Genomic DNA, 57,671 nt, shown 5'->3' with positions numbered 1-57,671 from the left:
AAAAAATGATAAGCATCAGCACATTGTGCTAGCATCCAAATTAAATGAAAACGCCAAGATGTATTTTCTAGTTTTATAAATTTTTCGCCATCATAAGGATGTATTTCAACGGCCAAATTATATTTGTTTGCCAATTCAAATATAGGTTCATTTTCTTCATCAAAAATGCATCGCCAAGTTCCAATGGTATCCATGTAATGCGTTGGTAAGCATAATAATTGCATGCCTAATTCTTCTACACAACGTTCAATTTCCCAACACGCACCTCTTACAAATCCAGGGTGTACTACAAAGCCACATGTAAATTTACTCGGATTTTCTCGTTGCACTTTGGCGTTAAAATCATTTTGAAACCGCAATGCTTGTTTCATTTCTTCAACACGTAAACCATTTCCATAAAGCTGTGATAAATTAAGTACAACAGCATGGTCTATATTAAAACGTTCCATCCAAGCTAGTTTTTCATTTAAGAAAAAACTAGAATCTGTAATGGGACGATTCCAATCCTTTTGCAGCATAAATTTTCGGTCTTTATCTACCCAAAAAATGCCTTTATCTTGCATAAATTGTGGAATTTCCTCAGGATAAGGAAGTAAGTGGGAGTGACCGTTGATTCTTAATTTTCGTTTACTCATCTAATTTAACTTTCTTAGGTGGTTGCATAATTTCACCACAGTTTGGGCAACTGCGTTTATCTTTATCATTGTAATAGTTATCAAATATTTTTGGCATATCTGTTTCAATATTTTCTACAGTAAAATCCTCTTCATATAATTTGGTAGTGCAGTTTTCGCAAAACCATAATAATGCATCTTGTACACCTTTTTCTCTTGGATATTCAATAACTAAGCCCACGGTATTTGCACCTCGTTGCGGAGAATGTGGGACTTTTGGCGGTAATAAAAAGATGTCACCTTCTTTAATATGAATATCTTTTGGAGTGCCATTATCAATTACTTTTAACACCATATCACCTTCCACTTGGTAGAAAAACTCTGGAGTTTCATTATAATGATAATCTTTTCTACTATTGGGTCCACCTACAACCATAACAATAAAGTCACCATCTTTCCAAACCACTTTATTCCCAACAGGTGGCTTTAATAAATGGCGATTTTCTTCAATCCAAGCTTTAAAGTTTATAGGCGAATATAATTTACTCATGATAAAAATTATTTAAGTGTTGTCATCCTAAAATTGTTTTAGGATCTCATAATTTGGGCGTTACCCTAAAAAGGGTCAGGCTTTTCACTATATCTTTTTTTGCCATATATGGCAGCAAAAAAAGGATGTCGTTGCAATCCTTAACGCAAACTCATCAATTCAATAAAATTAGTGATAATAAATGAAATTTTAGAAAATAGACGCGTCGGTTTTTAAACTTGTCTAGTCTATTAATTATAAGCTTTTCGTTCTTCCACCATCCACAGGTAAATTAATACCATTAATATATCCTGCACGTTCGCTAGCTAAAAACGTAATAGCATCAGCCAATTCTTCGGGTTTCGCAAAACGTTTTGCAGGTACAGCACTTTTCATTGCATTAGCCGATTCTTCTTGGGTGTTTCCAGATTTAGCCGATTTGTTTTTAATAATTTCAGCCAAACGATCAGTTCCTGTAGCTCCTGGCAATACATTGTTCACTGTTATACCAAATTGTCCAAGCTCATTAGCTAAGGTCTTACTCCAATTGGCTACAGCACCACGAATGGTGTTACTTACGCCTAAACCATCTAGAGGTTGCTTAACAGATGTTGAAATCACATTAATGATACGACCATATCCTTCGCTTTTCATAAATGGTACAACAGTTTGTGCCAATACATGGTTACATTTTAAATGTTGCGTAAATGCATTTTCAAACTCGTCGATTTCCGCAGAAAAAACAGGTCCGCCTTTTGGTCCACCTGTATTATTAACCAAAACATGAAAACCATGATTATCATTAATATAGTTTGAAACCTTGTCTTTAAGTTCCATAGGATTGGAAAAATCTGCAACAATGTAGCTGTGGTTTCTATGCTGAGGTAATGCTGCCAATGTTGCTTTTAACTTATCTTCATTTCTAGCAATTAGAGTGATTATTGCGCCTTCTTCAGCTAAAGCCAAAGCTGTTGCTTTTCCAATTCCTGCCGTACTACCGCAAACTAATGCGTGTTTGTTGTTTAGTTCTAGATTCATAATATTTCCTGCTAGGGCAGGAATCTTTTTAATTAATATTTAGTTTCAAATGAGATGCTGAAACAAGTTCAGCATGACGCTAGGCATTAATACTTGATGCACACATTTTTAGCTTCAGTAAAAAAGCGTAAAGCTTCAAAACCGCCTTCTCTACCAACTCCAGATGCTTTTACACCTCCAAAAGGTGTTCGTAAATCTCGCATCATCCAGGTGTTAACCCAAACAATGCCTGCTTGTAATTGGTTGCTCATGCGCATGGTTCGTTTTAAATCGTTGGTCCATAGTGTTGCTGAAAGTCCGTATTTTACTTTGTTTGCCATTTGTAATACCTGGTCTTCATTAGAAAAAGGCATAATAGTGACTACTGGTCCAAATATTTCTTCTTGGTTAACTCTACAGTTATCGTTTTGTACTTCAATAACGGTTGGTTCTAGATAATATCCGTTTTCGTAATTTGTTATCGTAACTTCATTTCCTCCGCATAAAATGGTTCCGTTTTCGTCTTTGGCGATTTGAATGTATTCTTTTACTTTTTCTAAATGTGGTTTTGAGACTAATGCTCCAATATTGGTGTCTTTTTGAGATGGATGACCAACTTTAAGCGCTTTTACTTTATTGACAAAATCAGACTTAAATTTATCGTAAATAGACTGTTCTACAAAAATCCGACTTCCGCAGAGACAAATTTGACCTTGATTGGCAAACGACGATCGTACTGTGGTATTGAGCATATCCTCATAATCGCAATCTGCAAAGATGATATTTGGGTTTTTTCCGCCCAATTCTAAAGACAGTTTTTTAAACATTGGTGCTGCTACTTTGGCAATATGAGCTCCAGTAGCAGTGCCTCCTGTAAAGGATATAGCTTTTATGTTTGGATGTTCAACAATGGCTTGACCAGTTGAGCCACCAAGGCCATGAACAATATTTAAAACTCCTTTTGGCAAACCAGCTTCATTGCAAATTTCTCCTAAAAGGTAGGCGGTCATTGGTGTGACTTCACTTGGTTTTGCCACCACACAGTTTCCTGCTGCTAAGGCTGGAGCAATTTTCCAAGTAAAGAGATAGAGTGGGAGATTCCAAGGAGAAATGCAACCCACAACTCCAATGGGTTGACGTAATGTGTAATTTACGGCTTGTTGACCAACGCTTTCATGAGATTCACTAGCAAATTGCGTAATTGCATTTCCGAAGAAACGAAAATTACTTGCTGCTCTTGGGATATCAACGGCTTTTGCTAGAGATACAGGCTTGCCATTGTCTTTACTTTCGGCTTCTGCAAAGCGTTGCAAATTAGCTTCTAGTAATTCGGAAATTTTAATAAGAATTCTACTGCGTTCTTCTAATGTGGTTTGGGACCAACTAGAAAATGCAGATTTTGCTGCGCTGTACGCATTCTCTACATCTTCTTTGGTTGAATCTGGTATTTGTCCGTAAATAATACCGTTTGATGGGTTGTAGTTATCTATCCAATTGTCTAGAATTGGATTTTTAAATTCTCCGTTGATGTAGTTTTTTATGTTCATTAGATTGTGATGAAAAATTAAGAGAGAAAAAACAATATGTTGTGAGTTTTTATGCTTTGTTTAACCTCGTTTTTTATAAGCCATCACTTTAATCTCAACAACTAAATCTGGATGTGGTAATTGATGAACCGCTACTGTGGTTCGAGTTGGTCCTGTCGCTTTCTCAAAGAACTCTGCGTAGGCTTTGTTATAGTCTGCAAAGTCATTCATATTAACTAGAAATGATGTGACATCTACAACATCTTCGAGACCTGCTCCCACCGATTTTAGATTGATATCAATATTTTTTAAAACTTCTTGTGTTTGAGTATAGGCATTTAAACGTTTGGTTCCCATCTCGTCAATAATATCTACGCCTGCAATGGTATTATCTTTTCGGCGCGAGCTTGTGCCTGAAACGAAAATAAAATCGCCAACTTGTTTAACGTGTGGATAGGCTCCTCTAGGTGTTACACCACTTCCTGCGGAAGCAGGTATCTCTTTGTTTTTCTCGTTCATAATTTCTGTCATTCCTGCGTAGGCAGGAATCTAATATTAAATTCTTTCTTATTTTATTCATTTTGCCTTGATGCAAAACGATCCAAAAAATCAAGATCAAGCCAAGGAGTTTTTCAGTTAAAAAACTGAAAACCGATTTGAAAACTCCGCGTCGAACTGCGTTCTCCTGTTCTCGGAGCTTTTCTTCATCTATTCTTCGCCTTGACGTTCAATTCTCCGAATTGATTTGGGACTCGAACTTTTACTTTCTTTTGTTTTTATCCCAATGTTATTTTTCATTTTTGCTAACTCCTAACGCAATCTAGCAACCTTATCATCTTTTAAAATTGCTTCGGTTTCTGTTTTTACTTTGTCTAAAACATCTTTAAGATCGTCATCTGTTGAAATTATACCATCGGCTAGCATGTTTAATATGGCTTTGTCTTGAGCTCGCCCTCTCAACATCGCTTGTCTATAACCAATAGCTTCATTAAAGGTAACTAAACTATATTTTGAAGCGTAGTCTTCAGGAAATTCTTTCTCTAAAGCCATTTCTATTTTACGTTTTTCTTGAAATATCGCTTGACCAACATGGTCTTTCATTTCATGAAAATTATCAATAGCTAAATCTGCAATGGCATCTGTATCTTTCTTTCTAATGTTTTCATAAGCTGTGAAAATTGTTTCCCAATTAGCATCTTTATGAGTGTCTAAAACGTGATCAAATTCTACAACATCTTCAAAGGATGCGTTCATACCTTGACCGTAAAATGGAACAATCGCATGCGCAGAATCTCCCATTAACAACGTATTGCCTTTATAATGCCAAGGTGAACATTTTACAGTACCTAAAGGTGCTGTTGGGTTTTCAAAGAAATCATCAACTAGATTTGGCATTAATTCTAGGGCATCTGGAAATTCTTTTTGGAAGAATTCTGTAACGATTTCAGGACTAGTTAAGTTATTAAAATTGTATTCACCTTCAGTATAACTTAAAAATAAAGTTACTGTAAAGCTTCCGTCTAAATTAGGAAGCGCAATAACCATAAAGTCGCCTCTTGGCCAAATGTGTAATGCATTTTTATAGGTTTTGTAGTCTCCGGTTTCCGAAGGAAGAATAGAGAGTTCTTTATAACCATGAGTGAGGTAGTTTTGCGAAAAGCTAAACAAGAATTTTTTTCCTAAATAATAGCTTTTGCGTAATGCTGAGCCTGCACCATCGGTTGCAAAAATAGCGTCGGCATCTTCTATAAACTCTTTTTTAGTATTGTAATCTTGAAAATTTGCTGTGGTATTTTCAAAATCAACCGACTTGCATTTTTTATTAAAATGGATGGTAACATTGTCATGTTTTTCGGCTTCGTTTAATAGTAAGCTATTGAGTTCGCCTCTAGAAATAGAATTGATATACTCATAATCCCGACCACTATAATTTGACAAAAACGTATTGCCTTCTCTATCATGAATCATACGACCATTCATTGGGATACAGAGTGCTTTTACTTTTTGTTCTAACCCAACGAGTTTCATTGCCTTGTTGCCGCGATCAGAAAATGCTAAGTTTATAGATCTTCCTGCGGAAATATCAGTTTTACGCAAATCGGGACGCATTTCATAAACTGTGACGTTGTAACCTCGTTGTCCTAAACGTAATGCGAGGAGGCTTCCGCAGAGACCTGCGCCTATAATTAATATATTTTGTTTGTTGTTATGCATTTAATTTACTTTTAAGATATTGAATTTCTTCATAGGTTAATCTAAGCCGACTTAAATTTAGACTTTTGTTTTTGTTCTCGCTATTGATAAAGTGAAGCTCAGAAGACGCTGCATTAAATTTGATTTGTGAAAAATTTAAGTATTCTAACTTTTTTATCAATTTATCATCTAGTAGGAGAATTATTTTATTTTCTGTTATTATAAAAAAATCTTTACTGCTGTTAAGGCACATACTTAAAAATCCGAAAAACTGATATTTCCAAAATCCAATATCAGATTTCTTTTTTATCTTGACTATAATTTTCTCGTTTTTTAGTACGGAAGATATATAGATTAAGCTATCCATCTAAGATGTTTTTTAATCGCTCTACAAACTCATACACATCTAAAAATGAATTGTAGAGTGGTACAGGAGCACAACGTATTACATCTGGTTCTCTCCAATCTGTTACAACTCCAGCTTGTGTGAGTTTATCATGTAAGCTTTTCTCAGCGTTTTTTACTTGTATAGAGAGCTGACAACCACGTTCATTAGGGTTGCTAGGTGTAATGATTTTAATATCAGAATTATTTAATGCATTGATAAGGAACTCAAAATAACCTGTTAATTGTTTTGATTTGTCGCAAAGTTTATCAAATCCTGCAGTTTCAAATACGTCTAAAGAGGCGCGAATTGCTGCCATTGATAGTATTGGCGGATTACTGAGTTGCCAACCTTCGGCTCCTGGTAATTGATCAAACTCATCACGCATTTTAAAACGTGTTTGTTTGTTATGCGACCACCAACCTGTAAAACGGTTTAAATCTTTATTGTGTGCATGACGTTCATGAACAAAGGCTCCGGATAAACTTCCAGGACCTGAGTTTAAATATTTATAACTACACCACACAGCAAAATCGGCTCCGCTATCATGAAGATTTAATTGTACATTTCCTGCGCCATGTGCACAGTCAAAACCTACAACACAACCGTGAGCATGTCCTAAATTAGCAATACGTTTTAAATCAAAAAACTGACCAGTATAGTAATTTACACCACCAATCATCACCATGGCGATTTCATTACCATGTTCGTTTAAAATGGCTTCTAAATCTTCATAATTGGCTAATTCTTCGCCTTGTCGAGCTTTCCAGAGAATTAAGCCTTCATTATCATCATAGCCATGATGACGTAATTGAGATTCTACAGCATATTTGTCACTAGGAAAAGCATCGGCTTCTATTAAAATTTTATAGCGTTGTGGTGTTGGTTTATAAAAGCTCACCATCATAAAATGGAGGTTTGCTGTGAGCGAATTCATCACCACGACTTCTAAGGGTTTTGCTCCAACAATTTTAGCCATGTTTTCGGTGAGAAATTCGTGGTAATGTAGCCATGGGTTTTTTCCATGCGTATGACCATCAACACCAAGATTTGCCCAATCAAGTAGTTCTTGATTGATATAGTCTTTTGTGACTTTAGGTTGAAGGCCTAAGGAGTTCCCAGTCATGTAGATGAGCTCATTTCCTAGGTTGTCTTTAGGGATATGAAATTGTTGTCTATACTGCGATAATGGGTCTAGGGTGTCTTGTTGCTTTGCATAATCAAGACCAAGTTTATAGTTGGACAAAGTGATTTTTTTTTCGGTTGTTAACAAAAATAGCATATTTAAATGATATTTCCATTTGTCAAATAAAGTAGAAAGAAATTGAGAATTAAAAAGGAATTAAATAATTTTGTTCTTATATTAATAGAGAATTTATTATCAATAATTTTTTCTAGATGCTAAAAAAACTTTGGTCTTCTTACCATAAATGGTACATTAAGTATAGTGGTTTTTCTGACGATGAGGATAAAGATGTCTTGTCATTTTTTAGAGATAAATTATTTGTGTCTATTCTTATATTAACACTGGTGTTAGGTGTTTTTTCTTATTTTCCTAGTACTGGTATGGCGCTTGTTTTAGGCGAAATGCCTGTAGTTTATATAAACACTGCGGCTATTTTAGTTATTGTTTTTCTGTTTTTGAATAAACGAATGTCTCTACAAACAAAGAAGGCAATATTTTCTATAAATTTCTTTGTTTTATCTTTTGCCTTAGTTATTACTTTGGGGCTTCTTGGTAATGGTACGCTGTTACTTTTTTTGCTAAATGTTTTAATGACGCTTTATAGTGGGAGAAGAGCAGGTGTAATTTCTGTTTTAGTGACTACTGTATTTTATATCATAATTCTATTTATATATTATTTTAGTTGGATTGATTTACAAATTTTTAACGAGGCTCCATTTGAAGTTTTTTTAATTGTTTTTATTAATAATGTGCTTTTTGGCTTACTTACAGTATTTTCTGTGTCATTTTTGATAGATCAATTACACAGTGCGTTGCTTAAAGAGGGTGAGTTACAAGCAGAACTCCAAGAGAAACATAACAATGTAATTATTGCAAAAGAGAAAGCAGAACAATCAGATAAATTAAAAACAGCTTTCTTGGCCAATATGAGTCATGAGATTGGAACACCAATGTATGGTATTTTAGGTTGTGCAGAGCTATTGAAGTCGTACAATGTTGGTGATGAGGAATATAAGGAGTATGTGGATGTTATTGAAGGCAATGGTAAAAAATTATTAGATGTTATTACAGATATTTTGAGTGTTTCTAAAATAGATACTGGTTTAATGCCTATTAATAAAACAGAATTTAATATTAATGACAGCTTACAGAATATTTATAATATGTTTTTGCAAGATGCTGAAGCTAAAGATGTTCATTTTAGTTTAAATAATTTTATTTCTAAAAAAGATTATATTGTAAATACAGATCATAATAAATTTAAGGAGGTTTTAAAGCATTTAATTAAAAACGCCATTAAGTATACTTCAAAAGGTGATAGCATTGTTGTTAGTTGTAGTCTAGATGCTAGTAACTCTTCTCAATTGAGATTCCAAATTGTAGATACAGGTATTGGTATACCTGAGGATAAACTGAATGCTGTTTTTGATTCCTTCTATCAGGTTGAGGTTGCTAATAGAAATACGCTTAATGGGTCTGGGTTAGGATTGTCGATTGCTAAGGCTTATGTACGAATGTTAGGAGGAAATTTAGAATTAGAAAGTACAGAAGGCAAAGGGACTTCTATTTGGTTTGCCATAGATATGGACTTATAATGTCATTATAATTTTCTATTTCATAAATTTTAGAAAAAAATAAAGCGCTTTAACTATGTAGATAAAGCGCTTTGAATATATATAGACGCACAGTGCGGAATATTAATATATAATATATACGTCTATAAGTCGGTAATTAGATGTTTAGATTACACGAAACTTAAATTTTAATAGTATTTTAAGATTTGATTACTTTACAGTAATATTCGTAAAGTAGAGTTTCCAGTTGCCTTCAGATTTTATATGATCTTTTGCAATTTTTAAACCGTTAAAATCACCGTAGTTTTCAAAAGAGGTAATCATAGTGGGTTTGGTGGTATTTCCTTTTCTAAAAATCCATTCTTTAATTTCATGTTTATTGTCAAAATAAAAGTCGTAAGCATCGCCTGGAGTATATCCACCTTCATTAGCATATAAAACGGTAATTTTATTGAGTTCTGTTTTGCTCATTGGTGCGATTTCTTTTGTTGATTTCGAAATTATTGTGCCTTCATCCCAAACCATTTGATAAGGTGCTAATAGCCAGAATTTATCGTTAATAAAACTTTGATCTGCTTTTATTGAAGTACTATCTATAGATTTTCTGTTATAAGTAATAACTTCTTTTCCTGTGGTTAATTTTACGTCATCGGTTTTTGGGTTCCAACGCCATGAACGTTCAAAATGGTTACCGTTATTGTCAACATTAAATGTGAAATCAATTTGTGAGACTTCATTCCAGTTTTTCAATCCGTGGGCATAAGCAATTTCTTCGGCTACAGTTAGTTTCTCTTCGATTTGAGATGTACTATTTTTTTCGCTTGTGCTACCTTTTGACGATGTATCGGAAATTGGATGTGATACATCATTTGGATTTTTAGGATCAGATTTGCAAGACACTAAAAGTGCGATCATGCAAAGTGTTGTTAGTAATCGTGTCATTTGTTTTTTTTGTAAAGGTATGAAAGTCTTAATATTTCCGAAGTTATTGTTAACTTACCGTTATAATTATATCGTTATGGACAAGAAGCAATTTGAAGTTAATAGACAAACATGGAATGAAAAGGTGAAAATTCATTCAAAAAGTGAGATGTATAACTTAGACGTTTTTAAAAAAGGAAAATCCTCTTTGATGCCTTATGAGCTTAAAGCTTTGGGTGATGTAAAAGGTAAGTCATTATTGCATTTACAATGCCATTTTGGTCAAGATACATTAAGTTGGAGTAGAATGGGTGCCCAATGTGTAGGCGTTGATTTAAGCGATGAAGGGGTTGCGTTAGCTACGTCGTTAAACGAAGAATTAAAACTTGATGCATCGTTTGTGTGTTGTAATGTTTTGGATGTGTCTAAACATATAAAAGAGACGTTTGATATTGTATTTACCAGTTATGGTGTGATTGGTTGGTTGCCCGATTTAAAACCTTGGGGACAAATGATTGCTGAGCGTTTAAATAAAGGTGGTACGTTTTATATGGCAGAATTTCACCCAATTGTTTGGATGTTTGATTATCTAGATGGCAAACCCATTATGAAATATGGTTATATGCAGGATGAGATCATTTATGAAGAATACGAAGGGACTTATGCTGATGAAAATTCAAAAATGATAAGTAAAGAATATGGTTGGAATCACGGATTAAGCGAAGTAATCAACGCGCTAGTTGAAGCAGGTTTGCAAATAGAATATTTAAATGAATATGATGAAAGCCCATATGATGTATTGCCTAATCTCGTTAAAACCACATCAGGTATGTATGCGACACAAGATAAATTGTATCCTCTTATTTTTGAAATAAAAGCAAGAAAATGAGGTTGTATGATAAGGGTATAAAATGAAGCGAAGCATCTTTTTTGAAATAGTAAAGATGCTTCGCTTTTTTTTTAATGATAAGCTATGTTAATGCTTGTTTTTTAAAACTTTTGGCATTTTTGCCTTAAATTTATTTAACCTTGGGATAGATACATTTCTAATATAGCTTTGGTTAGGGTGCAAACGCTCATAGTTTTGATGGTAATCTTCACCAACCCAAAATTTTTGAAATGGATAGACTTCTGCAGCGATTGTTGCATTTAGTTCTTTAGCTAAAGCTGCTTTTTTATTTTCAATGATTTGTTTTTGAGCATCATTTTGATAAAAAATTATAGAACGGTATTGAAAGCCTTTGTCTGGTCCTTGACCATTAACCTGTGTTGGATTTTGAGATGCAAAATATACATCTACCAATGTTTCAAAACTAACTACGTTAGGGTCATAAATAATTTCTACAGCTTCGGCATGATCTTTTATACGACCATAACTGTTAGACTCGTAGGTTGGGTTTTTTGTGTGTCCGCCAGCATAACCACTTATAGATTCGTCTACACCTTTAACGCTTTCAAAAACGGCCTCTACACACCAAAAGCAACCACTTGCAAAATAGGCTTTAGCTTTACCATTTTCTAAAGGAACTTCAATTGGGTCTGCACTGATAACTGCTTGCTGTTTGTTATTAGTTTGTGCGTTATTTTGACAACTAAATACAAGTATAATAGCTAAGGTGGATAAAATATTTTTCATAAATGTTTTCTTTTTTTTATTTGGTCGTGTAAATTGATTAAATCTTAAAAAATGAGCGTGAATGTTTTGTTAAAATAAAAAAGCCTTCATCTAGAAGATAAAGGCTTTTAAAATATGTAATTGTAATGGATTATAGTTTTGCAAACATTTTTTCCATTTTAGTTTTTTCTTCTTCTGCTAATTCTGCATCAACAAGAATTCTACCACTATGTTCATCTGTAATTACTTTTTTACGAGAACCAATTTCAACTTGTACTTGTGGCGGAATTGTAAAGAAAGAACCACCAGCAGCACCTCTTTCAATTGGTACAACAGCTAATCCGTTTTTTACATTATTTCTAATACGTAAATAGGCTTTTACTAAACGATCATCTAATTTCTTTTGGAAATCTTCAGATTTTTTAATTAAAGCTTCTTCTTCTTTTTGAGTTTCAGCTAAAATAGCATCAAGCTCATTACGTTTATGCTTTAAGTGAGATTTACGATCTTTAAGACGCGATTTTGTTTCGTCTATCACAGCTTTTTTCTGATCGATTTGAACTTTAAATTCTTTAATATGCTTTTCAGCCAATTGAATTTCTAATTCTTGAAACTCAACTTCTTTAGTTAAAGAATTAAATTCTCTGTTATTTCTAACATTTTTTTGTTGTTCACTATATTTCTTAATCAAAGTTTTCGCTTCTTCAATTAAGTTCTTTTTTGACTTAATTTGATCATCAATTAAATCTAAGTTTACAGATAATTTTTCAAGTCTTGTATTTAAACCTTCAACTTCATCTTCTAAATCTTGAACTTCTAGAGGCAATTCTCCTCTAACGTTTCTTATTTCATCTACTCTAGAGTCGATTAATTGTAAATCATACAATGCTCTTAATCTATCTTCTACAGATGCTTCAGCTTTTTTTGCCATAATTATAAATACTTTACCGGATTTGTATTCGTCGTTGATAAAACGACTGCAAAATTAGTGATTTTTTTTGAGAGATACTCTACTAAAAAGTTTTTTGTGAACTGTTCGCTTTCATAATGTCCAATATCTGCTAGAATTATCTCATTTTCTGCGGAAAAGAAATCATGGTATTTTAAGTCGGCAGTTATCAAAATATCAGCTCCTGCTCGTTTAGCGGCAGATATGGCGAAACTTCCTGAGCCACCAAGCACAGCTACTTTTTTAATTGTTTGTTTTGAAATTTTTGAATGTTTTATACAGGATACCTTCATTGTTTCTTTTACAAATGCTAAAAACGTCATGGTATCTTGAGAATTCTGAAGTTCTCCAACCATTCCCATTCCTATATTTTGATTGTAATTATCTAAAGTGGTGACTTCAAAGGCTACTTCTTCATAGGGATGATGCTCAAAAAGTGTGCTTAGCAATTTTGATTCAAGGTGCTTGTTAAAGGTGACTGAGATTTGGGTTTCTTTTTCTTCATGTAATACTCCTTTTTCACCTAGTGTGGGATTTGAGTTTTCATTTCCTTTATAGGTTCCTAAGCCTTCGGTATTGAAACTGCAGTTGTCATAATTGCCAATATTACCTGCTCCTGCTTTAAAAAGTTGAGATCTTAGAGTGTTTGCATTTCCGAGGGGAACAAAAGTGGTTAGTTTTTTTATAGTTCCTTTTTGTGGAATCAAAATCCTCTTATTTATTAAACCTAAAGTGTTACAAATGATGTCGTTTACGCCATTAATAGCATTATCTAAAGCCGTATGAATGGCAAAAATGGCAATATCATTTTTTATGGCTTTCAACACGGTTTTCTCAACATAGTTTTTACCAGTAAGGGATTTTAAGCCTTTAAAAATGATGGGATGAAAACTTATAATGAGGTTGCAGTTTTTAGTAATGGCTTCATCAACAACAGCTTCTATAGTGTCTAGAGTTACTAAAACTCCAGAGATCTTTTTGTTTTTGTCTCCAACAAGTAAGCCTACATTGTCAAAATCTTCGGCATAATGTAAAGGCGCTAACGTTTCTAGGTGATTTATTACATCTTGAATTACCATATAATTTTTGTGTTGTGTTTAAAAACAAATATAAAATATTAACTTCGTTCTTAATGAAGCTACTTAGAAAAATACTTTTTCCAATTGTTCCTGTGTATTATATTGTCACTTGGGTTCGAAATATATTGTACGATTTGGGCTGGAAAACCTCAAAGTCATATGCGCTACCAGTGATTTGCGTAGGTAATTTAAGTACAGGAGGTACAGGTAAATCTCCAACCATAGAATATTTAATACGAGTATTGAAAACAAAATATAAGGTTGCTACGCTAAGTCGTGGATATAAGCGCGAGACCACGGGATTTATTATTGCTAATGACAATGCTACAGCGCAAACCATAGGTGATGAGCCTTTTCAATTTTATAGTAAGTTTAAAGATGTTACGGTTAGTGTTGATGCTAATAGACAACATGGAATAACTCAACTTATCAAACAAAAGCAACCTGACGTTATACTTTTAGACGATGCTTTTCAACATAGAAAAGTGAAAGCCAGTTTTAATATATTATTGACGAGTTACGATAATTTGTATTGCGATGATATTGTTTTGCCAACCGGAAATCTTAGAGAACCACGATCTGGCGCAAAACGTGCACAGCTTATTGTGGTTACAAAATGTCCTACAAGTTTATCATCTTCGGAAAAGGAAACTATCAAAAATAAGCTTAAGCCGTTAAAAGATCAAGAGGTTTTTTTTAGTTCTATAGCGTATTCTGAAACTGTGTTTAGTGCCAATGATGAATTAGCACTGAGCGCATTTAAAGGTCAAAAAATTACAGTAGTTACTGGTATTGCTAATCCGTTACCATTTATCAACTATTTAAAGTCTCAATCTATAGATTTTGAGCATTTAAGTTTTAAAGATCATCATGATTTTTCTTCTTCGGAAATGGAACTGTTGAAACAAAAGAACATCATTTTAACAACAGAAAAGGATTATGTGAGGTTGAAAGATGGTTTTAAAACACAGTCTCAACAACTATGGTATGTGCCTATTTCATTTAAAATAGATCATCATGAAGCGTTTGATGCTAAAATAGTATCGCATCTAGCTAATTTTTAATTACGAATATGAAACGGTTGTGTCTTGGTTTGTGGCTAGGACTTCGTAAAGTTTTTTCTCAAAGTCTTCTTGCTTAAATGGTTTTGAAATGATGTCATTAAATCCGGCTTCGTCAAACTCGTGCATTTTATCTTCTAGAGTTACAGCGGTAAGCGCAAAGATTGTAAGATCTTTATCAAAAGTTCTAATGATTTTTGTGGCTTCTAGACCGCTAATTCCAGGCATGTGAATATCCATCAACACAATATTGTAATTATTCGCCCTAACTTTTTCTACAGCAGCTTCACCGTTATCAACAACTTCGCATTGTAAATTCATCTTATTAAGAATCTTTTTTGTGATCATTTGGTTGATCTTATTATCCTCAACAATTAAGATTTTAATGTTGCTAATGTCTAATTTACTAATGTTTTTAGAGTAGTCTTCTTTTACGATTTTTACAGTTTCTGGTGCGTAGGTTAATGGGATTTCAAAGAAGAAGGTTGTTCCTTTTCCGAGTTCACTTTTTAAGTAGATTTTTCCTTTTAGTATATCAATAAGACCTTTAACGATTGACAAACCTAAACCTGTACCACCATATTTTCTATTGATTTGTATAGAGCCTTGAGAGAAACTCTCAAACATATTGTCTTGCTTTTGTTTGGAGATCCCAATACCATTATCTTCAATTTCAAAACGAATCATATGATCGTTTCCATTTTGGTCAATACTATAAACTCTAACCCAAATGTCACCATCTTTTGTGAATTTAATTGAGTTACCAATTAAATTGATAAGTATTTGGGAGATTTTTAGATTGTCACCTATAAAGGTTTGTGGTAAATCGGTTTGAAAATTATAATGCATTTTGACATTATTATCTAATGCCGAATTATTTAAAGCAGAACATACATTTTCTACCTTAGTTTTAAGATTAAATAAGATAGGGTCTAATTCTACTTTATTGGCTTCAATTTTATTAATTTGAAGGATGTCGTTAATAAATGTCAATAAATAATCACCTGAGAATTTTAAAGATTTTAAATGCGGTATTTGCTTTTCATTGGGTTCTTCTTCTAAAAGCATATTGGTTAAACCTGTAACTGCATATAACGGTGTTCTTAACTCATGTGTAACGGTAGACAAAAAGTTAGCTTTTGTTTTTGAAGCTAATTCTGCTCGTTTCATGGCTTCAATTAAGTCGTCATTCTTTTCTTGAAGCATATTATTAGATTTGAGTCTAATATTATTGTTTTTATAAAGAGCTAAAGTTAGAAGTGATAAAATTGTAATTAAAGCGATACTAAGTATAGTAGTAATTTTTGCTAAATTACTTTCAGATTCTTGTTCTTCAACTTGTTTTTTTAATTTCTGAAATTCCGAGGCATTATGGGCTTCACTAAAATTTGTTTGGCCAGTTGGAGTCACATTTGAGCGTACTACTGTTAAAATAGAATCAGAAATTCGTGTATGTTTTGCAAGGTAATTATGAGCTTGCTTGTAGTCGCCACTTTTATTGTAAATATCACTAAGAGTTAAGTAGGCTTCATCAACATTATTAATTTGATTATTTGATTTAGCAATGTTTAAACCTTCAATGGCATAGGCAATCCCTTGATCATTATTGCCAAGTTTGATTGATGTTTTACCATTGTAAATTAAAGCTTTTGATAATATGTTTGATTGATTATTTTTCTTAGCTAAAACAATTGTTTTTTCAAATAAAGATTTAGCAGTTTTATACTCTTCTAGTTTAAGATAGACTTGACCTTGATTAAGAGTAACTTCTGGGATATTGGTTTCTAAGCCTTTTTCTTCAAATAATGTTTTAGCAGAGTTTAAATATTCTAAAGCGTCATTGAATTCTTCTTTTCCTGCATGAAGTGCGCCTTTTATACTGTAAGTGATAGCTAAGTTTTCAATGTCTTCTATTTCTCTTTGAATTTCTGCAGCTTTGATAAGTGAAGCTAAAGATTTATCAAATTCATTAATGGTAAACTCTAATTCACCAATTTTAGCTAATATAATACCTTGTTTTTTTTTGTCTTCTATCTTAATAGCAAGTTCTAGTGCCTTTTCGAGATTCTCTTTTGAATTAAAAAAATTACCTCTTTTTAGGTCAAATTCAGATTGTGTAATGATGTTTTCAACACGAAGTTTTTGCGCTTCTTCGTCATTAACATTCTCATTATCAAAATTTTGCGCAAAGGATGCGCATGACAATGTTAAGAATAAAGCAAGTATGTAATATTTGTATAGGGACATATTAGACCACTTTCATTTAGACAAATATAAATATTTATCCGACAAAACACACTATTTTATCGATAAAAAACACAGCAAATCTAAAATTCTACTTGAATATCCAGTTTCATTATCATACCATCCAACAATTTTTACCATGTTGCCTATAACAGATGTCATTTGTGAATCAAAGATGCAAGAATGTGAGTTGCCTACAATATCAATAGATACAATTGGGTCTTCGGTATATTCAAGAATTTGTTTTAAGCTTGTGTTCGCTGCCGTTTTAAAAGCTTGGTTGATCTCTTCAATAGTAACTGTCTTTTCTACATTAAATGTGATATCAGTTAATGAACCATTAGCAACAGGTACTCTAATACCGCATCCTCCAATGACATTTGATAGTTCAGGGAAAATTTTTGTTAGTGCTTTTGCAGCACCAGTTGTTGTTGGTACTATAGATTGTCCTGCAGCTCTAGCTCGACGCAAATCTTTGTGAGGTTGGTCATGTAGGCTTTGATCTGTAGTATAGGAATGAATGGTTGTAATATAAGCTTGTTTTATACCACAAAGTTCCTGTATTACAGAAATCATTGGAGCAGCATTGTTGGTCGTGCACGATGCGTTAGAGATAATTAATTCTGTACCGTCAATATCATTATCATTAACACCTAAAACAACTGTTTTAATATCATCTTCAGCAGGAGGAACAGATAAAATAACTTTTTTAGCACCATTAGTAATATGATGTTTAAGCACTTCGGAAGTTTTAAACTTTCCGGTAGATTCTATTACAAAATCAACATCAAATGGAGACCAATCAATATCACTTGGATGGTTATGATTAAGGAGTTTAATGGATCTCTTGTTGAGTATAATGGCATTTTCCGAAGAAAAAATTTCATGTTTAGAAACACCATGTATGCTATCGTACTTTAATAAATGGCCTAATGTTCTCGCATCGGCAAGATCATTAATCGCTACCACTTGAATATCTTCTCGGTCTTCAATTAGTCTAAAAACGCGACGACCTATACGACCAAATCCATTAATTGCTACACGTATCATTAATTGATATGTTTTTGAGCTTTGTATGAAGATCGTACTAATGCACTACTTTCTACATGGCGAAAACCTAAACTAAGTCCAATGTCTTTATATTCATCAAACTGATCTGGTTGAATAAATGATTTTACAGGTAAATGCTTTTTTGAAGGTTGTAAATATTGGCCAATTGTAACCACATCAACATCATTTGCTCTCAAATCATGCAGTGTTTCTATGACTTCTTCACGAGTTTCACCTAATCCTAACATAATGCCAGACTTGGTTCTACGTTGTCCTTGTTCTTTTAAATATTTAAGCACACCAAGGCTTTTGTCATATTTGGCTTGGATACGCACCTCACGGGTTAATCGCCTTACCGTTTCAATATTGTGAGACACCACTTCTGGAGCTACATCAATAATTCTATCTATATGTTGTTCTATGCCTTGAAAATCTGGGATTAGGGTTTCTAGAGTTGTTTCAGGATTCATGCGTCTTACTGCTTTTACAGTTTCGCTCCACATGATGCTTCCCATATCTTTAAGATCATCTCTATCTACACTTGTTAATACAGCATGTTTAATACTCATGATTTTAATTGATCGTGCTACTTTTTCAGGTTCTGCCCAATCTACAGTTTCTGGACGTCCGGTTTTAACACCGCAAAACCCACAAGAACGCGTGCACACATTACCCAATATCATAAAGGTTGCAGTGCCTTCTCCCCAACATTCACCCATATTTGGGCAGCTTCCAGAAGTACAAATTGTATTTAATTTATACTTGTCTACAAGACCTCTTAACTCTGTATATTTTTTTCCTGTTGGTAATTTAACTCGTAGCCATTTTGGTTTTGGTTGACGAGTAACAACTGGTTTTGATGCAATTTTTGTGTCCATCTACATATTTTATAGATAGCAAAGATACGAAGTATAAAATTAATTTGATGCTTATATCATCTTGAGATACCAGATACTAAAACCTATAAGTAAAATGATTTCTAGCCTGTTTAAAATGGATCACTTTTTTGAGTTAGGTACTAGCGCTTTTAGATTGTACGAGACGTGCTACACCGTTTACTACTGCTGCAAATAATAAACGTGGACCTATTTTTTTAAAGCTGAAATGCATTATTTTTTCTTAATAATCTCTGCTAATAATTTTTTTGCGCGAAGTAGTTTAACTTTCACATTATTCATGGGTTCATTGAGATGCTCAGAAATTTCTTTATAACTCAATTCTTGGAAATATCTAAGATTAATTACTTCCTGATAATGCGGTTTTAGTTTTTTGATATCGCGAAGTAATTTTGCTAAATTTTGTTCTGTGATTATTTTATCTTCAGGAGTAGGAGACTCATCAATAATTTTAAAATACTCGTTATCTTCATCAGTATTTGACCTACTTGTAATGGTCGATTTTTGCTGTCGCACTAAATCAATATGAATATTCTTTGATATGGTCACTAACCATGTAGAAAATTCATACTTATCATTATAAGAATTGATTTTATCAAATGCTTTTGAAAAGGTTTGAATGGTAATGTCTTCAGCATCATTTTCGTTTTGGGTACGTTTCAATTGAAAACCAAAAACAGTATTCCAAAATTTATCTAACAGAAAATTAAAAGCAATTTGATCATTTTGTTTCGCTTTATCTATCGCTTCTTTTACTTCCAATGGTTAGGTTTTGATGTGAGATTTTTTATAAATATAAAGAATTGAATGATAATTAAGAATAATTCTAAAAATGGTGTATACATGACTAAGCTTTTTTCTTTAAGCTTAGTTGATACTGAATATAGTGTAGTATATTGAATTATAAATCTCAACACTACTAGGCCTAAAACGATTTTCCATTGATATAAGTTAGCTAATAAGGTTACAGCTAAAACCCAAAATAGAAATTGAGAAATATAAAATAAAGACAGTAAGATTTTATGTTTTAGCTTATAATGATTGGCTGTACTTATATGTCTTCTTTTTTGCAGAAACCAAGATTTAAATGTTTTCTTCGGAATGGACTCGGTAAAACTATGTTTTGAAATGCAAAGATTTGTATTTTCTGAAGTAGCTATTTGATTGACAAATAAATCATCATCTCCAGATTTTACGTTCATATGACTCATAAACCCATTGGCTTCAAAAAATAGGTCTTTAGTGTAGGCTAAATTTCTACCTACTGCCATATAAGGTAAACCAATTGATGCGTAAGAAAAGTACTGAACAGCAGTCATAAAAGTCTCAAACCTAATAAGCAAATTAAGCAAAGATCCCTTAATTTTATGATAAGGACTATAACCTATAACCAGCGCTTTTTCTGAGTTAAATCTAGCGCTCATTTCGTTTATCCAATGTTTAGATAAAGGTTTGCAGTCTGCGTCTGTAAATAGTAAGGTATTGTGTTTTGCAGCTTTGATCCCTAAAGTTAGCGCGTACTTTTTGTTGCCCCAAAATTTTTCATTGGGTTGGATATTTACAATTTTTATATGTTCATAATCTTTTTTGAAAGCTTCCATGACTTTCAATGTATGATCTGAAGAGTTGTCATTAATTAATACAACTTCAAAAGATGGGTGAGATTGAGAAACTATAAAAGGTAAGTTTGTTTTTAAATTGTCAGCCTCATTTTTTGCACATATAATTACCGAGACAGGTTGGTTTGAATGAGAGACTTTTTTTTGTTTAAGTGTGGCAAATTTTCCGAAGATAAAACCATAGAAAATAACTTGAACGAAAATTATGACAATAAACGTGTAGAAGAGAATCTCAAATAGAAACATTAATTATGACGAGTGTTGAGGTTCGTCACAGTTTTCAAATTGGTCAGGCGTTTTTCCGCAGAAACCACACGATTCTCCTTTTGTATTAATCATAGGATTTTGACTTGCGCAAGTACCCGCAAATTTACCATCTTTTTTTGCCCAAAGTTTAATAGCAATTCCTGCAACACCTAAGCCTAATAGTAGTAATGTAATTAATAAGAGTTTCATTTGTATTATATATTTATGCAAAGATAAATATTTTGATTGTTTTTAATCATATTATCTCAAATCAAATTATTAGTAAAAAAAATAAATGTGACTTTTAATGTTATTTAAGTGTCTTATAGTTAGTAAATTAAAATTTAAACTAACTAAAATCATTTATTATGAAAAAATTATTTGCAGAGTTCTTCGGAACATTTTGGCTTGTATTTGGAGGATGTGGTAGTGCTGTTTTTGCTGCTGCTTTTCCTGAATTGGGCATTGGATTTACAGGTGTTGCATTAGCATTTGGTTTAACTGTTTTAACAATGGCTTATGCTGTAGGACATGTTTCTGGAGCACATTTTAATCCTGCAGTATCAATTGGTCTTTGGGCAGGAGGAAAGTTTCCTGCAAAAGAACTTCTGGGCTATATTATAGCTCAAGTTATTGGTGCAATTGTAGCAGCAGGAGCTTTGTTTTTAATATTGACAGGTAAATCGGATTTTGTAGATATTGGTAATTTTGCAGCAAATGGTTACGGAGAATTGTCTCCAGGTGGTTATAGTATGATTTCTGTTTTGGTGACAGAATTTATCCTTACTATGTTTTTCTTATTAATTATATTAGGAAGTACCTATCCAAAAGCTCCAAAAGGTTTTGCTGGTATTGCCATTGGGTTAGCGTTAACGCTCATACATTTAATAAGTATTCCAATTTCTAATACCTCTGTGAATCCTGCACGTTCTACGAGTCAGGCTTTATTTGCTGGAGGAGAGTTTACAGCGCAGTTATGGTTGTTTTGGTTAGCTCCAATTGCTGGTGCTATTGTAGCAGGATTTGTTCATAAAGCATTTTTTGATAAAGAATAAGCGTATTGATTAAATAGAAAAAGCCACTTTTGATATTTCAAAAGTGGCTTTTTAAGTTAAACATAATATATGTTAATTATTTTTAGCTTTCAATTCTATTTCTGCTACTAATTCGTCATTATTAGCAATGGCTTCTTTATCTCTTTCAGATCTAATTTTAAGACTTAAACCAAGAGCATTTTCCATATAAGGTAATGTTTGCATTTTCTTATCTGAAGGGTCTAATATACCTAGGCTAACAAGTTTATCTTCCATTTGTGCATAGACTTCAACAAATTCATCTTTCTCTAAATGCGGTAGTGACACAACATCAATCATTGAGGTTTTTTCAACGGCATTTATGTAAGCTACAGTTTTTAAGTTTTTAGCACGAGCGTTTCCTCTTAGAACATATTTTTCTGTTTCGGGATTATTCAGTTTTATAAACTGTCTCATCACGTCATCAAGTTTTTTATTGTTAATGTCAATATCGCTTCTAAGGTCAAATATTTCATCTACAACAACTTGGTTTTCTTCTAGTAATTCTTGATTTTGTTCGTACATCATAAAAGCAGCACTTGCAAAAAATAAAGCAACAACACTTGCTGCAATACTGTACCAAGGCGTTTTACGATGAGACGTTTCCATCTTTATTACTGGAGTTTCTTCTGCCTTAATATCATCAAGAATATGATCTAGAATAAATTGAGGCGCTTCTACAGCATTAGCTTTAGCTAGTGTTTCAAGATGACTTTGTAATCTTAAATACTCGCTTTCCACTTCAGGATAGGTGTCAATGTAATGTTCTACTTTCAGGCGTTCTGAAGCAGAAATTTCATCTAGTACATACTTGTCAAGTAAACCAGATTGAAAAAAGGTATGTAATGTTTTTTCCATTTTAATTTGTTTCTGGATCGTAAACTTTTTTAAGTTCTCGTAATCCAATTTTTAATCTAGACTTAATAGTACCCAACGGAATATCTAATTCGTCACTTGCTTCTTGTTGTGTCATTCCTTCAAAAAACAAAGCTTTTAATACTATTTGATACTTCTCATCTAATCGTGCAACATGCTCCTTTAAATCTAACACATCTTGATTCAAATTTGCTGTTGGTAAGATATATACGTTTGATTTATCGATTTGGACTTCTTTCTCAAATCTATTATTAAAACTTCTTAATTTATCTATGGCAGTATTTTTTGCAATACGATATAACCAGGTAAAAAGTTTTGCTTTTTTAGAGTCGTATTTTTTTGCGTTTTTCCACACTTTTACAAATGTTTCTTGTAGCGCATCTTGGGCTATTTCTTCATTAATAGTTACCTTTAAAATAACACCATATAAGCTGTCTGAATAATTCTCATAGAGAAGATTAAGTGCTTTTTTATCACCTTTTGCAAGTAATGCTACTATTTGTTGTTCTATAGGTGTGCTCAAAAAATTAGAATTTATAATAATTTAAAAAAATGAATTTTAAAACGTCTAAAATTGAATTTCAGCCGTATATATTATTAAAGCGGTAAAATTAGTAAAATAATACTAAAACAAAATTTAATCCATTGACATATAATTTCTGTGGAATAGAATTTTTTCTTCCTTATAGAAAATTGATTAATAGCATTATCTCATCTATTCTATAGTAAATATTAGCCTCATTAAATTGAGGCTTTTTTTTATATAATATTGACTTCTGCTTCTATTTGAATGTCAAAAATTCTAAAAACAGTATCTTGAATTAATTTTGAAAGTTCTAAAATTTCTTTTCCTTTTGCTCCTCCATAATTAACTAATACTAAGGCTTGTTTTTTGTGAACACCGTAATTACCAAACGTTTTACCTTTAAAGCCAGCATGCTCAATGAGCCAACCAGCAGGTATTTTTATCTCGGTTTCAGATACGACATAATGTGGTGCATTTGGGAAATTGTCTTGAAGTTTGGAAAATGCCTTTTTTGTAATGACTGGATTTTTAAAAAAACTTCCAGAGTTTCCAATCTCTTTAGGATTTGGTAGTTTACTTTGACGAATTGAAATTACTGCTTTAGATACATCTTGTATCGTAGGTTGATTGATATTCATACGTTCAATTTCCGAAGTTATAGCGCCATAATTAATATTTAATTTATGATTTACTTTACTTAATTTGAAAATAACGCTAGTAATTATAAATTGACCTTTAGCATGTTGTTTGAAAATTGAGTTACGATAAGCGAAGTTACAGTCTTCTTTTGTGAAGGTTTCAATTTCTAGAGTGTCTAAATTTAAGGCTTTGCAGGAGTGAAATGTGTCTTTTAACTCAACGCCATACGCACCAATGTTTTGTATAGGGCTTGTGCCAACATTACCAGGAATGAGTGATAGATTTTCTAAACCACCAAAATCATTTTCTAATGACCAAAGCACAAACTCATGCCAGTTTTCTCCAGCTTGAGCCTCAATTAACACTTCTGTTTCGGTTTGTGAAAGTATGTGTTTTCCTTTAAGATTTACATGAATAACTAAAGCGTCTACATCTTTGGTAAGCAGCATATTACTGCCACCTCCTAATATGAATTTCTTCGGAAATTTTTCCGAAGTATAAATCGTTATCAAATCATCAATAGAGTTGATGGATACAAAATGCGTTGCCTTTACATCAATCCCAAATGTGTTAAATGCCTTTAAAGATATGTTGTTTTGAATTTGCACTAATCTTTATAAACTTTTAATGCTTCCTTAATAATGTGAACGGCCTTTCTTAAGCTATCTGTGTTTAAAACATAGGCAATTCTTATTTGATTTAAACCTACTCCTGGAGTGCTATAGAATCCTGCTGCAGGAGCTACCATTACTGTTTCTCCATCAACGTCAAAAGATTCTAATAGCCATTGCGCAAAAGCATCACTGTTTTTAACAGGTAATTGTGCAATACAATAAAAAGCACCTTTTGGGTTGGCAACTTGTACGCCTTCAATTTTTTGTAATTCTTCAATTAAAACATTGCGTCGTTCTACGTATTCAAGTATGACGTCGTCAAAGTAACTTTGTGGTGTTTGTAATGCTGCCTCACTGGCAATTTGTGCCAATGTAGGTGGACTCAATCTTGCTTGTGCAAATTTTAGAGCTGTTTTAATGACGTTTTTGTTTTTTGAGACAAGACATCCTATTCTTGCACCACACATGCTATATCTTTTGGATACAGAATCTATAACAATCGCATAGTCTTCTAGACCTTCTTCTTGAAGTATTGAATAATGGGTTTCGCCATCATAAGCAAATTCTCTATAGACTTCATCGGCTATTAAAAATAAATCATGCTTCTTAACGATGTTTGCTAGTTTTTTAATTTCTTCTTTAGAATATAAATATCCTGTTGGATTACCAGGATTACAAATGAGAATAGCTTTAGTTTTTGGTGTAATTAACTTTTCAAACTCTTCTATTGGAGGTAAAGCAAAATTGTTTTCAATTTTAGAAATTACAGGAACAACATTAACACCAGATGCTGTTGAGAATCCATTATAGTTAGCATAAAAAGGTTCTGGTATAATTACTTCATCGTCTGTATCCATAACGCTTCCAAAGGCAAACATAAGGGCTTCACTACCACCAGTTGTGACAATGATGTCATCATGTTGTACATTGATATCATTATTTGCGTAATAATTTGCAATTTTGGTACGATAACCTTCAGAACCTTCAGATCTAGTGTACGCTAAAATATCTAATGAGTGAACTCTAACAGCATCCATAGCTACTTGAGGTGTTTTGATATCTGGTTGACCTATGTTTAAATGATAAACCGTTTTCCCTTGTTTATAGGCGTTCTCTGCATAAGGAACTAGTTTGCGAATTGGAGATTCTGGCATAGAAGTTCCCTTCTTAGAAATATTTGGCATATTGATGAGTTTAAGAGTGTAAAGTTCTGAAAAATATTCTTAAATTTTATTTAAAACGGAAGTAAAAAACAAACAATGAAATAAAGATTTGTAACTTGGGAATAATGCATACGAAATTTAATAGAAAAATAAGTGTTTTTACGATGCTCTTATTATGGAGTGTAATGTTCTCATTTGGGCAAGGTGACTTTGAATTACCAGGTAAACAATATGATAAAATTAAGTTTGAACTCATCAATAATCTTATTGTTTTACCAGTAGAAATTAATGGCGTTGAATTATCTTTTATGTTAGATACTGGTGTTAGTAAAGCTATTTTATTTAATATCACAAATACAGACTCGCTTCAAATGAATAATGTTGAAACCATTTTTCTACGAGGGTTGGGTGTTGGTGAAACGGTTAAAGCATTGAGATCAAAAAATAATTTTTTAAAAATTGGAAATGCTATTAATATTAATCAAGAAATTTATGTCGTTTTTGATCAAGAAATAAACTTTACACCTAAGTTAGGTATACCTGTTCATGGAATAATAGGCTATGACTTTTTTAAGGATTTTATTGTAGAAATCAATTATAAATCTAAAATTATTAAATTAAATAGAAGAGATGGTTATCGCTACAAATCGTGTAAAAAATGCGAAACTTTTAATTTATACTTCCATAATAATAAACCATATATTGATGGAGAAGTCACTTTAGGGGAAAAGACCCTATTAGTGAAATTGTTAATTGATACAGGAAGTAGTGATGCCTTATGGTTATTTGAAGATGATGAATATGGTATTACTGCTAAAAACAATAATTATTTTCATGATTTTTTAGGAAGAGGATTGAGTGGTAATGTCCATGGTAAACGATCTAAAATAAAGGCATTTAAGCTTAAAAGTTTTACTTTAAACAATGTTAATACCGCTTTTCCAGACTCTACTGCAATTAAACATGCTAAAAGAATAGAAGATAGAAATGGAAGTTTATCTGCAGAGATACTAAGACGGTTTAATATAATTTTTGATTATGAAAAAGGAGTATTAACGCTAAAAAAGAATGGTAATTTTAAAGATAGGTTTCATTATAATAGAAGTGGTATTGTGTTAGAGCAACATGGTTTTAGAATAGTAAAAGAGTCTACAAATAAAAAAACCTTCGATAATTACGGAAGATCAAATGATAATAATATTACAATATCTTCAGTAGATACATATACCGTAGGTTTGAAACCTGCTTACACTATTATGGAAGTTAGACCTAATTCTCCGGCAGAAAAGGCTGGATTGCTTAAAGGCGATATTATTGTTTCTATAAATGGTAAACATGCACATGAGCTCAAGTTGCAAGAAGTTATTGGTTACTTTAAAGGTAATATAGGTAAGATGATTAGACTCAAAGTTGAAAGAAATAAGCAAATATTAAGTTTAGAATTTAGATTAGAAGATGTATTCGAAAAAAAAGAACTCCCAAATTAGAGGAGTTCTTTTAAATTCTATTTAGAGTAAAGGATTTATTGTTCCATGACGCTTTTTTTTGTTTTTTCTAGGACGTTAGTCTTACTAGGATCAATAACCAAACCTTTTATTTTTAAAGCTACGGTTGGAGTTTCAGCATTAGAAGTAACCGTAATAGTTTTTCTAATTGGGTTCACTCTTTTTGTATCATACTTAACTTCAATTTCTCCAGTTTCTCCTGGTAAAATAGGGCCTTTTGGTTTTTTGGGTACAGTACAACCGCATGTTGACTTTACATTAGATATTATTAAAGGTGCATTACCTGTATTTGTGAATTCAAATATTCTAACACCATCAGAACCTTTTTCAATTGTTCCGTAATCAATTACATCTGTTTTAAATTCTATTTTTGCGACTTTCTCTTGAGCCATTGCTCCAAAGCTAATAAACGCTACACATAAAATTGCTACTATCTTTTTCATCATTTAAATTTTAAATTGATACTATCAAAGCTACTTACTTTTTACCATTCTGCAAAATAAATTAGTTGTATGACCTTACAATTAACAAAATTTGTAATTTAAGTAGTCATTATTTCTCGTATTCATTTCGCTAAAAAAGAAATATAAGTACTTTTGTGAGTTATAAAGCAAAAACAATACCAAAGCATGGAAATTCCATCAAAATATTCAGCACAGACAGTAGAAAACAAATGGTACAACTACTGGATGTCTCACAATTATTTTCATTCTACTCCAGATGAAAGAGAACCGTACACAATAGTAATTCCGCCACCAAACGTAACTGGAGTCTTGCACATGGGACATATGTTGAATAATACCATTCAGGATGTTCTCATTCGTCGTGCGCGTTTGCAAGGTAAAAATGCTTGTTGGGTGCCTGGAACAGATCATGCATCTATAGCAACCGAAGCTAAAGTAGTTGCCAAATTAAAAGCTCAAGGTATAGACAAGAATGACTTAACTCGCGAAGAGTTTCTAAAACACGCTTGGGAATGGACCGAAGAGTATGGAGGTGTCATTCTAGAGCAACTAAAAAAATTAGGATGTTCATGTGATTGGGATCGTACAAAGTTTACGATGGATGATGACATGAGTGAAGCCGTTATCAAGGTGTTTGTTGATTTGCATAACAAAGGCTTGATCTATAGAGGTTACCGTATGGTTAATTGGGATCCTGAAGCTAAAACAACCTTATCTGATGAAGAAGTAATTCATGTTGAAAAACAAGGGTCACTCTATTATTTAGAATATAAAATTGAAGGTAGTGATGAGACATTAACCATTGCTACAACACGACCAGAAACCATATTTGGAGATACTGCAATTTGTATCAATCCAACCGATGAGCGTTTTACACATTTAAAGGGTAAAAAAGCAATTGTTCCTATCTGCGGAAGGGTTATTCCTATCATTGAAGATGAGTATGTTGATTTAGAATTTGGTACAGGTTGCCTAAAAGTAACGCCTGCTCACGATGAGAATGATAAAGTTTTAGGTGACAAGCATAATTTAGAAGTTGTCGATATTTTCAATGAAGATGCAACTTTAAATAGCTTCGGAATGCACTTTGAAGGGCAAGATCGCTTTGTGGTTAGAAAGGCAATTGCTAAAGAGTTAGAAACTTCTGGTGTGTTGGTGAAAACTGAAAGTCATATCAATAAAGTAGGAACTTCAGAACGTACAAAAGCTGTTATTGAACCAAGACTAAGTGATCAATGGTTTCTTAAAATGGAAGAGTTAGCCAAGCCAGCTATTGATGCTGTACTAAAAACTGGTGATGTAAAGCTATTTCCGAAGAAATTTGAAAATACATACCGTCACTGGATGGAGAATATTCGCGATTGGAATATCTCACGTCAATTACTTTGGGGACAACAAATTCCTGCCTATTTCTATGGTGATGGTAAAGAAGATTATGTCGTAGCAGAAAGTCTTGATGAAGCCCTTAAATTGGCTAAAGTAAAAGCTAACAATGAAAAATTAACAGCAAACAACTTAAAACAAGATACCGATGCGCTTGATACATGGTTTAGTTCATGGTTATGGCCAATGAGTGTTTTTGACGGAATTAGAAATCCGGAAAATGAAGAAATTAAATATTATTATCCAACCAATGATTTAGTAACAGGACCAGATATTTTATTCTTTTGGGTAGCACGTATGATTGTTGCTGGTTATGAATATAAAGATCAAAGACCTTTTGAAAATGTCTATCTCACAGGTTTAGTTAGAGATAAGCAAAGACGAAAAATGTCTAAGTCATTAGGAAATTCTCCCGATGCCTTAAAACTAATCGACGAGTATAGTGCAGATGGTGTGCGAGTAGGGCTTTTATTAAGTTCTGCTGCAGGAAATGATCTAATGTTTGATGAGGCATTGTGTCAACAAGGTAAAGGATTTTCAAATAAAATTTGGAATGCATTTAACCTAACTAACCTTTGGGATGTTGACGACACTATCGCACAACCAAACTCTAGTAAAATAGCATTAGAGTGGTATGAAGCTAAATTTCAAAAAGCACTTATTGAAATAGAAGATCATTTTAGTAAATATAGACTGAGTGATGCTTTAATGACTATCTATAAATTAATTTATGATGATTTTTGTGGTTGGATGCTCGAGATGGTTAAGCCAGCATATCAACAACCAATTGATGCAATAACATATCAAAAAGTGATGTCTATTTTTGAAGAGAATCTTAAAATTGTTCATCCATTTATGCCTTTCTTAACTGAAGAGATTTGGCAATCTATTAAAGAACGTTCTCCAGAAGAAGCTCTAATAATTGCACAATGGCCAAAGGCAAAACCAATTAATGAACATTTGATTTCAGAATTTGATTTTACTTCAGAAGTGATAACAGGAATTAGAAATATTAGAACACAAAAAAATATTGCATTTAAAGATGCGATAGGGTTTTATGTTGTAAATAATGAAAACGCTGCTTCTACATTTGATGAAGTAATTTCTAAACTTGGTAATCTTGAAAGTTTTGAATATGTGACAGAACCTGTAGATGGAGCATTAACTTTTAGAGTGAAATCTAATGAGTATTTCATTCCAATGGAAGGAAGTATTGATGTAGAAGCAGAAGTCGCAAAATTAACCGAAGAGTTGAACTACACTGAAGGCTTTTTAAAATCTGTACAAAAGAAACTCTCAAACGAGCGTTTTGTTGCAGGAGCACCAGAGCAAGTAGTGGCAAGTGAAAAGAAAAAAGAGGCAGATGCTTTAGCTAAGATTGAGACTATTAAATCAAGTTTAGCTAGTTTAAAATAGCAGGACTAAAACTCCATATTAAACCTGTAAGATGTTAATAAACCTTGCAGGTTTTTTTGTGCCAATTTACCACTCATTAATTTTATTACTATCCAACTTCACAAAAATAAAGAGTAAAATAGTAAAGCCCCAAAGTCCAGAGCCTCCATAACTAAAAAAGGGTAGAGGGATTCCTACAGTTGGGATTAATCCCATGACCATACCAATATTAATTGTGAAATGGGTAAATAATATCGCTGCCACTGCATAGCCATAAACGCGACTAAATTGTGATTTTTGAGATTCAGCAAGAAAAAGAACCCGAATAATTAAGGCCATAAACAAAACAACAACCAAGGCACTTCCTAAAAATCCCCATTCTTCACCTACAGTACTAAAAATATAATCGGTTTCTTGTTCTGGTACAAATTTTCCTGTAGTCCTTGTACCTTGCATAAACCCTTTGCCAGTTAATCCTCCTGAGCTAATGGCTTGCTCAGATTGAATGAGGTTATAAGCCTCAGCTTTTTTCATGCGCTCTAGTTTTGCAGGGTCTTTTTCTAGACGTAACCAAAGGCTAATTCTATTTTGTTGATGTGGCTTTAATACATGATCGTAAAACATGCGCACACCAGCAGAGAATGACACACAAACCAATAATATGACGATATGCTGAATTATAGAGGCACGTTTTTTTCTTCGGAAAAAGTACAAGCCACCAATAATAACAGTTGCAACTAAAGCCGTAATTAATATGCCAAATTTTAAGGCAAGAACAGCTAAAACTATAGCAGAAATAGCAATGGCTAAATATATTTGTTGCAGACCTTCGCGGTAAAATACAAAGAAAAAGGACGCGTAAACTATGGTGCTTCCTGCATCATTTTGCAGTAAGATTAATATTGCAGGTAAAACGATAATTCCAACAGCCCTTAATTGATGCTTTATGGTATTCATGTCGGTTTGCAAATCGCTCATATATTTGGCAAGAGCCAGAGCAGTAGCAAATTTAGCAAACTCACTTGGTTGTATAGTCATACTTCCAATGCCATACCAAGAACGTGCGCCATTAACATCCTTTCCGAAGATAAATAAACCGACAAGCGCTAGCATGGCAATAATATAAATCACGCTTGCAAACCGTTCATAGAATTTTGCTTCTACAGCTAATATTAGAGTAATTAAGACTAAGGTTAAGCCAATAAAAACGGCATGTTTACCATACAATTGGCTCATGTCAAAATAACTTACAACCTCTCCTTCATGAGACGCAGACATGATGTTGAGCCAGCCAAAACCTACAAGTAATAAAAATAATACTATAATAATCCAATCAAAACCAAAATTTTTGTGATGCTCTCTATTATGCATGTTTACAATTTGGGTTTATTGGTATCAACATTGATTGAACTATTAAAATCATCATCGGGAGCTTGAGTTTTAGGAATCACCTGAAGTGAAGTTTCTCTATTAATTTTAAACGGTTCTCCAGAATACGGTTTTGCATATTCGTTTTCTAAACTATGTGTGAGAATCCAATGCTCTAAATCTGTTCTAGTAATGTCATTATTGATATATTTTTCAATCATTAAACTTGCCATACGTCCAGCAAATCTACTTCCCCAATATCCGTTTTCTACAAAAACTGCTATTGCAATTTTAGGATTATCTTTTGGAGCAAAAGCTACAAAAATGGAATGATCTGTTAGCTGGGTTTTTACACTATCAATTTTAATGAAATTTTCTGCAGTACCTGTTTTTCCGCAGATATCAATACCAGGAATACGAAGTGAAGCAGCAGTACCTTTGTTATATACATCAAACATACCTTGTACCACTGGCTCAAAATGTCTCTTGTCTATTGTAGTCTCTTTACGAGTAGTGTATTTACTTGGTATGGTGTCACCTTCAATTTCTTTTATAATATGAGGCGTGTAATAATAACCACGATTACCTATAGCTGCAGCCATATTTGCAAGTTGTATTGGTGTTGCTTCAACTTCCCCTTGGCCAATTGCATTTGATACAATATAGGTTGAGCCCCAACGATTGTCGCCATAAGCTCTATCGTAATAATCGCCATCTGGTATTCTTCCTTTTTGACCAACTGGTAGGTCGTAACCTAAGAAGTTGCCTAGTCCAAAACTTTTAGCATGATCTGCCCAAATATTCATTCCTTCTCCTGCATCATCATATTTATCTATGATTTTACGGTATGCAGAGACAAAATAGGCGTTACAAGATTGTGCGATTCCTGCATTCATATCTACAGGGCTTTTATGATGGTGACAACCTGTTAGTTTTCTGCTTCCGTAGTAATAACCCATTCTACAGGTTACTTTTTCTTCAGGTTCCATGACACCTTCTTGCAAAGCAATAAGTGCATTAATAACTTTAAATGGAGATCCTGGTGGGTATTGTGCTTGTAATCCTCGATCCCAAGTTGGTCGTGCAATAGTATCTAAATATAATCTAGAAAAATTTTTATTACGCTCTCTACCTACTAATAGGTTTGGGTTGTAACTTGGCCCAGTAACTAGCGCTAAAATCTCGCCATTTGATGGGTCAATGGCAACTATGCCACCTCTTTTATTGGTCATTAAGAGCTCACCGTATTTTTGGAGTTCAGAATCAATTGTGATTTTTATATCTTTTCCTGGTTGCGGTAAGGTGTCAAATCGTCCATTTTTGTATGGACCAATTATTTTGTTAAATCTATCTTTTTGACTAAACTTAATTCCTTTTACACCTTTTAGTACGTCTTCATACGATAATTCTATCCCTTGTTTGCCAATAAGGTCTCCTAGAGAATAATAAGGTTTTTTTTCTATAGTACGTTGGTTAACTTCTCCTAAATCTCCTAAAACATTAGCGCCAATTGACGTTTGATAGTCGCGCAATGATCTTTTTTGAATATAGAACCCGTCAAACTTTCGCATTTTTTCTTGAAGTACAGCATAATCTTTTTTAGATAATTGTGGTACAAATGGCGATGGTAATCGAGGCGAGTAGTTTTTAGCTCTATTGTATTTTTTTATAAAATCCTCTTTAGTGATTTTTAATAGTTTACAAAATTCTAAGGTGTCTAACGGTTCAACCTCTCTAGGAATAACCATAACATCATAGGATGGCTGGTTGGCTACTAATAATTTTCCGTTTCTATCATAAACATAGCCTCGTTTTGGGTAGTCATATTCTTTTTTAATGGCACTGTCTTCAAAAAGGCTATAGGCTTCTTTATTATAAATTTGCAAATAGAAAAGACGTGAAATGAATAAAAGTCCGACAAGGATAACAGTTAATAAAAGTAAAATTTTTCTCATCGTTGTTTATTACTGAAAAGTATAGAAATTAGTGCACATAGTATAATAGTAAAAATACTAGAGAATAACGTTTTCTGTGCGACTAAAATTATGTTTGAAATGTTAAATATTTCCAACGAAAACAGAATAAGATGATGAATAAATATAAGGATTGAAAAATAGATTACTCTATTTCCAAATTCGGTATTATTAAATTTAATAGTTTGATGTTCATAAATCATTCCAAAAGCAAACTTTAAAACAGGAGGTCTTATAAATGCAATGGTGACGCAAGCAGCTGCATGTACTCCTCCCGAATTTGAAAAGATATCTACAAACAATCCTAACATAAAACTAAGGAAGATAAAAAGTGTACGATTGTTGTTAATTGGAAATAATAATACAAATAGAATATAAGGATATGGATTAATAGAACCCATAAAGTTAATGTTGTTAAATATTAAAACTTGAATGAGTATTAATGTTACAAACCTAAAGATGCTATTTACGTTAAAACTATTCATCAATTGGGTTTTCTAAAAGCTTAATTTCTTGAGAATCTAAATTTTCTATAACGTATACATGTGATAAGTTGGTCATATCATTAAATAACTTCACTTGTATGGTGTATGTATCTCCACTTATATCTAAATCAAACAAATCTATTGTGCCAATATGAATGCCTTTTGGGAAAATAGTAGATTGTCCACCAGTAATGATGGTGTCGCCTATTTTTACAGGTGCAAATTTAGAAATATCTGTGAGCTGTACAGTTGTTGATCCAGAGTTACCATCCCATTTTAATGATCCAATATGATTAGAGGATTTTAGCTGCGCATTAATTCTACTTTTTGTATTTAAAATAGAAAGTACCCTAGCATAACCATTAGACGTATTGTCAATAATACCAACAATTCCTTTTGATGTAATAACTCCTAAATCTTCTTTTATAGAATCTCGTTCCCCTTTATTTATGGTGAGATAATTTTTTGTAGAGGCATAATTATTATTGATGATTTTAGCTGTTTGAATTTTATAGCGACCAGCATAAGATAGGCTATCGACAAATGGTGTTTCCATGGCAACAGAATCATTGCTATTAAAAATTTGAGAACGCAGCCTATTGTTTTCTTCTACAAGAATTTCGTTTTGGTCATCCAAATCAAAATAATTTGATATACCACTAGCACCTTCATAAATACCACCAGTTAAAAAATTAGCCGAGTTTATAAACTTACTTTTGTGATATGAATGAGATTGTATTGTTAATCCTAAAGAAATGACAAACAGCAACAGAAACAAAAGGAAGGTTTTGTTTCTAATGACAAAGTTAATAATTTGTTGCATGCTATGTAGGTATTCCTATTCTTCTTATTTTATCAATACACTTTTAAATTTTGCTAGATTTTTTAGCGCGATTCCTGTACCACGAACAACGGCTCTCAAAGGATCTTCTGCGATATAAACTGGCAAATCTGTTTTTTGTGATAATCGTTTGTCAAGACCTCTTAACATTGATCCACCACCTGCTAAATAGATTCCAGTGTTATAGATATCGGCTGCCAATTCTGGAGGTGTTTGTGATAAGGTTTCCATGACAGAATCTTCAATTCTAAGAATAGATTTATCTAAAGCTTTTGCAATTTCACGAAACGATATCTGAACTTGCTTAGGCTTACCAGTTAATAAATCACGTCCTTGAACACTCATTTCTTCTGGTGGCATATCTAAATCTTCAGTAGCAGCACCAATTTGAATTTTTATCTTTTCCGCAGTACGATCACCAACATATAAGTTGTGTTGTGTACGCATGTAGTAAATAATGTCATTTGTAAATACGTCTCCTGCAACTTTAACCGATTTGTCACAAACAATACCACCAAGTGCAATAACCGCAATTTCTGTGGTACCACCTCCAATATCAACGATCATGTTTCCTTTAGGTTGCATAATATCAATACCAATACCAATTGCAGCTGCCATTGGCTCATGAATAAGGTAAACTTCTTTTCCGTTTACACGCTCACAAGACTCTTTTACAGCTCGCATTTCTACTTCAGTAATTCCAGATGGGATACAAACTACCATTCTTAGTGCAGGCGTAAATAATTTCTTTTTTAATGCAGGAATATTTTTGATAAACATACTTATCATTTGCTCTGAGGCATCAAAATCTGCAATTACACCATCTTTCAAAGGTCTAATGGTTTTGATGTTCTCGTGCGTTTTACCTTGCATCATGTTGGCTTCTTTACCAACGGCAATTATTTTTCCAGAAATTCTATCTCTTGCAACTATAGATGGACTATCTACAACAACCTTGTCGTTATGGATAATAAGTGTGTTTGCGGTTCCTAAATCTATGGCTATTTCTTCTGTTAAGAAATCAAAAAATCCCATGCGTTGTTCTAAGTATTATGAGGGTGTTATTGTATTCGGTTTTTGACGTGTTGTAAAAATAGTAAAACTTAATAAATATTTAAGGTTTATTTTAATTTCAATTTACATGAAAATTAAGTGGTTAACTTTTTATAGTTAAACGTTTACTTTTTGGTTTTGGATGTTTTGCTTCTAAAGGATTAATAACCTTTTAAATTTTATCTTTTTTTCTTCGGAAATTTTAAAACTCAAAAATCACTATTTAAAATAAAAATAGAGCTTTTCAAGTTTTAAAATCTCTTTTTTTAAGGGTTTTAATGCTTAAAATGACGCGTACCTGTCATCACCATAGCTACATTATTGGCATTGCAATAATCAATTGTTAATTGGTCTTTTATAGAGCCTCCTGGCTGAATTACAGCAGTAATACCTGCGTTATCTGCAATTTCTACACAGTCTGGAAACGGAAAAAACGCATCACTTGCCATAACAGCTCCTTTTAATTCAAAATTGAAAGAATTTGCTTTATGTATAGCTTGGTTAAGCGCATCTACACGACTTGTTTGTCCTGTTCCGCTGGCGCATAACTGTTTGTTTTTTACTAATACAATCGTGTTAGATTTTGTATGCTTACAAATTTTAGAAGCAAATATTAAATCGTCTAATTCGTTTTGTGTAGGTGCCGTGTTTGTAGCTTGTTTTAAATCTTCAAGGGTGTCAGTTTTGCTATTTCTGTCTTGTACTAAAATACCGTTAAGACAAGTTCTTACGGTGGTTTTAGGGAATTCAACATCGTGTAAAACTAATAGAATTCTGTTTTTCTTTCCTTTTAAGATTTCTAAAGCCTCTTCGGTAAAAGAAGGTGCAATTACCACTTCACAAAATAAGGTGTGAATGTGTTCGGCTGTGGCTTTATCAATTTCGGTATTAGAAATTAAAACGCCTCCAAAAGCAGATACTGGGTCTCCTGCTAGAGCATCTGTATAGGCTTGGCTAATGGTATCACGTTGCGCAAAGCCACATGCGTTGTTGTGTTTTAGGATTGCAAATGTTGGTGCTTCTCCTTTAAATTCGTTCATTAAATTTACAGCTGCATCGACGTCAAGAAGGTTGTTGTAACTTAATTCTTTTCCGTGGAGTTTCGTGAACAGGTCGTTAAAATTTCCGAAGAAAAAACCACGTTGATGAGGATTCTCACCATAACGTAAAACTTGTCCGTTGGTTTCGCTAATTTTTAATGATGGGATGCTATGATCTGCATTGAAATAATTAAAAATTGCCGAATCATAATGCGATGATACGTTAAAAGCTTTTGCCGCAAATTGTTTTCTATCAGCTTCACTAGTTTCGCCATTTTTAGACTTCAAGAGATCTAAAAACTCTGCATAATCATCAACAGATGATACGCAAATGACATCTGCATAATTTTTAGCTGCTGCGCGAATTAGAGAAATACCTCCAATGTCAATTTTTTCTATAATGTCTTGGTTTGGTGCGCCCGAAGCCACCGTTTTTTCAAAAGGATATAAATCTACAATGACCACATCTATTTGTGGGATGTCAAAATCAACCATTTCTGCAACGTCACCATCGTGGTTTTGACGGTTTAAAATACCTCCAAATACTTTTGGATGTAAGGTTTTTACTCGTCCTCCCAAAATAGAAGGGTATGATGTCACATCCTCAACAGGAATGACCTTAATGCCTAAGTCTTTAATAAATTTTTCTGTACCACCTGTAGAATAGATAGTTACATTTTGCTCGTCTAGTTGTTTAACGATTGGTGCTAATCCGTCTTTACTAAAAACTGATATTAAGGCAGATTTAATGGTTTTGTTGTTACTCATGAGTTGTGTTGTTGTGGTTGTGAATTTTTGTTGTTTTTGTAAAAATTAAAGCGCAAAAATACATAATATCAAATCCTTAAATGTCACCAAAATGCAGTTTGTTTCAATTTTTTGTAACAATAAATTGTTGAAAACGTCCTATCTTTATAATTCTAGAATTAATCTGGTAAAACAAACCAATTGTATGCTTTTATATCTTAGGCTATTTAAAGAGAGTTTTTCGTTTGCTATCAATGCTTTACGTAATAATAAATTACGTACATTTTTATCGCTTTTAGGAATTACAATTGGTATTTTTTCAATTATTGCCGTGTTAGCTGCTGTCGATTCTTTAGATAAAAGTATTAAAGACCAATTAAGTGGTTTGGATAAAAATACGATGTACATCACGAAATATTCTTTTGGTCCAACCGAAGTTCCTAGATGGCAACGTGATAACTTTCCTCAAACCGAGTATGATGATTTTGAATTTATACAACGTAGTGTTCCAAATATTGAAGCGATGGCTTATGTAATTTTTGGAGGAAGTGAGAATATAAAATATGAAGGTAATACTGTTACTGGAGTTAATGTGACGCCTGTATCTAATGGTATTTATGATATTGAAAGCTTAAAACTTAAGGAAGGTCGTTTTTATAATGAATCTGAATCTAATTCGGGAGCAAACGTAATGGTTGTTGGTAGTGGTACTGCCGAAAATCTCTTCGGAACTATAAACCCAATAGGAAAAACAGTGAGGGCCTTTGGTAGAAAAATGACTGTTATTGGAGTGCTCAAAAAAATGGGTAATGGTTTGGGAGATTCTCCAGATGAAAAAGCATTTGTGCCGGCAAATTTTGTACGCCGTTTTAAAAATGGAGGTGCAGAAGGCTTAGCAGGAGCAGTTATAGTAAAACCAGAGAAAAATATTGATATAGGAGCTTTTGAAGCTGTTTTAAAGCAAAAATATAGAGCGTATAGAGGTTTAAAGGCTGATGAACCAGATAATTTCTTTATAAATACATTGTCTGGCTTAACCGATTTTGTTGATGGTATAATTGGATTTCTTAATGGAGCTGGTTGGGTTATTAGTGGTTTCTCATTACTTGTTGGTGGATTTGGGATTGCCAACATTATGTTTGTGAGTGTGCGAGAACGTACAAACCTCATTGGGATTCAAAAATCTCTAGGCGCTAAAAATAAATTTATTTTACTTCAATTTTTGTTTGAAGCAGTGATTCTTTCGGTTTTAGGTGGTTTAATTGGTATCATGTTGGTATGGTTAATATCACTAGCCGCAAATGCTATGCTAGATTTTGAATTTGTATTATCCTTATCAAATATTTTTCTAGGCTTTGGGCTATCAACCTTTATTGGTTTGGTTTCTGGTATTATACCAGCCATATCTGCTGCTCGCTTAGATCCTGTTGAGGCGATTAGAACTGGAATGTAGTATTGAGTGCTTCTACTTATGCAAAAAAAAATCTAGAGTATTAACTCAACATGTGTTGTGCCTTTACGAGAACAATACGATTAGAGTATACTAGCAACTTTTTCACAAACAAACTCTAAAAATCGCTCATCGTCTTGAGTAAATGGATCTGGTGTATTTGAGTCTATATCAATTTGACCTAGATTTTCGCCATTCACAAAAATAGGAATTACAATCTCAGCTTTTACAGTGATACTACAAGCAATATAATTATCTTGAGCTGCGACGTCTGGTACGACGAAGTTTTCATTTGAGACAGCTACTTGTCCGCAAATCCCTTTTCCGAAGGGAATAATAGTATGATCTGTAGGCTCACCAACGTAAGGTCCTAATTTGAGTTCATTTTTGTCACCATTTTTAAAATAGAACCCTACCCAATTATAGTAATCTATATGGTTTTCAAGAAGCTCACAAGTTAATAAAAGGCGTTCGTCTACTGTTTTAGAAGTATTTGTTAAAATGCTTTCAACTTGAGGTTTTAGGGTTTCAAAAATCATAGGTTTCAAAAATTTTGGTAAAAGTATTTAAAAAGTGCTATTTCTATATTCATTTTGTATAATTTTAACTCAACTAATCTATAGTTTTTTGAAAGCACTTCTTGTTAAATACAAATCTGTCGTAAAGTTCATATTAACCTTTCTTACGGTTTATATCGTGCTTACGTTGTGTTATAAGTTATATTTAGATGTTTCTGATGGATCAAAGTATTATCCAGACTACTTAACAAACTTAGTGGCAAAACAAAGTGAATCTCTAATCAATACTTTTGGTTATAATGCCGAGATTTTACCACATCCAGATGAACCTTCAATGAAATTAATTGTAAATTCTAAATTTGTAGCTAGAGTAGTAGAAGGCTGTAATTCTATAAGTGTAATCATTTTATTTATTTCATTTATCATTGCTTTTGCCGAAAAATTTAAAGCCACTTTTATTTATTTACTAACTGGTAGTGTGCTTATTTACGTAGTGAATCTCATTAGAATTGCGATTTTATCTATTGGGTTGTATGAGTATCCTTGGCGTGAAGATATTTTGCATACTGTTGTTTTTCCTATGATTATTTATGGTATGGTATTTTTACTTTGGATGTTTTGGGTGAATCGATTTTCAAAAAATAAAAAGCAACATGCGTAATTTTTTAAGCTACATTATACTCATGCTTTTGTTTGGAATGCTCATTTTAATTCGTGTTTTTGAAGACGAATTATTTTACGATCCATACCTGTCTTTTTTTAAAAGTGATTACTTAAGTTTAGATTCTCCACGAAGAGAAATTTTAAAATTGTCTTTGTACACCACATTACGATTTGTGCTCAATACAGTGATTTCTTTAGGTATTATTTATAGTTTTTTTAGGGATAAATCAATAGTAAGGTTTTCATTAGCCGTTTATAGCATTGCTTATGTGATTTTAATGATATTCTTCCTGTATTTTGTTATTAATCCAAGACAAGAAGATTATTATTTGTTTTTTAACTTTAGACGCTTTTTAATCCAGCCAATACTTTTATTGCTCTTAGTTCCAGCGTTTTATTATCATAAGCTTAAAAATTAAACTGTTAATCAAATTATAATTTTTTAAAAGCTATTTTCTTTTTTTTAACTTTGTAACATGTTAAAACAAATTTTACATAAACTATGTTCTATTGCAATGACGCTTTTGTTATTGTTATCTACGGTATCATTTACTGTAGAAAAACATTTTTGTGGAGATGTTTTAATAGATGTAGCTGTTTTTACCGACTTAGAAAAATGTGCTTCAGATAATATTGAAAGTAAGCATGAAGAAATCAAATTTATGCATTGCTGTAAAGACACTTTAGAAACACTACAAGGTCAAAAAGAACTAACGGTAAAAACTTTTGATGATTTAGAATTAGATCAACAGCTATTTTTAGCATCTTATTTATATTCATATACAGGTCTGTTTCAAGTTTTAGAAAAGCAGACAAATCCTCATCGAGATTATAATCCTCCTAAATTGATTGCAGACATACACGTTCTCGATCAAGTCTTCCTTATTTGATATTATTTATGTTCTAAGATTTATTAACGATCAATTTTTGGTCCAATAATTAATTTTACACTCATAAATAATAATGACACATACATATATTGTTACAGGTATGACCTGTAATGGCTGTAAAGCTGCGGTAGAGAAAGCTTTAAAAACGATAGATGACGTTACCGATGTATCTATAAATTTAGAAACTAAACACGTTGAGGTTTCAATGAAGCATTCTATTTCTACGGAAATTTTAAAACAAGCCTTACCATCTAAATATTCAATCACTAGAAAGGAAAGTAAAAATGTCTTTACCTCAAATTCCAGTACGTCGACTTCACAAATTACAAGTCAAAAAACAGAAGAACAAAGTGAGCTCAAACAATTGTTTCCGCTCTTTTTAATCTTTGGATATATCCTTGTGGGTTCTTTTTTAATGAATTATGACCCGTTGCATATTGAAGGCTTTATGCTCGATTTTATGGGATTATTCTATATCGTTTTTAGCTTTTTCAAGCTATTAGACTTAAAAGGATTTCCAGAAAGTTTTAAAATGTATGATCCACTCGCTAAAGCATGGCCAACATACGGTTGGGTATATCCATTTATAGAGTTGTTATTAGGTGTTATGTTTTTAATGCGTATTGAAATTCCTTTAGCATTAATTACAACGTTAGTTATTCTCGGAATTACAACAATTGGAGTTACAAAAACACTATTAAGTAAAAAATCAATTCAATGTGCTTGCTTAGGGACGGCATTAAAACTTCCTATGACTAAAGCCACTTTTATTGAAAATAGCATCATGATTATTATGGCGATAATCATGCTATTAAAAACAAGCAATTAAAATGAAAAAAATAATATATATTATGGTAATGATACCTTTATTGATGTTCTCCCAAGAGAAAATTGAAGGTATCGTTACAGAGAAAGTTGATGGAAGTAAAATGTTTCCGTTAGCAGGAGCCAATGTGTTTTGGCTCGACACATCTGTTGGTGCAGTTACCGATATAGATGGAAAATTTAGTATTCCTTATGAATCGAGTTATACAAAACTAGTAATTAGTTATGTAGGTTTTAAAACAGATACAATAACGATTACTTCTCCCAAATACATTAAACATTTATTAGAAGCTACAAGTGATCTAGATCAAATTGTATTAACCGCAAGAAAAAAAGCAACATCTAGATCTTATATGAGTGCTCAAAATATAATGACAATTAGTAGCGACGAACTTTTAAAAGCTGCTTGTTGTAATTTGTCTGAAAGCTTTGAAACCAACCCATCTATTGATGTCAACTTTTCAGATGCAGTAACAGGTACGCGACAAATAAAAATGTTAGGGCTTACCAGTAAATATATTTTAATTACTCAAGAAAATATTCCATCTATAAGAGGAGCCTCTCAAGCTTATGGGTTAAGTTTTATACCAGGAACTTGGGTAGAAAGCATCCAAATTACAAAAGGTGCAGGAAGTGTAGTCAATGGGTTTGAAAGTATTGCAGGGCAAATCAATGCCGAGTTACAAAAGCCAACAAAAGATGATAAGTTCTTTTTAAATTTATATGGAGCTAGTAGTCAACGCTTAGAATTGAATACCCATTTTAATACTAAAGTGAGTGATAAATGGAGTACAGGTTTATATGTTCATGGTAATACACATCAAGAAAAACATGATGTTAATGATGATGGGTTTTTAGACATGCCCTTGTACAATCAAATCAATGTGATGAACCGCTGGCAATACACAAATCCTGAAAAAGGTATAGTTAGCTTTGTAAATGTACGTTACCTAAATGATGCAAAGCAATCAGGTCAACTTGATTTTGATCCTGATACAGATCGCTTGACAACGAATGCTTGGGGAAGCGAGATTGATACAGAGCGTTTTGAAGTTTCTGCGAAGCTAGGCTACGTAAATCCTGAGGTGCCATGGCAAAGTTTAGGGGTTCAATTTGCTTTTAGTAGTCATAATCAAGATTCTTATTTTGGATTAAATCAGTATGATATAAATCATAACAGTGTGTATTCTAATGTGATGTATAATTCAATTATTAGCGATTCTAGGCATAAAATAAAAACAGGCTTAGGTTTTACATACGATCATTATGACGAATATGCTATAGGTGTAGATTTTGAGCGTAGTGAACGATCTGCTGGTGCATTTTTTGAATATGCTTATGACGATTTAGATAAGCTAACTGTCACTGCAGGACTGCGTTTTGATACCCATAATCTATTAGGTGAGTTTTTAACACCTCGTTTACATGCAAGATATACGCCTTGGGAGAAATCAGCATTTCGCGCCTCAATAGGCAGAGGTAAGCGTAGTGCAAATATTTTTGCAGAAAATCAAAATATGTTCGCTACATCGCGTACTATAAATATTTTGAATTCCTCCGGAAATATCTACGGGTTAGATCCTGAAATTGCATGGAATTACGGGCTATCCTACCTTCAAGGTTTTAATCTCTTCGGAAGAAAAGCAGATGTGACCTTTGATTTTTATCGAACTGATTTTGAAAATCAAGTCGTAATAGATTGGGAAAATCCTCAAGAAGTTAATTTCTATAATCTAGAAGGTAAAAGTTATGCTAATAGCTTTCAGGTAGAATTAAACTATAATGTCTTTGAGCATTTTGATTTTAGAACTGCCTATAAATATTATGATGTACAAACCACGTATAGCTCAGGCAAATTAGATAAGCCATTAATACCTAAGCATCGCTTTTTTGCTAATGCATCGTATGAAACTCACGTAAAAGAAGGAGAGTTTGCACGATGGAAATTTGATCTCACTTATAATTGGCTTAGTGAGCAACGTTTTTCATCAACAAGCACGAATCCTGAAGCCTTTAGAGTTTCCGCAGAATCCCCAACCGTAAGTACCTTAAATGCACAAGTAACAAAAGTGTTTTCTCCAAAATTTGAAGTATATTTAGGAGGTGAAAATATCACAAACGTGAGGCAAGATAATCCTATTTTAGGTGCAAATGATCCTTTTGGATCAAATTTTGATACAACATTTGTGTATGGCCCAATTTATGGTAGTATGTACTACGCAGGATTGCGATTTAAAATAAAATAACCCGTTTTGTCATTCCGATTGAAATGAGGACTCTCTAAAAGATTCTTCGCTGTCGCTCTGAATGTCAACAAAAATTAAAACAAATCATGAAAAAAGTAATTACAGTATTAGTGTTATTGATAACTACAGTAACATTTGCTCAAAACAAAAATGAAAGAGCATCATTAGAAGTAGATGGTATTTGTAACATGTGTAAAGAGCGCATTGAAAAAGCAGCTATTAGAACAAAAGGAGTGAAATCAGCAATATGGTCTGTAGATACCCACGAGCTTAAATTAATCTACGATGCTCGCAAAACAAACTTAGATTCTATTAGAAAAAAAGTTACAGCTGTTGGTCATGATACCAAAGCGTTAAAAGCTACAGATGAAGCTTATGCAACGGTTCATCCTTGTTGTAAATATAGAGATGATGAGGTGATTGATGATCATAAAAATTAACAATCACTTTTAGTTAAATATTTACTAATAAGAGTATCAGTTGATGTGTTGCCAATGTACCTTTAATGTATAATTTAATTATTAAATTTTGCAATTATGGCACAAGGAAAGCAAGTTGGAACGCCAAAAATTACTAAAGCTACTAAGAAATTAGAGGCTAAAAAGGCGAACAAAAGGACTACTGTTAAGAAGTAGTTTCTTGAGAAAAGACAATCATTTAGAATGAGTTGTCTAATTAAAATTAATTTATAAAAACAAAGCACTACATATTATATTATGTAGTGCTTTATTTTTTGATATACCATTACTAGGGTCTTATGTTTCTCATGATATAACAATAAAGTAGTTGTCAAAAATTGATGATTATTATCTATGACCATCAATCAATACTATTATCTTATCTCGTTATGAATTTGATGAAGACCATCTGTTACTTGATGAGATGCAAATAAAAAGCAATTCAATTGATCTCAATCGTGCGCCACAGTAATTTTATATATATATCAATAGAATTTGTGTAATTAAAAAAAAACAGCCTTAGATAAAAATCTAAGGCTGTTTTATTGTTTACTCCCATAAAAGTGAGAGATTTTTATTTGTAACGATTAGCTAAAGAATGTTACATCATTCCTGGCATTCCGCCACCCATAGGAGGCATTCCGCCAGCTGGAGACTCTTCTTTGATGTCTACTAAAGCACATTCAGTAGTTAAAATCATACCAGAAACTGACGCAGCATTTTCTAATGCAATACGTGTTACTTTTTTAGGATCAATGATTCCTGCTTTTAGCATATCAACATAAGTTTCAGTTTTAGCATCAAAACCAAAGTCTTTTTTACCTTCTAAAACTTTATTGATAACTACAGATCCTTCTCCTCCAGCATTTTCAACAATAGTTCTTAGAGGAGCTTCTATTGCTCTTGCTACAATTTGAATTCCTGTTGTTTCATCGAGATTATCTGTTGTGATTTTCTCTAATACAGATTTAGCTCTCACTAAAGCAACACCACCTCCAGCTACAATACCTTCTTCAACTGCAGCTCTAGTTGCATGTAAAGCATCATCAACACGATCTTTCTTTTCTTTCATTTCAACTTCACTAGCTGCACCAACGTAAAGTACGGCAACTCCTCCAGCTAATTTAGCTAAACGTTCTTGAAGTTTTTCTTTGTCATAATCACTAGTTGTAGTCTCAATTTGCGCTTTTATTTGATTTACTCTTGCTTTGATATCTGAAGACTTACCAGAACCGTTTACAATGGTAGTGTTATCTTTGTCAATCATTACAGATTCAGCAGTTCCTAGCATGCTTAAATCAGCATTTTCAAGAGAAAAACCTCTTTCTTCAGAGATTACAACTCCTCCAGTTAAAATAGCGATATCTTCCAGCATAGCTTTACGACGATCTCCAAATCCTGGTGCTTTTACAGCAGCAATTTTTAATCCACCACGTAATTTATTCACAACTAGAGTAGCTAAGGCTTGACCTTCTACATCTTCAGCAATAATTAATAATGGACGACCAGATTGAGCTACTGGTTCTAATATTGGGAGAATTTCCTGTAAGTTAGAAATCTTTTTGTCAAATAATAAAATGTAAGGATTCTCTAAATCTGCAATCATCTTATCTGAATCTGTAACGAAGTAAGGTGATAAATAACCTCTGTCAAACTGCATACCTTCAACCACATCAACGTATGTTTCCATACCTTTAGCTTCTTCAACAGTAATAACACCTTCTTTACCAACTTTTCCAAATGCCTTAGCAATTAACTCACCAATAGTATCGTCATTGTTAGCCGAAATAGCCGCTACTTGCTTAATCATTTCAGAAGAGCTACCTACTTTTTTAGATTGTTTTTCTAAATCTTTAACAATGGCTTGAACAGCTTTGTCAATACCACGTTTTAAATCCATTGGGTTGGCACCTGCAGCGACGTTTTTTAAACCTTCTTTTACGATAGCTTGAGCTAATACAGTTGCAGTGGTTGTTCCATCACCAGCTAAGTCGTTAGTTTTAGAAGCTACTTCTTTAACCATTTGAGCTCCCATGTTTTCAAGCTCATTTTCTAGTTCAATTTCTTTTGCAACAGAAACACCATCTTTAGTTACTTGAGGCGCTCCAAATGAACGTCCAATGATAACGTTACGACCTTTTGGTCCTAATGTTACTTTTACTGCATTTGCTAATGCATCAACACCACGTTTTAATCCGTCGCGTGCTTCTATATCAAATTTTATATCTTTTGCCATGTCTTTTAAATTTTTAGCTATTGGCTTTTTGGCCTTTAGCTATATGTTTTTAATTTAGATTTTATGTGCTAATAGCAAAAAGCTAATAGCGAAAAGCAATTGTTAAACAATCGCTAAAATATCACTCTCACGCATGATGAGGTAATCTTTACCTTCTAGTTTAAGTTCTGTACCAGCGTATTTTCCGTAAAGTACAGTGTCTCCAGATTTTACTGTCATTGGTTCGTCTTTAGTGCCTTTACCAACGGCAACAACGTTTCCTTTTTGTGGTTTTTCTTTAGCGTTGTCTGGAATGATAATTCCTGAAGCTGTTTTAGTTTCAGCTTGTACAGGTTCAATAAGAACTCTGTCTGCTAATGGTTTAATGTTTAAGCTCATGTTTTATATCAGTTATTTGATTAAATATTATACGTTGATAAACAATCAACATTCCTGCTTGCCTGCAGGCTGGTAAACTTTATGCTAAAAATGTGCCAACTGTGTTTAACTGACAAAGTTGCAGAGCGTTCAGATTTCCGAAGTTATATAGAGAAATTAGGGCATAAAAAAAATGCCAACTACATAGTTGGCATTTTGTATATTATAAAATATAGAGTGTTCTTATAAAGAATCTCCAGGTGTTGCAATATTGTCTGCTGCATCATCAACAGGTGTTGTTGCAGGAGCGGTTGTCGTTGTGTCACTACCATTAATTATTTTAGAATCCTCAACACCTCCTGCTCCAGGAATGGCAAAGTTAGAGGCTAAAATTAAGGCCAATAATAAAGTTGCTAAAGCCCACGTACTTTTGTCTAAAAAGTCTGTCGTTTTTTTAACACCTCCTAATTGTTGTGTGCCACCACCTCCAAATGAAGAAGATAATCCTCCTCCTTTAGGGTTTTGAACCATAACGACTACAACTAGTAAAAATGATACTAGTATAATTAAGATTAAAAAGATTGTAAACGTATTCATTATTTTTGAGTATTATTTTCTTGTAATTCTTTTACTGCTTTAATTTGGTCTGCAAAGAAACCACTTTTTTCTGGATATTTCAAACTTAATATTTTATAAGATTGAATTGCCTTGGCGTAGTTGTTTTGTTCTAGATAAATTCTAGCTAAAGTCTCTGTCATCAATCCGTCGTGAGGAACTTTTTCACTCGTATCTATATGGATTTTTTTTGATGCTTTACTAGGTACTATTTTAGGGTTGTTCTCGAGAAATTTATCAATAAGCTCGAACTTTTTATGGATAGAAGCTGATTTGTCTAGCGGTGAATTACTGTGGGTTGCTGTTTTTTGTGCTTCGGAAATTGGAGCGTTTACATCCTTCTCGTCTCTTTGAATAGGTTTAAAGCTTGTGATTTTAAGCCACTCTGTGAAGGAGTGAGTTTCGGTTTTCTCAAAGTTTAATGGTTTGCCAATTTGTAAAACATCTTCTGGTTTTGCCTCAATATGTTTGGCGTCTATATCAACAATAACTTGCTCTGGAGTAGTTTCTTGAAGCGCTAAAAAGTGAGCCACATCTTCGGTGTTTATTTTTTGCTCAAACAGGTCTGGATCGAGAACACCTTCAGTATTTTTTATATGTTGCTTTAATGCATCATCAATAGTGACGCTTTTATCTACCGATATGTCGACTATATCATTAACTGTGATGTCCTTTAAATGCTCTGAGTTTTGTTTGATGACTTGAGATATTTCGTTTTGATTGAAAATTTCCGAAGTAATAAAATCAAATAATATACTACGATCTGTTGTGTAAGCTGCTGTAGTTTTTAATTCTTGATTGTATTTAAAGCTGTTATTGTTTTTTAAACCCTTGAGATAAAGTGCTCTTGCCGATTGAAAATAAGGATATTTGATGCTTAAATTGTGCAATTCACCGGTTTGAGCATTTGTAATGTGCTTTGGGTTTTGAAGAATATATGTGAAATCTGTTTTATTCATTTACCACTTAGCCAATGTTGCATTAAAAATATCTTGTGTGAGACGTTCAAAAATTTCTTCATGAGCGGTTTCTTTTTGAGCGCCAATTAATTGAGTCGTTCCACTATAATCATAAAAGAAAGAAAAACGTTGTTCGAACTCTTCATCGGGATTGTCTTTATCAAAAAGTCTCACATTAACGCCAATGGTTAATCTGTTTTGAGCTGCTGTGCTATTGGCTTGAGCAGTTGTTGGTGAGATACGATATTCTATGATTTCACCTTCATATACTAAATCACCGTTAGATGTAGTTAAATTTAAATTGGTTTGATTTGCAATTAAATCTTGTAAAGCAATTGTGAAATCTCTATCTAATCCTGGTTCAATTAAATTAGCATTGTTTTGAAAATAATTAACCTGAAATGTTTCAGCCTTTAAATCCTGAACTCCTGTAAACGAATAAGGACCACAACCAAAAAGTAGTAAAGCTGCTGAACATACAATAAGATATTTAATTGTTTTCATAAATTAGTAGGTGTTAGGTTTTTTCATGGTGATATATGCGTAAATATAACCAGCATTATCGGCAACATCAAAATCGATATTGATAACACGATAGCCTTGATAATGTTTTTCGTTTACGAGGTCTTCGGCTTCTTTTCTAATGGCTTCAGAGCTGTTTCTAGTAAACGATTTTTTAATCATAAATATTTCTATGGCTTTCATAAACTAATCATAAATCGTAGGTTGGTTATTATTTATAAATCGTACTGCTTAATTTTTCTATATAACGTTCGTTCGCTAATACCTAACTCGGCTGCTGCAAGTTTGCGTTTACCTTGGTGACGCTCTAAAGATTTTTTAATTAGTTCTAATTCTTTATCATGTAAAGATAAGGTTTCTTCCTCTTCTATTTCTTCGGCAAAATGATATTTGTCTAGTGTTTGGTTTTTGTCTTCAGGATCAAAATGATCTTCGGTTTTCTCAGGAATTGCCATGACTTCTAAATCCTCGAATTCGTCAGTATAATTTTCTTTTTGTTTGTCACCATAGATTTTGTTTATCAAACTTTCATTGTCTTTTTCTACTTCAGCAGCGTTACCACTCTTCATAAGTTCCATGGTTAACTTTTTGAGATCATTTAGGTCACTTTTCATATCAAAAAGTACTTTGTATAGAATTTCTCTTTCGTTACTAAAATCGCTTTCAGACTTCGAATTATTAATTACAGCAGGTAAGTTATTGCTTCCGCTAGGTAAATAGCTATGTAAGGTAGAGGCGTTAATTGTTCGATTTTGTTCTAACACTGAAATTTGCTCAGCTACATTACGCAACTGACGAATATTACCATTCCAACGGTGTTTTTGTAAAATAGGTACTGCATCATCTTCTAGCTTGATGGTTGGCATTTTGTATTTTAAAGCAAAATCACTGGCAAATTTTCTAAATAATAAGTGAATATCATCTTTTCGCTCACGAAGTGGTGGAATGTTAATGTCTACAGTGCTAAGTCTATAATAAAGGTCTTCTCTAAATTTTTCTTTTTTAATGGCCTCAAACATGTTGACGTTTGTTGCAGCTACAATTCTCACATCTGTTTTTTGAACCTTACTAGACCCTACTTTTATAAATTCGCCATTTTCTAAAACACGTAGTAAACGCACTTGAGTTGTTAATGGTAATTCTCCAACTTCATCTAAAAAAATGGTGCCACCATCTGCCACTTCAAAATACCCAGAACGTGTAGATGTTGCGCCTGTAAAAGCGCCTTTTTCATGTCCAAAAAGTTCACTGTCAATAGTGCCTTCTGGGATTGCACCACAGTTTACAGCAATGTATTTACCATGTTTACGATGCGATAATTGGTGTATGATTTTTGGAATACTTTCTTTACCAACACCACTTTCTCCGGTTACTAATACCGAAATGTCTGTGGGTGCAACCTGGATTGCTTTTTCAATCGCTCTATTAAGTTTTGGGTCGTTTCCAATAATTCCGAAACGTTGTTTTATGGCTTGAATGCTTTCCATGTGATTTTATTTTTTGATTGATCTAATCATTTTTTTAAAGTAACTATTCAGCTTAGATCGTTTTCTTGGTGATTTTAATACGTCATTATGGTCGTTGTCAAGACTATAAATGATAATCACTGGCTTTGTTTTAATAACCTCAGTTTTACTATTGGTTTTTGCTACTTTACCAAGATAATTTGTTGTTATGTAAATGTTGATTGGTTTTTTTGACCATTTTTTATTAGTAATAGCGTTCCATTTATAAATAACATTGTTGGTAGTTTTATTCTCAACAATTTTATATGACCCATAATCAGTACTAAATTTTTTAATTATAGAATCGGTATCAAATGAAAGGTGAATTGAAATGTTATTAATCATTCTATTGCCTTCTATGGCAAGAGTTCCATTATAAACCTTGTCAAGTTTTGGTTCAAACTGTGCAGAAGCATTATAGAAACTAAAAATTGAGAAAATTATAAGTATATGTTTCAGATTCATAATTATAAAGTTTTATTTTTTTGAATACCCAACAGCCTCTCCAATTAAAGTCGCACTAGTACAATCTAGCACCTTGACTTTAACCAAATCTCCAACATTATAATGTTCTTTAGGAAAAACAGCAACAATATTCTGTGAGGTTTTACCAGACCATTGCTGGTTTGATTTTTTAGACTCACGCTCTACAAGGACTTCAACTGTGGTATTTATGTATTTTTCTATTTGCTCTGCTCCAAGTTCACGTTGTAATTGCACAATCTCTGCTAAACGTCGTTTCTTAACATCTTCTGGTATATCATCTTCTAATTTTCGTTCTGCTAAAGTTCCTGGACGTTCAGAGTACATGTACATAAATCCAAAGTTATACTTAACGTATTGCATTAAACTTAAGGTGTCTTGATGGTCTTGTTCTGTTTCCGTAGGAAAACCAGCAATCATATCTTGGCTAATAGAGCATTCTGGGAGAATACGTCTAATATTATCAATGAGTTCAAAATATTCTTCTCGCGTATGTAATCTATTCATTTCTTTTAAAATGCGATTACTTCCACTTTGTACTGGTAAATGAATGTGTTTACAAATGTTATCATATTTTGCCATGGTATGAATAACGTCTAGTGTTAAATCTTGCGGATTAGAAGTAGAGAATCGAATGCGCATTTTGGGTTGTGCCATGGCACACATTTCTAGTAATTGCGGGAAATGAACTGCAGTTGCTTTTTGCATGTCACTGGCTTTTGTGAAATCCTTTTTGAGTCCGCCACCATACCATAAATAACTATCTACATTTTGACCCAAAAGCGTGATTTCTTTATAGCCTTTGCTCCATAAATCATTAATTTCTGTTATAATGCTTTGAGGGTCTCGGCTGCGCTCGCGTCCTCGTGTAAAAGGTACCACGCAAAACGTGCACATATTATCACAACCACGCGTAATAGAAACTAGTGCAGACACACCATTGGTATTCAGCCTAACTGGAGAAACGTCGCCATAAGTTTCGTCCTTAGATAGTATGACATTAATAGCATCTCTACCGTCGTCAACTTCAGCTAAAAGGTTAGGTAGGTCTTTGTAAGCATCTGGTCCAACAACGAGGTCTACAATTTTTTCTTCTTCTAAAAATTTAGTTTTTAACCGCTCAGCCATACAACCAAGAACACCAACTTTCATTTTTGGGTTAATGCGTTTTACGGCATTGTATTTTTCTAAACGTTTTCTAACGGTTTGTTCTGCTTTATCTCTAATAGAGCAGGTGTTAACTAAAACCAAGTCGGCTTCTTCGAGACTTTGTGTGGTGTTGAAACCTTGATCAGAAAGTATGGAAGCTACAATTTCGCTATCGCTAAAATTCATAGCGCAGCCATAACTTTCTATAAAAAGTTTTCTGCTGTTTCCTTCTTTTTGTTCTAATACAAGGTTGTTACCCTGTTTGCTTTCATCAATAGTGTTATCCATATATAGTGTGCAATCTCAAAATATTGAGAAGAGTCAATTTAAATTTTAGTAGTCAATAAACATGCAAAGATACTATAATTTGAAAGACTGTGACAAAGTGTCATAGTAGATTTTGTTTTGAAGATGCATTTTAATTTACTTTATTTGATAAAATAATCAAAGCAGAAATAATTATGTTATTTGCAGAAATTCAACACAAAATTAGCCATGCAAGGCAACTCGATTTTGGTGATCTTTTAAATGAAAGTATTGAACTTTTTAAAAAAGTTTGGCTTCAAGGATTTTTAATGATCCTAATTATGTTTGCAATTATTATTCCGTTCGTGATAGTTATATATGTTCCAGTGCTTTTTATCTCAATTATGAGTGCTGAAAGTCCAGGTTTTATTGGAGGCTGGCAATTTATTCTTGTTATTGTATTAATGCTTATATATGTCTGTTTTATGTTTGTTATGCTCGTGATGACATTTGGGTTAAAGGCTGGTTTGTATAGAATTATGCGCCAAAAGGATTTAAGTATAATAGCTAAGGATGACTACCTCTTTTTTCTTCGGAAACCTTACCGCTCAAAAACTATTGGCTTATCATTAGCCTATTTTGGGATTGGTTTGTTAGCCATGCTATTATGTGTGTTTCCGCTAATTTACGTGATGGTACCACTTAATTTATTAGTTGTTATCTATGCTTTTAATCCAGAAATATCTAGTTCTAATCTTATAAAAGCTAGTTTTGAATTAGGAAATAAAAAATGGCTAATCACATTTGGTGTTACTTTAGTATCAGGATGGCTGGCGCAAATGGTTGGTATGCTAATGTGTGGTGTTGGGATTTTTGCGACAGCTTCATTCGCGGCAATTCCTTTATACTTTATCTATAAAAAGGTAATTGGTTTTGATGAAAATGTTAATGAAGTCAAACAAATAGGAATTAATAACCCTAATGACGCAACCTTTTAATTAATTCTGCATCTTATAAAAAATAACACGCATGAAAATTTCTAAAATTATTATCTCTTTTTTTTGTTTCACATTATTATTCATGAATACACAATGTGATGATGACGATTTAAATAGTACAACGCCTTGTGATCAAACTGTAGTTGTAGATAATGGGTTTTATGACACTGCAACTTCTGATTTTTATACCCTAACAGAAGCTGTTATTGTAGATAATTGTTTGTCTATTACTATTGAAGCCAGTGGCTGTGATGGGAATTCATGGAGTATGGTAATGGTAGATTCAGGCACAGTTGCAGAATCCTCACCAGAGCAACGGTATTTAAAATTTGTATTAAGTAATGATGAAGTTTGTTTAGCTGTATTTACTCAACAACGTTCATTTGATGTCACACCAATTCAAATAGAAGGTAGTAACGAAATTATTTTAAATATTGAAGGTTTTGAAGAGCCAATTACTTATACCTATTAAGTGATTTGTTCGGTTATATAGTGATGTAAAGGTCTGGATTTGGTTCAGACTTTTTTTATGCTTTTTGATAGATGAAATAACGCTTTTTTAAGACAAATTACAATCGAAACACACATAAATTAGGAACATAACTTATTTTTCTCATACATTTGTAGCTTCAAAAAATCATGTATGCCGAAGAATTTAGTCATTGTAGAGTCACCAGCAAAAGCCAAAACCATAGAGAAATTTCTTGGTAAAGATTTTAAAGTAGAATCTAGTTTTGGACATATTGCAGACTTGCCTTCAAAGGAGTTAGGAGTTGATGTAGAAGGTGATTTTGATCCCAAATATCAAGTTTCTAGAGATAAAAAAGATGTTGTTAAAAAACTAAAAGATCTTGCAAAAAAAGCAGATGTTGTGTGGTTAGCAAGTGATGAGGATCGAGAAGGGGAAGCAATTGCATGGCATTTAGCTGAAACACTTGGGCTTGATAAAGCAAAAACAAAGCGTATCGTTTTTCATGAGATTACGAAAAGCGCTATTCAAAACGCTATTGAAAACCCAAGAGATATTGATTATGATTTGGTAGATGCACAACAAGCACGTCGTGTATTAGATAGAATTGTAGGGTATGAATTGTCTCCAGTATTATGGAGAAAGGTTAAAGGTGGTTTGTCGGCAGGACGTGTGCAATCTGTTTCAGTACGATTAATTGTAGAGAGAGAACGAGAAATTACTGAGTTTTCACCTGAAGCATCCTATAGAATTGATGCTGAATTTTCAAATGAAGACGGACAATCATTCAAAGCTAAGCTTCCGAAGAACTTTAAAACAAAAAAAGAAGCTTATGCATTTTTAGAATCTAATGCAAATGCAGATTTTAAAGTCGCTGATTTAACTCAAAAACCAGCAAAAAAATCACCAGCAGCACCATTTACAACATCAACATTACAGCAAGAAGCCTCCAGAAAAATTGGGTTTTCGGTGAGTAGAACGATGCAAAATGCGCAACGATTATATGAGGCTGGTTTGATTACCTATATGAGAACTGATAGTGTAAATTTATCTGATGAAGCTCGTAAAGGCGCAAAAGCAGAAATTGAAGCTGCTTATGGTGAGAAATATAGTAAATCAAGACAATATAAAGGGAAATCTAAAGGTGCTCAAGAAGCTCACGAAGCCATTAGACCTACAGATTTTAAAAAGCACTCTGTAGATATTGAACGCGACCAAGCAAAACTGTACGATTTAATTTGGAAACGAGCTATTGCGTCTCAAATGAGTGATGCACAATTAGAACGTACCAACGTAAAGATTGACGCCTCAACACACAAAGAAACCTTTACGGCTAATGGTGAAGTCATTACTTTTGAAGGTTTTTTAAAAGTCTATCTAGAAGGTACAGATGATGAAGATACAGAGCAAGAAGGGATGTTGCCAGCTATGAAAGTTAATGAGACATTGTTAAATAGTTTCATTACAGCAACAGAACGTTTTTCTCGCGCACCTTATCGTTTTACAGAAGCCTCTCTAGTAAAACAATTAGAAGAATTAGGTATTGGTAGACCGTCAACGTATGCACCAACTATTTCTACAATCCAAAATAGAAATTACGTAGAAAAAGGATCTAACGAAGGTGTTGAGCGTGAGTACACGCAACTTTTATTACAAGACGGTAAACTCACAGATAATAGTTTAACCGAAAAAGTGAATAGCGATAAAGGCAAGCTAATTCCTACCGATATTGGTATGATTGTGACCGACTTTTTGGTGAATCACTTCGGAAATATCCTAGATTATAACTTTACCGCTAAAGTAGAGGCCGATTTTGATGAAATCGCAGAAGGTAAAGAGGATTGGAAAAAAATAATGAAAGAATTCTACAAAGGATTTCATCCTGTTGTTGTTGATGTTCAGGAAAATGCAGAAAGAGAATCTGGAGAACGTATTTTAGGTACAGATCCTAAATCTGGCAAGCAAGTAAGTGTGCGTTTAGGTAAATTTGGTCCAATGGTTCAAATAGGAACTGTTGATGATGAAGAAAAACCAACCTTTGCAAGTTTATCACCAGATCAACAATTAACTACAATTACGTATGAAGAAGCAATGGATTTGTTTAAACTCCCTAAAAGTTTAGGGACCTATGAAGACGAACCTGTTGAGGTAAACAATGGCCGTTTTGGGCCATACGTGAAATTTGGTAAAGCATATGTGTCACTTCCAAAAGGTACCAACCCCTTAGATGTAGAAATGGATCAGGCCATTGAGCTTATTAAAGAGAAGCAAAAAGCCGATGCGCCAATTTATATGTATAAAGATTTACCGGTTCAAAAAGGTAAAGGGCGTTTTGGGCCTTTTATTAAATGGAACGGCATGTTTATCAATGTTAACAAAAAATATGATTGGGATAATTTATCTGACAATGATATTGTAACACTGGTAGAAGAAAAAATTCAAAAGGAAATTGATAAAGTCATTCACAATTGGGAAGACGAAGGAATTTGTGTTGAAAAAGCAAGATGGGGAAGACACAATATTATAAAAGGTAAAATAAAAGTAGAGCTTCCTAAAACGGTCGATGTTACAGATATGACTTTAGAAGAAGCTAAAGCAGAAATAGAAAAGAAAGCGCCAAAGAAAAAAGCGCCAAAGAAAAAGGCAGCACCAAAAAAGAAAGCAACTGCTAAAAAGAAAACAACTACTAAGAAATAAGTAAATCATGAATTTTAATTTTTTATCTCCTGTATCTGATTCGGTTTTAGCTCATAACGAACTATTGTCTGAGCAAGCATTAGGGAAAAAAATTAAAATTCATTCTGCTAAAGAAGGTATTCCAGACTTAAAAGGAGTTAACCTTGCCATTATAGGTGTACAGGAAAATCGTAATGATGTCAATTATATGGGTGAAGAATTAAATTTCGACACCATTAGAACGTCATTATATGCATTATTTCCTGGAAATTGGCATGCTAGTATTGCCGATCTGGGAGATATTCCTGCAGGTGCAACGATTGAAGACACATATTACGCCTTGCGTACAATCATTTCAGTTTTAATAGAGCAAAAAGTGATACCTATAATAATAGGAGGAAGTCAAGATCTAACATATGCTAATTACCGTGCTTACGATACCATGTCACCAATGGTAAATATTGTCAACGTAGATTCTAATTTTGATCTTGGTGACGCTTCCGTAGAAATGAAAAATAATAGTTTCCTCGGAAAAGTGATATTAGAACAACCATACA

The 57,671-nt window shown here is 33.1% G+C and carries 56 protein-coding genes (2 of these 56 cut by a window edge); 17 read left to right on the top strand and 39 right to left on the bottom strand.

What is annotated here, in order from left to right; all coding sequences use genetic code 11:
• From TD29_RS01470 to kynU, 8 genes are all read right to left on the bottom strand, one after another.
• Window positions 1-635 carry the 5' portion of an amidohydrolase family protein gene (locus TD29_RS01470; RefSeq protein WP_040278388.1) on the bottom strand. The gene continues 454 nt to the left of window position 1, outside the view, so the window shows 635 of its 1,089 coding nt (coding positions 1-635); the start codon lies at window positions 633-635; its stop codon lies off the left edge, out of view.
• Complete coding sequence (locus TD29_RS01465) at window positions 628-1,164, bottom strand: 3-hydroxyanthranilate 3,4-dioxygenase (protein ID WP_040278387.1); 537 nt, start codon at window positions 1,162-1,164, stop codon at window positions 628-630. The genes TD29_RS01470 and TD29_RS01465 overlap by 8 nt, the downstream gene beginning before the upstream one ends.
• 234 nt (window positions 1,165-1,398) lie before the next feature.
• Window positions 1,399-2,181 (bottom strand): SDR family oxidoreductase, encoded by a 783-nt coding sequence (locus tag TD29_RS01460; protein ID WP_040278386.1) that lies wholly within the window; start codon window positions 2,179-2,181, stop codon window positions 1,399-1,401.
• An 86-nt stretch (window positions 2,182-2,267) separates the two neighbouring features.
• On the bottom strand, window positions 2,268-3,707 hold the full coding sequence (locus TD29_RS01455; RefSeq protein WP_040278384.1) for an aldehyde dehydrogenase: 1,440 nt from the start codon (window positions 3,705-3,707) through the stop codon (window positions 2,268-2,270).
• Window positions 3,708-3,767: 60 nt separating this feature from the next.
• Window positions 3,768-4,205, bottom strand: coding sequence for a RidA family protein (locus TD29_RS01450; RefSeq protein WP_052466940.1), 438 nt, complete (start codon window positions 4,203-4,205; stop codon window positions 3,768-3,770).
• Window positions 4,206-4,496: 291 nt separating this feature from the next.
• The gene (locus TD29_RS01445; protein ID WP_040278382.1) at window positions 4,497-5,900 is read right to left on the bottom strand and encodes an FAD-dependent oxidoreductase; all 1,404 of its coding nucleotides are present in this window, start codon (window positions 5,898-5,900) and stop codon (window positions 4,497-4,499) included.
• Window positions 5,893-6,246, bottom strand: a complete 354-nt coding sequence (locus TD29_RS01440; protein WP_040278380.1) for a hypothetical protein — start codon at window positions 6,244-6,246, stop codon at window positions 5,893-5,895. Before TD29_RS01440 ends, TD29_RS01445 begins: the two co-directional genes overlap by 8 nt.
• Window positions 6,239-7,510 (bottom strand): kynureninase, encoded by a 1,272-nt coding sequence (gene kynU, locus TD29_RS01435; protein ID WP_040278437.1) that lies wholly within the window; start codon window positions 7,508-7,510, stop codon window positions 6,239-6,241. The genes TD29_RS01440 and kynU overlap by 8 nt, the downstream gene beginning before the upstream one ends.
• A gap of 152 nt (window positions 7,511-7,662) precedes the next feature.
• Here kynU and TD29_RS17775 point away from each other — a divergent pair, with 152 nt between their 5' ends.
• Window positions 7,663-9,045, top strand: coding sequence for a sensor histidine kinase (locus TD29_RS17775; protein ID WP_052466935.1), 1,383 nt, complete (start codon window positions 7,663-7,665; stop codon window positions 9,043-9,045).
• 189 nt (window positions 9,046-9,234) lie between these two features.
• Here TD29_RS17775 and TD29_RS01425 read toward each other — a convergent pair whose 3' ends face one another.
• The gene (locus TD29_RS01425; protein ID WP_040278379.1) at window positions 9,235-9,966 is read right to left on the bottom strand and encodes a hypothetical protein; all 732 of its coding nucleotides are present in this window, start codon (window positions 9,964-9,966) and stop codon (window positions 9,235-9,237) included.
• A gap of 76 nt (window positions 9,967-10,042) precedes the next feature.
• Here TD29_RS01425 and TD29_RS01420 point away from each other — a divergent pair, with 76 nt between their 5' ends.
• Window positions 10,043-10,834, top strand: a complete 792-nt coding sequence (locus tag TD29_RS01420) for a class I SAM-dependent methyltransferase (protein ID WP_040278434.1) — start codon at window positions 10,043-10,045, stop codon at window positions 10,832-10,834.
• 87 nt (window positions 10,835-10,921) lie between these two features.
• Here TD29_RS01420 and msrA read toward each other — a convergent pair whose 3' ends face one another.
• The 3 genes from msrA to TD29_RS01405 form a co-directional block, all read right to left on the bottom strand.
• Window positions 10,922-11,581, bottom strand: coding sequence for a peptide-methionine (S)-S-oxide reductase MsrA (gene msrA, locus TD29_RS01415; RefSeq protein ID WP_040278378.1), 660 nt, complete (start codon window positions 11,579-11,581; stop codon window positions 10,922-10,924).
• A gap of 130 nt (window positions 11,582-11,711) precedes the next feature.
• Complete coding sequence (locus TD29_RS01410; protein WP_040278377.1) at window positions 11,712-12,491, bottom strand: zinc ribbon domain-containing protein; 780 nt, start codon at window positions 12,489-12,491, stop codon at window positions 11,712-11,714.
• Window positions 12,492-12,493: 2 nt separating this feature from the next.
• The gene (locus tag TD29_RS01405; protein ID WP_040278375.1) at window positions 12,494-13,588 is read right to left on the bottom strand and encodes a Nif3-like dinuclear metal center hexameric protein; all 1,095 of its coding nucleotides are present in this window, start codon (window positions 13,586-13,588) and stop codon (window positions 12,494-12,496) included.
• Window positions 13,589-13,641: 53 nt separating this feature from the next.
• On the opposite strand from TD29_RS01405, the gene lpxK reads away from it, so the two are divergent.
• Entirely contained in the window at window positions 13,642-14,652 is a 1,011-nt protein-coding gene (gene lpxK / locus TD29_RS01400; protein WP_040278374.1) for a tetraacyldisaccharide 4'-kinase, read from the top strand.
• Here the strand turns inward: lpxK and TD29_RS01395 are convergent, their stop codons facing one another.
• From TD29_RS01395 to TD29_RS01370, 6 genes are all read right to left on the bottom strand, one after another.
• Window positions 14,653-16,896, bottom strand: a complete 2,244-nt coding sequence (locus tag TD29_RS01395) for an ATP-binding protein (RefSeq protein ID WP_040278372.1) — start codon at window positions 16,894-16,896, stop codon at window positions 14,653-14,655. It lies immediately after the preceding gene.
• 51 nt (window positions 16,897-16,947) lie between these two features.
• Window positions 16,948-17,943 carry a type I glyceraldehyde-3-phosphate dehydrogenase gene (gene gap, locus TD29_RS01390; RefSeq protein WP_040278371.1) on the bottom strand — a complete coding sequence of 332 codons (996 nt, stop codon included), beginning with the start codon at window positions 17,941-17,943 and terminating at the stop codon, window positions 16,948-16,950.
• A complete protein-coding gene (gene lipA, locus TD29_RS01385) occupies window positions 17,943-18,821 on the bottom strand; it encodes a lipoyl synthase (RefSeq protein WP_040278370.1) in 879 nt (292 codons plus the stop codon). Before lipA ends, gap begins: the two co-directional genes overlap by 1 nt.
• A 231-nt stretch (window positions 18,822-19,052) precedes the next feature.
• Window positions 19,053-19,601 (bottom strand): RNA polymerase sigma factor, encoded by a 549-nt coding sequence (locus TD29_RS01380; protein WP_040278369.1) that lies wholly within the window; start codon window positions 19,599-19,601, stop codon window positions 19,053-19,055.
• A complete protein-coding gene (locus TD29_RS01375) occupies window positions 19,592-20,704 on the bottom strand; it encodes a glycosyltransferase (RefSeq protein WP_040278368.1) in 1,113 nt (370 codons plus the stop codon). The genes TD29_RS01380 and TD29_RS01375 overlap by 10 nt, the downstream gene beginning before the upstream one ends.
• A 3-nt stretch (window positions 20,705-20,707) precedes the next feature.
• Window positions 20,708-20,914, bottom strand: a complete 207-nt coding sequence (locus tag TD29_RS01370; RefSeq protein ID WP_040278367.1) for a hypothetical protein — start codon at window positions 20,912-20,914, stop codon at window positions 20,708-20,710.
• Between the two features lie 158 nt (window positions 20,915-21,072).
• On the opposite strand from TD29_RS01370, the gene aqpZ reads away from it, so the two are divergent.
• Window positions 21,073-21,759, top strand: coding sequence for an aquaporin Z (gene aqpZ / locus TD29_RS01365; RefSeq protein WP_206539792.1), 687 nt, complete (start codon window positions 21,073-21,075; stop codon window positions 21,757-21,759).
• Between the two features lie 72 nt (window positions 21,760-21,831).
• Here aqpZ and TD29_RS01360 read toward each other — a convergent pair whose 3' ends face one another.
• The 4 genes from TD29_RS01360 to TD29_RS01345 form a co-directional block, all read right to left on the bottom strand.
• The gene (locus tag TD29_RS01360) at window positions 21,832-22,635 is read right to left on the bottom strand and encodes a hypothetical protein (protein ID WP_040278365.1); all 804 of its coding nucleotides are present in this window, start codon (window positions 22,633-22,635) and stop codon (window positions 21,832-21,834) included.
• A gap of 1 nt (window position 22,636) precedes the next feature.
• A complete protein-coding gene (locus TD29_RS01355) occupies window positions 22,637-23,176 on the bottom strand; it encodes an RNA polymerase sigma factor (protein ID WP_040278363.1) in 540 nt (179 codons plus the stop codon).
• Between the two features lie 236 nt (window positions 23,177-23,412).
• Window positions 23,413-24,426, bottom strand: a complete 1,014-nt coding sequence (gene murB, locus TD29_RS01350; RefSeq protein WP_040278362.1) for a UDP-N-acetylmuramate dehydrogenase — start codon at window positions 24,424-24,426, stop codon at window positions 23,413-23,415.
• Entirely contained in the window at window positions 24,426-25,616 is a 1,191-nt protein-coding gene (locus TD29_RS01345) for a pyridoxal phosphate-dependent aminotransferase (RefSeq protein ID WP_040278361.1), read from the bottom strand. The genes murB and TD29_RS01345 overlap by 1 nt, the downstream gene beginning before the upstream one ends.
• A gap of 104 nt (window positions 25,617-25,720) precedes the next feature.
• Here TD29_RS01345 and TD29_RS01340 point away from each other — a divergent pair, with 104 nt between their 5' ends.
• Window positions 25,721-27,082, top strand: coding sequence for an aspartyl protease family protein (locus tag TD29_RS01340; protein WP_084203365.1), 1,362 nt, complete (start codon window positions 25,721-25,723; stop codon window positions 27,080-27,082).
• A gap of 35 nt (window positions 27,083-27,117) precedes the next feature.
• Here TD29_RS01340 and TD29_RS01335 read toward each other — a convergent pair whose 3' ends face one another.
• On the bottom strand, window positions 27,118-27,543 hold the full coding sequence (locus tag TD29_RS01335; protein ID WP_040278360.1) for a DUF1573 domain-containing protein: 426 nt from the start codon (window positions 27,541-27,543) through the stop codon (window positions 27,118-27,120).
• A gap of 186 nt (window positions 27,544-27,729) precedes the next feature.
• On the opposite strand from TD29_RS01335, the gene TD29_RS01330 reads away from it, so the two are divergent.
• On the top strand, window positions 27,730-30,363 hold the full coding sequence (locus tag TD29_RS01330; RefSeq protein WP_040278359.1) for a valine--tRNA ligase: 2,634 nt from the start codon (window positions 27,730-27,732) through the stop codon (window positions 30,361-30,363).
• A 66-nt stretch (window positions 30,364-30,429) separates the two neighbouring features.
• On the opposite strand, the gene rodA is transcribed toward TD29_RS01330, so the two are convergent.
• The 6 genes from rodA to purH form a co-directional block, all read right to left on the bottom strand.
• A complete protein-coding gene (rodA, locus tag TD29_RS01325; RefSeq protein WP_040278357.1) occupies window positions 30,430-31,713 on the bottom strand; it encodes a rod shape-determining protein RodA in 1,284 nt (427 codons plus the stop codon).
• A 2-nt stretch (window positions 31,714-31,715) separates the two neighbouring features.
• Window positions 31,716-33,665 carry a penicillin-binding protein 2 gene (gene mrdA, locus TD29_RS01320; protein WP_052466934.1) on the bottom strand — a complete coding sequence of 650 codons (1,950 nt, stop codon included), beginning with the start codon at window positions 33,663-33,665 and terminating at the stop codon, window positions 31,716-31,718.
• A complete protein-coding gene (locus tag TD29_RS01315; RefSeq protein ID WP_040278355.1) occupies window positions 33,662-34,168 on the bottom strand; it encodes a hypothetical protein in 507 nt (168 codons plus the stop codon). The genes mrdA and TD29_RS01315 overlap by 4 nt, the downstream gene beginning before the upstream one ends.
• Window positions 34,161-34,991 (bottom strand): rod shape-determining protein MreC, encoded by an 831-nt coding sequence (mreC, locus tag TD29_RS01310; RefSeq protein ID WP_040278354.1) that lies wholly within the window; start codon window positions 34,989-34,991, stop codon window positions 34,161-34,163. The genes TD29_RS01315 and mreC overlap by 8 nt, the downstream gene beginning before the upstream one ends.
• Window positions 34,992-35,015: 24 nt before the next feature.
• Complete coding sequence (locus tag TD29_RS01305) at window positions 35,016-36,044, bottom strand: rod shape-determining protein (RefSeq protein WP_040278352.1); 1,029 nt, start codon at window positions 36,042-36,044, stop codon at window positions 35,016-35,018.
• Window positions 36,045-36,337: 293 nt separating this feature from the next.
• Window positions 36,338-37,870 (bottom strand): bifunctional phosphoribosylaminoimidazolecarboxamide formyltransferase/IMP cyclohydrolase, encoded by a 1,533-nt coding sequence (purH, locus tag TD29_RS01300; protein WP_040278351.1) that lies wholly within the window; start codon window positions 37,868-37,870, stop codon window positions 36,338-36,340.
• A 184-nt stretch (window positions 37,871-38,054) separates the two neighbouring features.
• On the opposite strand from purH, the gene TD29_RS01295 reads away from it, so the two are divergent.
• On the top strand, window positions 38,055-39,302 hold the full coding sequence (locus TD29_RS01295; protein WP_040278431.1) for an ABC transporter permease: 1,248 nt from the start codon (window positions 38,055-38,057) through the stop codon (window positions 39,300-39,302).
• 80 nt (window positions 39,303-39,382) lie between these two features.
• On the opposite strand, the gene TD29_RS01290 is transcribed toward TD29_RS01295, so the two are convergent.
• On the bottom strand, window positions 39,383-39,838 hold the full coding sequence (locus TD29_RS01290; RefSeq protein ID WP_040278349.1) for a GAF domain-containing protein: 456 nt from the start codon (window positions 39,836-39,838) through the stop codon (window positions 39,383-39,385).
• A gap of 88 nt (window positions 39,839-39,926) precedes the next feature.
• On the opposite strand from TD29_RS01290, the gene xrtF reads away from it, so the two are divergent.
• From xrtF to TD29_RS01260, 6 genes are all read left to right on the top strand, one after another.
• Window positions 39,927-40,478, top strand: coding sequence for an exosortase family protein XrtF (gene xrtF, locus TD29_RS01285; RefSeq protein ID WP_040278347.1), 552 nt, complete (start codon window positions 39,927-39,929; stop codon window positions 40,476-40,478).
• Window positions 40,471-40,899: an exosortase F system-associated membrane protein gene (locus TD29_RS01280; RefSeq protein WP_040278346.1), complete on the top strand. Its 429-nt coding sequence runs from the start codon at window positions 40,471-40,473 to the stop codon at window positions 40,897-40,899. The genes xrtF and TD29_RS01280 overlap by 8 nt, the downstream gene beginning before the upstream one ends.
• A gap of 57 nt (window positions 40,900-40,956) precedes the next feature.
• Window positions 40,957-41,370, top strand: coding sequence for an HYC_CC_PP family protein (locus TD29_RS01275; RefSeq protein WP_241485194.1), 414 nt, complete (start codon window positions 40,957-40,959; stop codon window positions 41,368-41,370).
• Window positions 41,371-41,443: 73 nt separating this feature from the next.
• Entirely contained in the window at window positions 41,444-42,199 is a 756-nt protein-coding gene (locus TD29_RS01270; protein WP_040278345.1) for a heavy-metal-associated domain-containing protein, read from the top strand.
• 1 nt (window position 42,200) lies between these two features.
• Window positions 42,201-44,441 (top strand): TonB-dependent receptor plug domain-containing protein, encoded by a 2,241-nt coding sequence (locus tag TD29_RS01265; RefSeq protein ID WP_040278343.1) that lies wholly within the window; start codon window positions 42,201-42,203, stop codon window positions 44,439-44,441.
• A gap of 86 nt (window positions 44,442-44,527) precedes the next feature.
• A complete protein-coding gene (locus TD29_RS01260) occupies window positions 44,528-44,881 on the top strand; it encodes a heavy-metal-associated domain-containing protein (RefSeq protein ID WP_040278342.1) in 354 nt (117 codons plus the stop codon).
• Between the two features lie 619 nt (window positions 44,882-45,500).
• Here TD29_RS01260 and groL read toward each other — a convergent pair.
• From groL to miaB, 9 genes are all read right to left on the bottom strand, one after another.
• Window positions 45,501-47,135 (bottom strand): chaperonin GroEL, encoded by a 1,635-nt coding sequence (gene groL / locus TD29_RS01255; RefSeq protein WP_040278341.1) that lies wholly within the window; start codon window positions 47,133-47,135, stop codon window positions 45,501-45,503.
• Window positions 47,136-47,237: 102 nt separating this feature from the next.
• The gene (locus TD29_RS01250) at window positions 47,238-47,513 is read right to left on the bottom strand and encodes a co-chaperone GroES (RefSeq protein ID WP_040278340.1); all 276 of its coding nucleotides are present in this window, start codon (window positions 47,511-47,513) and stop codon (window positions 47,238-47,240) included.
• Between the two features lie 222 nt (window positions 47,514-47,735).
• Window positions 47,736-48,089 (bottom strand): preprotein translocase subunit SecG, encoded by a 354-nt coding sequence (gene secG / locus TD29_RS01245; protein WP_040278339.1) that lies wholly within the window; start codon window positions 48,087-48,089, stop codon window positions 47,736-47,738.
• Window positions 48,089-49,066 (bottom strand): hypothetical protein, encoded by a 978-nt coding sequence (locus TD29_RS01240; RefSeq protein ID WP_040278338.1) that lies wholly within the window; start codon window positions 49,064-49,066, stop codon window positions 48,089-48,091. The genes secG and TD29_RS01240 overlap by 1 nt, the downstream gene beginning before the upstream one ends.
• Window positions 49,067-49,570 (bottom strand): LptE family protein, encoded by a 504-nt coding sequence (locus TD29_RS01235; RefSeq protein ID WP_040278337.1) that lies wholly within the window; start codon window positions 49,568-49,570, stop codon window positions 49,067-49,069.
• A 3-nt stretch (window positions 49,571-49,573) separates the two neighbouring features.
• Window positions 49,574-49,771, bottom strand: a complete 198-nt coding sequence (locus tag TD29_RS01230) for a hypothetical protein (protein ID WP_040278336.1) — start codon at window positions 49,769-49,771, stop codon at window positions 49,574-49,576.
• 32 nt (window positions 49,772-49,803) lie between these two features.
• Window positions 49,804-51,075, bottom strand: a complete 1,272-nt coding sequence (locus tag TD29_RS01225) for a sigma-54 interaction domain-containing protein (protein WP_040278335.1) — start codon at window positions 51,073-51,075, stop codon at window positions 49,804-49,806.
• 6 nt (window positions 51,076-51,081) lie between these two features.
• Window positions 51,082-51,558, bottom strand: coding sequence for a hypothetical protein (locus TD29_RS01220; protein WP_040278333.1), 477 nt, complete (start codon window positions 51,556-51,558; stop codon window positions 51,082-51,084).
• Window positions 51,559-51,570: 12 nt separating this feature from the next.
• On the bottom strand, window positions 51,571-53,013 hold the full coding sequence (gene miaB / locus TD29_RS01215; RefSeq protein WP_040278332.1) for a tRNA (N6-isopentenyl adenosine(37)-C2)-methylthiotransferase MiaB: 1,443 nt from the start codon (window positions 53,011-53,013) through the stop codon (window positions 51,571-51,573).
• Between the two features lie 173 nt (window positions 53,014-53,186).
• On the opposite strand from miaB, the gene TD29_RS01210 reads away from it, so the two are divergent.
• The 4 genes from TD29_RS01210 to TD29_RS01195 form a co-directional block, all read left to right on the top strand.
• A complete protein-coding gene (locus TD29_RS01210; protein ID WP_040278331.1) occupies window positions 53,187-53,969 on the top strand; it encodes a hypothetical protein in 783 nt (260 codons plus the stop codon).
• Window positions 53,970-54,051: 82 nt separating this feature from the next.
• Window positions 54,052-54,441 (top strand): hypothetical protein, encoded by a 390-nt coding sequence (locus tag TD29_RS01205; RefSeq protein ID WP_040278330.1) that lies wholly within the window; start codon window positions 54,052-54,054, stop codon window positions 54,439-54,441.
• A 171-nt stretch (window positions 54,442-54,612) separates the two neighbouring features.
• Entirely contained in the window at window positions 54,613-57,135 is a 2,523-nt protein-coding gene (gene topA, locus TD29_RS01200) for a type I DNA topoisomerase (protein ID WP_040278328.1), read from the top strand.
• A gap of 7 nt (window positions 57,136-57,142) precedes the next feature.
• A protein-coding gene (locus TD29_RS01195; RefSeq protein ID WP_040278327.1) for a formimidoylglutamase crosses the window boundary here: on the top strand, window positions 57,143-57,671 show its start. The gene runs 638 nt beyond the window's last position; only the first 529 of its 1,167 coding nucleotides appear in the window; its start codon is at window positions 57,143-57,145; its stop codon lies beyond the right edge, outside the window.

Source organism: Psychroserpens damuponensis (genome assembly GCF_000826655.1).
Lineage (GTDB): Bacteria > Bacteroidota > Bacteroidia > Flavobacteriales > Flavobacteriaceae > Psychroserpens > Psychroserpens damuponensis.
This window is presented reverse-complemented; position numbering and strand designations above follow the sequence as displayed.

Excerpts from the sequence above, each read along its gene's own strand:
- TD29_RS01345 (WP_040278361.1), bottom strand. The coding sequence starts at position 25,616 with ATGCCAAATATTTCTAAGAAGGGAACTTCTATGCCAGAATCTCCAATT.
- groL (WP_040278341.1), bottom strand. The coding sequence starts at position 47,135 with ATGGCAAAAGATATAAAATTTGATATAGAAGCACGCGACGGATTAAAA.
- TD29_RS01410 (WP_040278377.1), bottom strand. The coding sequence starts at position 12,491 with ATGGCAAAAAAAGCTGAAGCATCTGTAGAAGATAGATTAAGAGCATTG.
- lpxK (WP_040278374.1), top strand. The coding sequence starts at position 13,642 with ATGAAGCTACTTAGAAAAATACTTTTTCCAATTGTTCCTGTGTATTAT.
- TD29_RS01465 (WP_040278387.1), bottom strand. The coding sequence starts at position 1,164 with ATGAGTAAATTATATTCGCCTATAAACTTTAAAGCTTGGATTGAAGAA.
- TD29_RS01340 (WP_084203365.1), top strand. The coding sequence starts at position 25,721 with ATGCATACGAAATTTAATAGAAAAATAAGTGTTTTTACGATGCTCTTA.
- TD29_RS01290 (WP_040278349.1), bottom strand. The coding sequence starts at position 39,838 with ATGATTTTTGAAACCCTAAAACCTCAAGTTGAAAGCATTTTAACAAAT.
- TD29_RS01205 (WP_040278330.1), top strand. The coding sequence starts at position 54,052 with ATGAATACACAATGTGATGATGACGATTTAAATAGTACAACGCCTTGT.
- TD29_RS01265 (WP_040278343.1), top strand. The coding sequence starts at position 42,201 with ATGAAAAAAATAATATATATTATGGTAATGATACCTTTATTGATGTTC.
- TD29_RS01305 (WP_040278352.1), bottom strand. The coding sequence starts at position 36,044 with ATGGGATTTTTTGATTTCTTAACAGAAGAAATAGCCATAGATTTAGGA.
- TD29_RS01455 (WP_040278384.1), bottom strand. The coding sequence starts at position 3,707 with ATGAACATAAAAAACTACATCAACGGAGAATTTAAAAATCCAATTCTA.
- TD29_RS01440 (WP_040278380.1), bottom strand. The coding sequence starts at position 6,246 with ATGGATAGCTTAATCTATATATCTTCCGTACTAAAAAACGAGAAAATT.
- TD29_RS01295 (WP_040278431.1), top strand. The coding sequence starts at position 38,055 with ATGCTTTTATATCTTAGGCTATTTAAAGAGAGTTTTTCGTTTGCTATC.
- TD29_RS01235 (WP_040278337.1), bottom strand. The coding sequence starts at position 49,570 with ATGAAAACAATTAAATATCTTATTGTATGTTCAGCAGCTTTACTACTT.
- TD29_RS01250 (WP_040278340.1), bottom strand. The coding sequence starts at position 47,513 with ATGAGCTTAAACATTAAACCATTAGCAGACAGAGTTCTTATTGAACCT.
- msrA (WP_040278378.1), bottom strand. The coding sequence starts at position 11,581 with ATGAAAAATATTTTATCCACCTTAGCTATTATACTTGTATTTAGTTGT.
- TD29_RS01230 (WP_040278336.1), bottom strand. The coding sequence starts at position 49,771 with ATGAAAGCCATAGAAATATTTATGATTAAAAAATCGTTTACTAGAAAC.
- TD29_RS01375 (WP_040278368.1), bottom strand. The coding sequence starts at position 20,704 with ATGTTTCTATTTGAGATTCTCTTCTACACGTTTATTGTCATAATTTTC.
- TD29_RS01335 (WP_040278360.1), bottom strand. The coding sequence starts at position 27,543 with ATGAAAAAGATAGTAGCAATTTTATGTGTAGCGTTTATTAGCTTTGGA.
- miaB (WP_040278332.1), bottom strand. The coding sequence starts at position 53,013 with ATGGATAACACTATTGATGAAAGCAAACAGGGTAACAACCTTGTATTA.
- rodA (WP_040278357.1), bottom strand. The coding sequence starts at position 31,713 with ATGCATAATAGAGAGCATCACAAAAATTTTGGTTTTGATTGGATTATT.
- TD29_RS01240 (WP_040278338.1), bottom strand. The coding sequence starts at position 49,066 with ATGAATAAAACAGATTTCACATATATTCTTCAAAACCCAAAGCACATT.
- TD29_RS01370 (WP_040278367.1), bottom strand. The coding sequence starts at position 20,914 with ATGAAACTCTTATTAATTACATTACTACTATTAGGCTTAGGTGTTGCA.
- TD29_RS01405 (WP_040278375.1), bottom strand. The coding sequence starts at position 13,588 with ATGGTAATTCAAGATGTAATAAATCACCTAGAAACGTTAGCGCCTTTA.
- secG (WP_040278339.1), bottom strand. The coding sequence starts at position 48,089 with ATGAATACGTTTACAATCTTTTTAATCTTAATTATACTAGTATCATTT.
- TD29_RS01450 (WP_052466940.1), bottom strand. The coding sequence starts at position 4,205 with ATGAACGAGAAAAACAAAGAGATACCTGCTTCCGCAGGAAGTGGTGTA.
- aqpZ (WP_206539792.1), top strand. The coding sequence starts at position 21,073 with ATGAAAAAATTATTTGCAGAGTTCTTCGGAACATTTTGGCTTGTATTT.
- TD29_RS01220 (WP_040278333.1), bottom strand. The coding sequence starts at position 51,558 with ATGAATCTGAAACATATACTTATAATTTTCTCAATTTTTAGTTTCTAT.
- TD29_RS01260 (WP_040278342.1), top strand. The coding sequence starts at position 44,528 with ATGAAAAAAGTAATTACAGTATTAGTGTTATTGATAACTACAGTAACA.
- TD29_RS17775 (WP_052466935.1), top strand. The coding sequence starts at position 7,663 with ATGCTAAAAAAACTTTGGTCTTCTTACCATAAATGGTACATTAAGTAT.
- TD29_RS01425 (WP_040278379.1), bottom strand. The coding sequence starts at position 9,966 with ATGACACGATTACTAACAACACTTTGCATGATCGCACTTTTAGTGTCT.
- TD29_RS01460 (WP_040278386.1), bottom strand. The coding sequence starts at position 2,181 with ATGAATCTAGAACTAAACAACAAACACGCATTAGTTTGCGGTAGTACG.
- lipA (WP_040278370.1), bottom strand. The coding sequence starts at position 18,821 with ATGGACACAAAAATTGCATCAAAACCAGTTGTTACTCGTCAACCAAAA.
- TD29_RS01420 (WP_040278434.1), top strand. The coding sequence starts at position 10,043 with ATGGACAAGAAGCAATTTGAAGTTAATAGACAAACATGGAATGAAAAG.
- TD29_RS01330 (WP_040278359.1), top strand. The coding sequence starts at position 27,730 with ATGGAAATTCCATCAAAATATTCAGCACAGACAGTAGAAAACAAATGG.
- gap (WP_040278371.1), bottom strand. The coding sequence starts at position 17,943 with ATGATACGTGTAGCAATTAATGGATTTGGTCGTATAGGTCGTCGCGTT.
- TD29_RS01210 (WP_040278331.1), top strand. The coding sequence starts at position 53,187 with ATGTTATTTGCAGAAATTCAACACAAAATTAGCCATGCAAGGCAACTC.
- TD29_RS01395 (WP_040278372.1), bottom strand. The coding sequence starts at position 16,896 with ATGTCCCTATACAAATATTACATACTTGCTTTATTCTTAACATTGTCA.
- purH (WP_040278351.1), bottom strand. The coding sequence starts at position 37,870 with ATGAGTAACAACAAAACCATTAAATCTGCCTTAATATCAGTTTTTAGT.
- TD29_RS01315 (WP_040278355.1), bottom strand. The coding sequence starts at position 34,168 with ATGAATAGTTTTAACGTAAATAGCATCTTTAGGTTTGTAACATTAATA.
- TD29_RS01275 (WP_241485194.1), top strand. The coding sequence starts at position 40,957 with ATGTTAAAACAAATTTTACATAAACTATGTTCTATTGCAATGACGCTT.
- mrdA (WP_052466934.1), bottom strand. The coding sequence starts at position 33,665 with ATGAGAAAAATTTTACTTTTATTAACTGTTATCCTTGTCGGACTTTTA.
- TD29_RS01280 (WP_040278346.1), top strand. The coding sequence starts at position 40,471 with ATGCGTAATTTTTTAAGCTACATTATACTCATGCTTTTGTTTGGAATG.
- TD29_RS01270 (WP_040278345.1), top strand. The coding sequence starts at position 41,444 with ATGACACATACATATATTGTTACAGGTATGACCTGTAATGGCTGTAAA.
- TD29_RS01225 (WP_040278335.1), bottom strand. The coding sequence starts at position 51,075 with ATGGAAAGCATTCAAGCCATAAAACAACGTTTCGGAATTATTGGAAAC.
- mreC (WP_040278354.1), bottom strand. The coding sequence starts at position 34,991 with ATGCAACAAATTATTAACTTTGTCATTAGAAACAAAACCTTCCTTTTG.
- TD29_RS01360 (WP_040278365.1), bottom strand. The coding sequence starts at position 22,635 with ATGGAAAAAACATTACATACCTTTTTTCAATCTGGTTTACTTGACAAG.
- TD29_RS01445 (WP_040278382.1), bottom strand. The coding sequence starts at position 5,900 with ATGCATAACAACAAACAAAATATATTAATTATAGGCGCAGGTCTCTGC.
- topA (WP_040278328.1), top strand. The coding sequence starts at position 54,613 with ATGCCGAAGAATTTAGTCATTGTAGAGTCACCAGCAAAAGCCAAAACC.